Below are 56,511 nucleotides of genomic sequence, written 5' to 3'. Positions count from 1 at the left end.
CACATGTTCTGGATCGCGCACGCGGCGGACGCGAGATCCATCTCCGGCATCGTGCGGCGGCCGAACACGTGGCGCTCGCGGTCGTCGGTCAGCGCGACGACCAGCAACTCGCCGCATTCGCGCACGCCTTCGACCTTCAGCCGCATGAATTCGTCCTGCCGTTCGCCGAGCGCGTCGGCGGTCGCGCGGCGCTCGGCCTCGACCAGCGCGTGGATCGCGGTGCGCAATGCGGGATCGGTGATGCGGATGAAGCGCCACGGCTGCATGAAGCCGACGCTCGGCGCGTGGTGCGCGGCGCGCAGCAGCCGCGCGAGCGTGGCCGGATCGACCGGCGCCCGCGTGAAGTGGCGCATGTCGCGCCGTTCGAAGATGGCACGGTAGACCGCGGCAATGGCGGAGTCGTCGAAACGCATGGGCGGCGCAAGCAGGGAGAAATCCGCGCAACGATAGCAGACGCGGCGCGCACGGCGTTACTTCAGTCGAAACAAAATAACGGATCGTTGACGGATCGCGTATGCCGAACGGGGCGAGTCAGCGGCCCGGCGTGACGACGTTGGTCGGCGCGCCCGCGTGCCACGCTTCGATGTTCAGCAGCGTCGTGTGCGCGATTTCGGCGAGCGCCTCGCGCGTGAAGAACGCCTGGTGCGACGTGACGATCACGTTCGGGAACGTCAGCAGGCGCGCGAGCACGTCGTCCTGCAGCGGCAGGTCGGAATGATCCTCGAAGAAAAGGCCGCTTTCCTCCTCGTACACGTCGAGCCCGAGATGGCCGAGCTGGCCGTTCTTGAGCGCATCGATCAGCGCGTGCGCGTCGACGAGGCCGCCGCGCCCCGTATTGATCAGCATCGCGCCGTGCTTCATCCGCGCGAGCGTCTGCGCGTTGATCAGATGGTGCGTCGATGGCAGCAGCGGGCAGTGCAGGCTGACGATGTCGGCATGGCGCAGCAGATCGTCGAGCTCGACATAGCGCGCGCCGAATGCGATCAGTTCTTCGTCGTGCGGCGGCATCGAGTGCGCGAGCACGTGCATCCCGAAGCCCATCATGATCTTCGCGAACACGCGGCCGATCAGACCGGTGCCGATCACGCCGACGGTCTTGCCGTGCAGGTCGAAGCCAAGCAGGCCGTTCAGCGAGAAGTCGCCTTCGCGGGTGCGTGCCACCGCGCGCGGCAGCCGGCGATTGAGCGCGAGGATCAGCGCGACCGCATGTTCGGCGACCGCATGCGGCGAATACGCGGGCACGCGCACGACCGCGATGCCGAGCCGCTCGGCGGCCGCCAGGTCGACGTGGTTGAAGCCGGCCGAGCGCAGCGCGATCAGGCGCGTGCCGCCGTCGGCGAGCCGTTCGAGCACGGCTGCGTCGACGGTGTCGTTGACGAACGGGCAGACGACGTCATAGCCATGCGCGAGGATCGCGGTTTCCGCGTCGAGGTGTGAGGGCTGGAAGTGCAGCCGATAGCCGAACTGCCGGTTGGCGGCGGTAAACGAATCGTCGTCGTACTGCCGGCTGCTGAACAGGATCACGCGCATGCTGCACCTCCGATGGCTGTCGGGGGCAGTTTACTGCAGGCCCGTGACGATATCGGCACGATCGGGGCCGCGCGGCGAGCGCAGGAAGTCGTAGCTCGTCCGCTCGCCGGCCGCCTGCACGCCGAAATGCTCGAGCGCGTGTTCGACGAAGCTGCGCGTGCGAGCCGGCACATATTGGCGATTGGGATACACGAGCGACAGTTGCGCGTCCGGGTCGTCGATCCGGTAGCCGGGCAGCAGCCGCACGAGCGCGCCGCTCGCCAGTGCGTCGGCAACGCATGATTCGGGCAGCACCGCGATGCCCGAGCCGGCCGCGGCCGCCGCTTGCACGAGCGCGAGCTGATTGACCGTGCAGGTCGGGCGCAGCGTGACCGAATGCGTGACGCCGTCATGGCCGACGAGCCGCCACGCGGGCGCATGCTGATGCGGGGCGAGCGCGACCCAGTCGTGGCCGGGCAGGTCGTCGGGGATGCGGGGCTCGCCGCGGCGTTCGAGATAGGCGGGCGCCGCGCATGCGACGAACGGGTTCGGCGTGAGCGCATGACCGATCAGCGTCGGGTTGCCGTCGAGCCGGTTGCCGGTGACGATACCGACGTCGTAGCCCGAATCGAGCACGTCGAGCGGCCCTTCGGCGACGGTGAGCTGCACGCGCAGTTCGGGGTAGCGGTGGCGGAAGCTGCTGACGAGCGGCGTGAGGGCCAGCGGCGACAGCAGGCCCGACGCGACGACGCGCAGCGTGCCGGCCGGCTCGCGCACCGCATGCGCGACCGACGCCTCGAGGTGGTCGAATTCCTCGAGCAGCGCACGGCAGCCGTCGAGGTAGCGCAGCCCCGCCTCGGTCAGCGACAGGTTGCGCGTGGTGCGGTGGATCAACCGCGTATTCAGGTGCGACTCGAGCATCGCGATCGAACGCGTGACAAGCGCATTGGACACGCCTAGATGGTGCGCCGCGCGCCGGAAGCTCTGCTGCTCGGCGACGCAGACGAACACACGCATGGTCTGAATCTGGTTCATGGCTCGCGTATTTCTGGCCCGGTTGATTGATTTATGGTTGTGATTTTTCGTCGCACTCCCTGGAAAACCGTCGCGCGACCCCGGTTCTCGTTCGTATCGAAAAATCGATTTTTGATTCCACAGATGATTGTTCATGACGGAAGCGATATCCGTCAACCTGAGAAAAGGGGCGGGTTGCGGAAAATCGGATTCGCAGGTATCGGTTAAACGATGTGGGGCCGATCGGGCTCAATGAAGGGAGCTGGGGATGTATTGAAGGTGGGCACGGTCTGGATGGAGATTTTTTATTAAAAACAGTATGTTGGGTGTAATTTCGTGCGGCCGCTTACGGTAATGGGTGAAATCGGTCGCCAATAGATGCCGTGATAATGGATGTTTTTTAGCGCCCCCGGTTTTCGCGGACCGATTGCCGCCGCGCGATTTTTATCGTGATGCCGGATATTTTAGTGGGTAGATGCGCAGAGCCCAACGGCCGGCATCGGGGAGTTGTCACAATATTGCCGGAGTAAATCGCGCGAATCGAACCGAAGATGGAACCGATTCGCATGCGGAGCGCGATTCCCCGTCAATGAGAAATGCAATTGCGCGGCGTGTGCGCGGACGCTGGCCCGGTCCGTCGACCGGGCCAGCGTCACGCTGTCCGGCTGTGCGTGCCTCTTGCGCGCAGCCGCGGAACGCGGAATGATCGATCAGTTCGCCGTGCCGTGCGGCGGGCGACGTCCCAGCGTTTTCCTCCTTCCATTTTTGCCAGCCATGTCCATCGATTACTCGCCGATTCCCTGTCCCGTCGTCGTGCCGCTCGACGCGATCCTGCCCGAAGAACCGCTGCTGATGATGGGCGCCGGCCCGGTCCCGATCCCGGCCGCCGTCGCGAAGGCGAACACGATCGTGATCAACCACCTCGGCGCGACGATGGCGAAGATCATCGAGCAGGTGAAGGAGATGGCGCGCTACGTGTTCCAGACCCGCACGAAGTGGGTGCTCGGCGTCGCCGGCCCCGGTTCCGCCGCGATGGAAATGGCGATTTCGAACCTCGCGTGGCGCGGCACGCGCGTGCTGTCGATCCGCAACGGCTTCTTCAGCGCGCGGATGGCCGAAATGGCCACGCGCGTCGGCGCCGACGTCGCGACGCTCGAAGTGGCCGACCGCTCGGTCGCGAGCCTCGACGAGATCGCCGACGCGATCGCGCGCGAGCGGCCCGAGATCGTCACGATCGTGCAGGGCGAGACGTCGAACACCGTATGGAACCGCGACTTGCGCGACATCGCGGCGCTCGCGAAGGCAGCCGGCGCGCTGGTCGTCGTCGATGCGGTGTGCACGCTGTCGACGATGCCGCTCGAGATGGACGCGTGGGGCATCGACGCGGTGATCACGGGCGGTCAGAAGGGGCTGTCGTCGATCCCGGGCGTGTCGCTGATCGCGTTTTCGGATGCCGCGTGGGAGCGGATGAAGCATCGTCCGGAGCCGAACGCGCACTGGTGCCTCGACATGGCGCTCGCGGAGAACTTCTGGCACAACGCGGGCTATCACTACACGGCGCCGGTGTCGGGCGTGCTCGCGCTGCACGAGGCGCTGCGGCTCGTCTGCGCGGAGACGCTCGAAAGCCGCTTCGCGCGCCATCTGCGCTGCTCGCTCGCGCTGCAGTCGGGTGTCGAGGCGATGGGGCTCACGCTCTATGCGCCGAAGGACTGCCGGCTCAATTCGGTGGTCGGGATCGAGACGCCGGAAGGGCTGACGCCCGGGATGGTCTGCGGCCATATCTCGAAGCAGTACCAGGTCGAGATCTCGGGCTCGTTCGGTCTGCCGATCGTGCGGATTGGCCAGATGGGCGAGCAGTGTCGCGAACACAACCTGTTCCGTACGCTGCATGCGTTCGGCCGCACGATGGTCGACCTGAAGGTGCCGGTCGACCTGCCGGCCGGCGTGGCCGCGCTCGAGCAGGAGCTGTCGCGGCGCGGTACGTAAGCGGGAAGAAGGGCGTGCCGGGTGCGCTGCGCGCAACCGGCCGTTGAGCCGGCGTGCGGCGCTCAGCCGCCCTGCATGGCGCGCCGATACGCGTTCGGCGTCGTGCCGTGCGCGTCGCGAAAGCGATGGCTGAAGTGGCCGGCATTCGCGTAGCCGCATTCGGCCGAGATCTGCGCGAGCGGCAGCGACGTCGTGCGCAGCAGCAGGCGCGCCCGCGCGAGCCGCTGCTCGGCGACCCATGCATGCGGTGCGCGGCCGAACGACAGCCGGAACATTCGCGAGAAATGGTATTCGGACAGCGCGGCGACGTTCGCCAGCTCGCCGAGCGTCAGCGGCTGAGACAGGTAGCTGTCGATATAGTCGCGCACGCGGCGTCGCACGGCCGGCGCGAGCCCGCCGCGGAACGGCATGTCGGTGCGCATCGTGCTCTGGCCGCGCAGCAGCAGGCTCAGCACGTCGTGGGCGGCTTCGTTGACGCGCAGCCGGCCGTCGGCATCGTCCCAGCGTTCCAGCGCGAGCGAGCGGAACTGCGCCGCTACGCGCGCATCCTCGAAATAGGTGCGATCGGCGAGCTTCAACTCGCGCGGCTCGCGATCGAGCTCGCGGATCGCGCGCTGCGTGAAGTGCTCGGGCAGGAAGTACAGGTGGATAAAGTGCATCTCGCCGCGCACCCACCAGCGCGATTCATGGTCGCCCGGCAGCGCGCACAGCAGGCTCGGCGCGCCATAACGCTGCACGCGCTGGCGTTCCGTCCGGTAGCCGCCGTCGAGATAGCACGACAGCGTGTGATGGCCGGGCTGGTCGTAGATCGTCTCGCTTTCGTCGGTGATACGCGTCCATTCGGCGATCGCGAGATGGTCGCCGAGCCACGTGAAGCGCTCGAGCGTCGCGTTCGCCTCGGCGAGCGTCCGGCATACCGACTGCAGGCCGAACGGCATGGCACCGCCGGCCAGGGCGGCGGCGGGATCGACGGGTGGGGCGTGCAGGGGCGAACTCATGATGCGCCGAGTATAAGCGCGTGCGCGACGCGCCGTGCGGCGGGCCGAAAAAGACCGCAATTCCGGACAATTCGCGCGGGCGGTGCGGCCGCATAGTCGGCGTCCGTTTCACTCGATTTCGCTTCATCGCCGCCATGAACCTGTCGCTTTATTTCGTCACCGTGCTGATCTGGGGCACCACCTGGATCGCGATCAAGTGGCAGCTGGGCGCCGTGCCGCCGCCCGTCTCGATCGCTTGGCGCTTCTGGCTTGCGGCCGCCGTGCTGTTCGCGCTGCTGCGCGTGATGCGCCGGCCGGTCCGCCCGCCGCGCGAAGCGTGGCGCTACCTCGTCGCGCAGGGCTTCGCGTTGTTCTGCCTGAACTTCCTGTGCTTCTACTACGCGGAGCAGGTCGTGCCGAGCGGGCTGGTTGCGGTGATCTTCTCTACCGCGCCGCTGCTCAATTCGATCAACGGCCGGCTGTTCATGGGCCGCCCGCTGCGACCGTCCGCGATCGCCGGCGCATTGCTCGGGCTGACCGGCATCGCGTGCCTGTTCTGGCAGCAGATGGCCGGCCACCTCGACGATCACGCGACCTGGATCGGTCTCGCGATCGCATTCGCGGGCACGATGTGCTTCTCGGTCGGCAACCTGCTGTCGAGCCGGATGCAGTCGATGGGGCTGCACCCGCTCGCGACCAACGGCTGGGCGATGCTGATCGGCGCGGCGATCCTGACGGTCGGCAGCGCGGTGGCCGGGATGCCGTTCATGATCGACCCGAGCCCGCGCTATCTCGGCGCGCTCGTGTATCTCGCGGTGCCGGGTTCGGTGATCGGTTTCACCGCGTACCTGACGCTCGTCGGCCGGATCGGGCCGGAGCGCGCCGCGTATTGCACGGTGCTGTTCCCGATCGTCGCGCTGGCGGTGTCGACGGTGTTCGAGGGCTACCAGTGGTCGCCGCTCGCGGTGGTCGGGCTGCTGCTCGTGCTGGCCGGCAATCTCGTTGCGTTCGATCTCACGCGGCGGTTGTTTTTGCGGGCGGCGTGATCGGGGGCCAGGTACCACGACTCGCAAGAGCGCGGTTACCCGACGTTCTATCCGGAGGACGACACCCCGATGGGGCAGGTGTTCGCTCACGTGTGAATGATTGGTTTTCGACTTGAGACCGAATCACCGGCAAGCGCACCCGGGCGGGATGAATAAGTCGGCTGCTGGATGGAAAGCGACGCCGAAGAAATCAAGCTATCGCACCGATCCACCGGCGTAATCCCGCGCTAGGTTGATTCAAACAGTAAAACAGAGCAATTCACATCTGTTATAGGTGCCGAATCATATTCGTCCGATTGATCGACGTTTCTTATCTGGAATAGCGTCTCCAGGCAGCCATTCCATTTACTGAGACAGGGAAGCCGGATGAAAAACGAACTCCAAGCACCGACCCATCTTTTCGCCACCGTTGGCGCGCTCACGGAACGCGGTGGACGCGTCACCACCGCAACCAGCGGCCTGACCTTGGCTGGATTGGAAGTCGCCTGCGTCGGCGATGTAGTGACCTATGACGACGGCAGCGAGGCCGCGATTATCGACGGCGCGGGAAACAACCATAGCGGAGGCAAGCCATTGGCATTGGTGGGCAGCCGGTTGAGCAACGGCGACACGATCACCGATAGCCCCGAGCGACAAGGCGTAGCGTCGTCCGTTGTATTTAGCGTCGTCACCCGCTCGTCCATGCCCCACTGAGGTAGCGCCCATGATCCGCTACTTTCTTGCCAAAGGCGGCAGCGCCGGGGAAGCGGTGATTGTCGAAGGCCTCGACACCGTGACCTGTTCCAATCCGCCGCCGAGGGTTCAGATCGCCACGCTCGATATGAAGACCTACTGTACGGCCTGCAAGCGTGAAGGGTACATCGCACCGCAAGGGCCGCGCTGGCCCGGTACCGGCCCGAACGGCAAACAGTGGGCATTAAGCGGGGATATCAATGTCTGCGGATGCAACCCGCCGCCGATCTTTTACGCTGAGCGCGGCATGCGGATGATTTTTACTGCAGGAGAGATTGCGACGCTGAATGGGCGCAAACCTGGTCCAGCCCATCTGCCGTTTGCCTCATCGGATGCCGTACATGACGAGCAATTCACCTTGCTCGATGATGCGCACCGCCCGCTCGTCAACGTTCGCTATCGAATCGTCACCGACGCATCGGCATCTTTGAAAATCTATACGAAGGGGCGCTGACGCAATGAACGGTTTTTCGGGAAATAAATACAACTTCGAAGTTCAGGAAAACGAAGAATAGGTCCTCGTCCATTCGAGGGCCGTCACCAATACCAATCCGGGGTCGATGGTCTATGTGTCCATCAACACGACACCCATATGCACGAACATGGCCAACAAGGCGTTCGGAGAATTAGTCATGAAGGCCCGCGATGCGGCGACTTCGTTGATACAACAGCGTATCGCGGGCGTGACTACGTGGAACGTAGCGGAACAGGCGCGTGCCCGTCTCTACTTCGGGCCGTGCCGACAACGACATCCGGGCAATCCTGGCGATCGGGCTTCCGAAGCTGCTCAACGCGATGCAAGAGCTTGTTCCGGAGAAAATTGTTCGATGGGACGACACCATGAACACGCAACTCACCTGCGGTGTGATACCCGACAGTGGCAGCAATACGGCTGGAGTATGCAAGCCGGATTCCGAAAAACGAATCATTGCCATCTATTCGAAGTTCTGTACGATTTCAAACGGCGACTTGTGGCCGGCAGCGAAGGTCAAGACACTCATTCACGAATGCGCCCACTATATCGACACGTTCGATTCAGATGACATTGCGTATTCCGATACGGAATCCGGGTTGAGAATTTTCGCAATGAGCAACCCTGATAGCGCGATCCGAAACGCGGATAGCATTACGGGATACATTGCTACCTTCGACAGGACGGTCATGAAATGAAGACCCACATCAAAGATGCCATCCGGAGCGCATCAGCGATGCTCGCATTATTCGCATACGTTGGCATCGCGCCTGCATACGCATGCACCATAGGGGAGCCAGTCCGAATTTCATTGCCGCTAAACGGCATTGACGTTTCCAATGCCGACAGGCTAAGAATTGCCGACGCAGTAATCGAGGCAAAAAAATGGCCAGGCGTCGAAGTTCAAGCCGTCGTAATACCCGGCGCTTATACGAAAGAACGGAGCGGCGAACAGCTCAAAGATGAGCGCGCCACGGATGCGGTCGCATACCTAAAACAACTGGGAATCAAGAGCGAAAACATCATCGTCGAAAAGAAGACATTCACCGATGAGATGGTGCGAAAGAGCGACGGAACGCTAGACCTGTATCAGATTGATACCGAACTAGTTCCCCTGTGCCCGGGCGGATGTCAAAAGCTTTGTGACGACCCTCGTGTAACGCCCCGAAGCCGGGCGATCCAGTGAGGCCAATGACGCCCGCAAATAGCGGGTGTCATTGGCTCGCGGGCGATGGTTCGCGAACGCATTCAGCACAGCGTTCGCCGATCGTTACCCTTTTCTGTCCTTATGCCGCCGCACCGCTCCCCTCGACCCGCGCCTGCCGCTGGTACAGCACCATCGACAGCCCCACGCCGGCCGCCGCGGCCACGGCCGCGAACAGGAACACCTGCGGATAGCCGAACGCGCCGGCGACATAGCCGGCGAGCGGGCCCGTGATGCCGAGCGACAGGTCGAGGAACACCGAATACGCGGACAGCGCCGCGCCGCGGCTCGCCGGCGGCACGAGCGCAACGGCCTCGACGCCGAGCGCCGGGAAGATCAGCGCGAAGCCGAAACCAGTCAGCGCGGCGCCGACGAGCGCCACGTGCGGCACGGGCGCGAGCCACAGCAGCACGAGGCCCGAGCATTCGAATGCGAACGACACGATCGCGACGCGGAAGCCGCCGTAAGTCTTGATCGTGTTCGCGAACAGCAGCCGCGCGCCGATGAACAGCGTGCCGAACACGGTCAGCGACAGCGCGGCGTTCGGCCAGTGGCGCGCCGCGTAGTACAGCGTGACGAAGGTCGCGATCGAGCCGAAGCCCGCCGAGCCGAGCGCGAGGCCGAGGCCGTGCGGCAGCACGCGGGTGAACACGCTCGCATACGACATCCGTTCGCCGTGCACGAGCGGCACGGCATCGATCAGGCGCGCGAGGTAGAAGCCGATCGCGGCGAGCGCGATCACGATCACGCCGATCAGCGCCGGATTCAGCGTATGCGCGATCGCGACGCCGACCGGCGCGCCGAGTGCGAGCGCGCCATAGGTGGCGATGCCGTTCCATGAGATCACTTTCGCGTTGTGCGCGACGCCGACCCGGCCGATGCCCCACAGGATCGCACCGGTGCCGCACAGGCTCTCGCCGACGCCGAGCACGAGCCGGCTCGCGACCAGCAGCACGAGACTCCCGGCCGGCCAGTGCGCCAGCAGCAGCGCGACGAGCAGCAGCATGCCCGACACGCCGCAGCCGATCAGCCCGCGCAGCACTGTCTGCTTCGGGCCGAGCGTATCGGCGAAGCGTCCGGCGAGCGGCCGGGACGCGAGCGTCGCGAAATACTGGACGCTGATCGCGCCGCCCGCGACGATCGCGGAAAAACCGAGGTCGTCATGGACGAAGCCCGGCAGCACCGCGAGCGGCAGGCCGATGGTCAGGTAGCAGATGAACGTGAAGCAGACGACGGACACGATTTGCAGCGTGACGGCGAACCCGCTGCGCGGCGGTATGGCGGAATCGGTTGACATGGGGTCGGAACGGATGATCGAAACGGAACGGAAGGCGGCGAGAAACGGAATCGGGATTTTCCCATGGAACCGGTTTTGGCGCATGTACCGTTTAGTTAATGAGGCCCCGTTTTAATCGGTGACGGATCGATGGCGGACCGGAGCGGACCAACGGGAAAACCACGCGGGGCAACGCGCGGCGGGCGCGCCGGGCAGTCCCGGCGCGCATATCGCGGCAGTTATATGGGCCTCATGCGTGATGGGCTATGGGTTGCGGAATTTGATGGTGATAGCGTGCAAACTGTCAGAAAAACGTCGGTCGAGCGCCAAGCGCAGGCCGCCTTGCCCCCACTTGAAGAATGATAGAGACATGAGTGAGCCGATCCGCTTCTACCATCGTCACGCGGTCCGCGAAGTCAGCGGCGCGGACGTCACCCGCACCGTGCTGCAGTATCTGCGCGAGGACGCGCACTGCACCGGCACCAAGGAAGGCTGCGCGGAAGGCGATTGCGGCGCGTGCACGGTCGTCGTCGGCGAGCTGACCGATTCGGGCACGGTCGCGTTCAAGGCCGTCAACGCGTGCATCCAGTTCCTGCCGACGCTCGACGGCCGTGCGCTGCTGACGGTGGAAGACCTGCGCCAGCCGGACGGTTCGCTGCATCCGGTGCAGCAGGCGATGGTCGATTGCCACGGCTCGCAATGCGGGTTCTGCACGCCCGGCTTCGTGATGTCGATGTGGGCGCTGTACGAGAAGCATGGCCACGAGGGCTGCGGCGGCGCGTGCGCGAAGGCGAAGGACGTGCCGACGCGCACCGAGATCGCCGATGCGCTGACCGGCAACCTGTGCCGCTGCACCGGTTACCGGCCGATCGTCGATGCGGCGGTGCGCATGTTCGACGCGAGCGGCGAAGGTGCGCCGCAGCCGTCGGCGCCGGTCGACACGGCCGCGCTCGCCCGCACGCTCGCGTTGCTCAAGCGCGACGACACGTTCGCCTACACCACGGCCGACGGCGCGCAATTCGCCGCACCGCGCACGCTCGATGCGCTGGCGGCGCTGAAGGTCGAGCGTCCCGATGCGCGGATCCTCGCCGGCAGCACCGACATCGGCCTGTGGGTCACCAAGCAGATGCGCCGGCTCGACGACCTGATCTATGTCGGCCAGATCGCCGAGTTGCAGCAGGTCGCGCACGGCGACGACTGGATCGAGATCGGCGCGGGCGTGACGGTCGAAAAGGCGTACGCGGCACTTGCCGGCACGTATCCGGAGCTGACCGAGATGTGGAAGCGCTTCGCGTCGCTGCCGATCCGCAACGCGGGGACGATCGGCGGCAACGTCGCGAACGGCTCGCCGATCGGCGACTCGATGCCCGGCCTGATCGCGCTCGGCGCGCGGGTCGTGCTGCGCGGCGGCGACACGGTGCGCGAGCTGCCGCTCGAAGCGCTCTACACGGGCTATCAGCAAAAGGACATGGCGCCGCACGAATTCGTCATAGGCGTGAAGGTGCCGACCCGCACCGGCGCGCGCGCGAAGCTGCAGTTCCGCACCTACAAGCTGTCGAAGCGGTTCGACTCCGACATCTCGGCCGTGTGCGCGGCATTCGCGTTCATCGCGGACGGCGACCTGGTGCGCGAGCCGCGCATCGCGTTCGGCGGGATGGCCGCGACGCCGAAGCGCGCGACCCACGCGGAAGCGGTGCTCGACGGCGCGCAGTGGCACGAAGCCACCGCGCAGGCCGCGATGCAGGCGCTCGAGCGCGACTACCAGCCGCTGTCCGACATGCGTGCGACGAGCGCGTATCGCCTCGATACCGCGAAGAACCTGATGTACCGATTCTGGCTGGAGACGCGCCCGCATGATCCGCTGCCGCCGCAGGCGCTGAACGTGCGTGAAGTGGCCGCTGAAGGTGCTAACGACGCGGCGCGCGTCTGAAGAAGGAGAACACCGAACATGAACCAGCAAGCAGAACCGTTCCTGAGCACCCTCGATCCGCAGGCAGACGCCGCGCAGGTGCACGTGTCACGCGCGCACGAATCCGCCCATCTGCACGTGAGCGGACGCGCGACCTACACCGACGACATTCCGATCGTCGCCGGCACGCTGCACGCGGCGCTCGGATTGTCCGCGAAGCCGCACGCGAGGATCGTGTCGATGAACTTCGACGCGGTGCGCGCGACGCCCGGCGTGGTCGCCGTGTTCACGGCCGACGACATCCCTGGCGTCAACGACTGCGGCCCGATCATCCACGACGACCCGGTGCTCGCCAAAGGCATCGTGCAGTTCGTCGGCCAGCCGATGTTCATCGTCGTCGCGACGTCGCATGAAACTGCGCGGCTTGCCGCGCGCCGCGCGCAGGTCGACTACGAAGAGCTGCCCGCGATCCTGACCGCGCAAGAGGCGCGCAAGGCCGAAACCTACGTGATTCCGCCGCTGAAGCTCGCGCGCGGCGACGCGGCCGCGCGGCTTGCCGCCGCGCCGCATCGCGAGTCGGGCGAGATGCTGCTCGGCGGCCAGGAGCAGTTCTACCTGGAAGGGCAGATCGCGTACGCGGTGCCGAAGGACGACGACGGCATGCACGTGTACTGCTCGACGCAGCATCCGAGCGAAATGCAGCACCTCGTCGCGCACGTGCTCGGCGTCGCGTCCCACAACGTGCTGGTCGAATGCCGCCGGATGGGCGGCGGGTTCGGCGGCAAGGAATCGCAGTCGGGCCTGTTCGCCTGCTGCGCGGCGCTCGCCGCGTGGAAGCTGCTGTGCCCGGTGAAGCTGCGCCCGGACCGCGACGACGACATGATGATCACCGGCAAGCGGCACGACTTCCATTACCGCTTCGACGTCGGCTACGACGACGACGGCCGCCTCGACGGCGTCGCGCTCGACATGACGTCGCGCTGCGGCTTCTCGGCCGACCTGTCGGGCCCGGTGATGACGCGCGCTGTGTGCCACTTCGACAACGCGTACTGGCTCGGCGACGTCGACATCGCCGGCTACTGCGGCAAGACCAACACGCAGTCGAACACGGCGTTCCGCGGCTTCGGCGGCCCGCAGGGCGCGTTCGCGATCGAGTACATCCTCGACGACGTCGCGCGTTCGCTCGACCGCGATCCGCTCGACGTGCGCTACGCGAACCTGTACGGCAAGACGGAGCGCAACGTGACGCCTTACGGCCAGACGGTCGAGGACAACGTGCTGCAGGAGCTGCTCGGCGAACTCGAAACGACGAGCGACTACCGTGCGCGTCGCGCGGGCGTGCGCGAATTCAACGCGCGCAACACGGTGCTGAAGAAGGGCATCGCGCTCACGCCGGTGAAGTTCGGCATCGCGTTCAACGTCACGCACTTCAACCAGGCCGGCGCGCTGGTGCACATCTATACCGACGGTTCGGTGCTCGTGAACCACGGCGGCACGGAGATGGGGCAGGGGCTCAACACCAAGGTCGCGCAGGTCGTCGCGCACGAGCTCGGCATCCGCTTCGGCCGGATCCGCGTGACGGCGACCGACACGAGCAAGGTCGCGAACACGTCCGCCACCGCTGCGTCGACGGGCTCGGACCTGAACGGCAAGGCCGCGCAGGATGCGGCGCGCCAGTTGCGCGAGCGGCTCGCGGCGTTCGCGGCGAAGCAGTTCGGCGACGGCAAGGTCGAGGCGGCCGACGTGAAGTTCGGCAACGACTTCGTGTGGGTCGGCGGTACGGGCGTGCCGTTCGGCGAAGTGATCGCGAAGGCGTATCTCGCGCGCGTGCAGCTGTGGTCGGACGGTTTCTACGCGACGCCGAAGCTGTACTGGGATCAGTCGAAGCTGCAGGGCCGGCCGTTCTACTACTACTCGTACGGCGCGGCCGTGTCGGAAGTCGTGATCGACACGCTGACCGGCGAAATGCGCACGCTGCGCGTCGATGCGCTGCACGACGTCGGCGCGTCGCTGAACCCGGCGCTCGACATCGGCCAGGTCGAAGGCGCGTTCATCCAGGGGATGGGCTGGCTCACGACCGAGGAGCTGTGGTGGAACGCGGGCGGCAAGCTGATGACGCATGCGCCGTCCACCTACAAGATCCCGACCGTCAACGACACGCCGCCCGAGTTCAACGTGCGGTTGTTCCAGAACCGCAACGTCGAGGACAGCATCCACCGTTCGAAGGCCGTCGGCGAGCCGCCGCTGCTGCTGCCGTTCTCGGTGTTCTTCGCGGTGCGCGATGCCGTGGCCGCGGTCGGCGACTACCGGGTGAATCCGCCGCTCGACGCGCCGGCCACTGGCGAGTCGATCCTGCGCGCGGTGTGTGCGGTGCGTGCGGCGAGCGCCGCGCGGGCAGGCTGACATGAACGGGCCCACCCGCTCGCTGCGGGCCGCGTCGCATGCGCCCGTCGCCGGGTGCGACGGCGCGTGCGCGGGCGCATCGGACTACGCGTTCGCGCAAGGCACCGGCCGGCGCAACCGTGCGAGCGCCGCGCGGCCGCCGATGCACATCGTGCTGTTCGGCGCGGGGCACGTCGGTCACGCGCTCGTCACGCTGCTCGGCGCATTGCCGTGCGTCGTGCAGTGGGTCGACACGCGCGACGAGCTGTTCCCGGACGAATGTCCGCCGAACGTGCAGCCGGAGCCAACCGACACGCCGGAGGCCGTCGTCGACGCGGCGCCGCCCGGCGCGTACTTCCTCGTGATGACGCACAACCACGCGCTCGACTTCTCGCTCGCCGCGCAGATCATGCGGCGGCGCGACTTCGCGTACTTCGGGATGATCGGCTCGCGCACCAAGCGCGTGAAGTTCGAACGCCGGCTCGCGGCGCGCGGCGTCGATCCGGTCAGGCTCACGGAGATGGTGTGCCCGATCGGGGTTGCGGGCATCGTCGACAAGGCGCCGGGCGCGATCGCGGTGGCCGTCTGTGCGGAACTGCTGCAGGCGCGCTCGGGCACGCCGGTCGCCGATGCAAAGGCGGCCGCGGCGGGTCGCACGCGCGACGACGTGAGCTGCGCGCGATAACCGCATGCGCGACGCGCACGCGCGCGTTTTTGCATACACTGCACGGAATGCGCGGCATGGGGCCGCGCATTTTTTTCGCGCAGGCACCATGTCCGATCATCAGGCCTATCTCGACGCGCTCGATACGAGCCTCGTCGTCATCGAACGCTGGCTATCCGGCGTCGACACTTCACCCGCCGCGCTCGACGCGCTGATCGCGCTGTTCTCCGACGATTTCACGATGATCATGACCGACGGTCGCGCGCTCGATCGCGACGGCACGCGCGCGCTGTTCGCGACGCTCGGCGGCGTGAAGCCCGGGCTGCGCATCGCGTTGTCGGAAATCCGCGTGCTTGCGGCCGATGCGTCGCATGCGGTGCTTACCTATTTCGAGGCGCAGCATGCGGCATCGGGCGAGCTGCCCGCGCGTCGCGCGACGGCCGTGTTCGAGCGCGACGCGGCGGGCGTCGTGCGCTGGACCCATCTGCAGGAAACGACCTGCGCGGCGCAAGCGAGCCGCGCGGACTGAAGGCGAAGGCCCGTGCGGTTGCGCGTCAGCGCTTGCGGCCGCGTTGCGCCGTCAGTTCGTCGGACACGCTCTGCATCAGCGCGCACAGCCACGCGATGTCGGTCGGGCGATCCGGCTGCGGATGCGTGAGCAGGTAACTCTTGATGCGCGGAAACGGCACGGGCGGCGTGACGACGACGAGCGGCAGCAGTTGCGCATAGTGCGTTGCGAAGCGGCGCGTCGTCGTGAAGATCAGGTCCGATTGCAGCAGCACCTGCGGCACGATCCCGAAGTACGGCAGCGTCGTCACGATCCGCCGCGTGAGGCGCGCGCGCGAGAGGCCGATTTCGATCGCGTTGCGCTTGTCGCCGGTGTACGGCGTCGGCGCGACGTGCGCGGCCGACGCGTACGCCTCGCGTGTGAGCGGCGCGTGCGCGAGCGGATGCGCGTCGCGCATCAGGCACACGATCGTGTCGGAGAACAGGTCCTGGCGCGCGAAGCGCGGATCGGGTTTCGGCCAGTTGCCGATCACGAGATCGAGCGCGCCCGATTCGAGCGCGCCCGCATGATCGAGCGCGGGATTCAGTGAATCGATTTCCAGATGCGCATGCGGCGCCGCGTCGCGAAAGCGCTCGATCAGCGTCGGCATGAAGAAGTCGTTCAGGTAGTCGGGCGCGGCGACGCGGAACGTGCGCCGCGCGGACGACGGATCGAAGTCGCCGTGCGGCGTCGCGATGAAGTCGACTTCGCGCAGCGCGCGCGACGCCGCGCCGAGCAGCGATGCGCCGTATTCGGTCGGCACCATCCCGGATTTGCCGCGCACGAGAATCGGGTCGTTCAGCGTTTCGCGCAGCTTGCGCAGCGCGGTGCTGATCGCGGGCTGGGTCTGGTTCAGCCGTAGCGCGGCCTGCGTGACGCTGCGCTCGAGCAGCAGCGTGCGCAATACGCGCACGAGCCAGATATCGAGCGAGGCGGTACGGTCGTCGTCTTCCATCGGGGCGGGTCGATTCGGGGAAGCGTAACCTTACCGCAGCCGCGCGTTGCCGTGCGTGATACCGGCCATCACGCGCGGCCCTTCGGCAGCGTGCTGATCCGCCTGACTTCGCGCGACTCGAGCCAGTTCGGCGTGCGCGCGCAGTACAGCACCATCGGCAGCGCGTCCTCGCCCCAGAACAGTTGCTTGTTCATCCAGAAAGTCGGCACGCCGAACACGCCGAGCGCGATCGCGTCATCGGTGTTGCGGCGCAGTTGTGCATTCGTTTCCTCGAATTCGATCAGTTCGTCGCCGTGCCCGACGCCGACGCGTTCGCACAGCGCGGCGAACCCGTCCGGTGTCGACGGATCGTTGCCGTCGCGCCAGATGAAGCGGAACATTTCGAGCACGGTCGCGATGTCGGCGCGCAGCGCGATCGCGAGGCGCAGCACCTTGTCGGAATCGAACGGATGCGCGGGCGGCATCTTGAAGCGGATGCCGAGCTGTTCGGCGCGAAACAGCGCGTGACGGTACGTGAACACGCGCTTGGCCGGGACGTCCGCGCTCGAGCGCTGCCCCCAGTGACGCTGCAGGTCGGGCAGCGACACGGCGACGGGTTCGAACGGCACGTCCGGCCACTTGTCGTGTTGTTCGAGCAGCAGGTAGGAGAACGGCGACACGAAGTCGAAGAACCAGGCAGGCTGGGCAGTGTCGAGGCCGGTTGTCATGGCGGATCTCCAGAGGTGGGGCGTGCGCGCCTGGCGGTGGCCCTCATGTTACGCGGTGGCGCGCGGATGCGGTAATGATCGCGGATCGTCCGCTCATGCGGAACCGGGAGTCGCCCGAGGGGGCGCGCCGGCCGGCGGCGACGTGACGCCGGTGTCGGCGCCGGGCGTGCCTGCCGCCGTGTCGCGGTCGTGCGCGGTGAGCCGCTCGCGCACGAAGCCGATGTGCTCGCGCAGCACGTAGAACTGTCCCGCATACGCGAGCGGCATCTTCATCCGGTTCACGGCTTCCTCGATGTCGTCGAGCTCGTCGAGCAGCGCGACGCGTTCCTCGGCCGTATGCTCGCCGAGGGCGCTGCGCTCGAGCGCGATCAGCGCGCCGTACCAGCGGTAGATGCGCGAGCGCACGCGCCAGCCGTACAGCGACGGCACGAGCCGCAGCCCCGGAATCAGCACGACGATCAGCGGCACCACCACGACGAGCAGCCGGTCGACGAGACTCGCGACCCAGAACGGCAGGCGCCGGTACAGGAAGGTCTTGCCCGACTTGTAGTAACGCGCCGCATCGTCCGACAGCGGGAAGCCGCGCGTGATCGGCGACGGGAATTCGCCCGCGTGCTGGAGGATCGTCGCGTGGCCGTGGACTTCGCGCGCGGCCTCGATCAGCAGGTCTGACAGCGCCGGATGCAGCGTGTCGCGCGCGACCAGCTCGATCGTCGGTGCGACCGTATGGATGTCGGCGGGCGGCAGGTTGCGGCCGAGATCGTAGACGCCCATCGGCAGCGTGATCGCGGTCAGGTACGGGAAGCGCCGCGCGTACGCTTCGGCCTGCGTGAACGAGTACACGTGCACGCCGGGCGCGCGGAACAACTTCGCCATCACCGGGATCTGCGTCGAGTCGCCGGACAGGAACGCGGCGTCGATCTTGCCGTCGAGCAGTTCGGTCGCGGCGTCTTCGCCGGCGGTCGGCAGCAGCTCGGTCGAGCCGCCCGGCACGATGCCGTTCATCTTCAGCAGCGCGAGGCTCAGCTCGCGCGCGCCGCTGCCTTCCGCGCCGAGCGCGAGCCGCTTGCCCTTGAAATCGGACAGGCGCGCGACGATCGGGCCGCGGTACATGATCGCGAGCGGCACGTAGCCGATGCTGCCGAGCGACACCAGGTGTTCGTCGCGCTCCTTCGGGCCGATGCCGCTCTGCACGAAGCCCACGTCGACCGGCGCGTTCGGGTTCGACAGGCGCGCGAGGTTCTGCGCGGATCCTTCGGACGCCTCGACGTCGAGCGTGATGCCGTTCTTCGCGAGGATCGTCTTGTATTTCTGCGCGGCGTTCCAGTATGTGCTGCCGGGCGGCCCGGACGAAATCACGAGCGTGGACGGCGGCGCGGGCTGGATCAGCTTGACCGCGAGCCAGACGGCCGCTGCGGCGAGCAGCACGGTAGGGCCGATCGACAGGGCGAGGTCGCGCCACGACACCGCGACGAAGCGGGCGAGGATGCGGCGTGGCGGGCGAGGGCGGGCAGGCTTCATGGAATCGGCGGATGACACGGGTGTGACGCATCGATGACGACCGTCATCGACGATGCACGCGGTGCACGTTCTGGCGGCGATGGTACCCGGTTTCGCCGCACGTGCGCGAGCCGGGCGGCGCGGCGCGGCTGTGCGCCCACGTCGGCGGGCGGGCGCGCTTCAAAAGCTTTGCGCTTCGGCGGGCGCTGGATTACATTGTCCGACGCAGCCGCGCCCGATTCGCGCGCGACCCGGCACGCAATGAGACCGGGCGCGTCCGGCCGGCGGCTGTCCGGCCCGGCCGGCCCGCATTCGCGCGCGCCGGTCGCCGGCCCGTGTCGCCTCTCTCGCATCGCCGTGGAAATCATCGGCCGTCCCGCCCGTTTGCGCGCGGGCCGGCTGCCTTTGGGGGTTTCCGGCCGTACTGTGCACGGCCGTTCCGGAGTCACAAGGAGATAGCATGAAGTCGATTGTGTTGAGAGCGTTGGGTGTTGCGGCCGTGGCGGCCTGTTTGACGGGCAGCGTATACGCGCAGTCGAGCGATGCGGCGGCCACCGAAGCGCCGGCCGCGGCGACGAGCTCGCCGAAGGCGGCAGCCAAGACCGCGAAGAAGGCGAACCGCAAGCTGGGCTACGCGGTGCGCAAGGCGATTACGAAGGATGGCGGCGTGAACGTGTCGAACCTCGTCGTACGTTCGAAGGGCGGGGCGATCACGCTGGAGGGCACGGTGCCCGAGCAGGCACAGATCGACAAGGCGGAAGCCGCGGCCAAGGGCGTGAAGGGCGTGACGTCGGTCACGAACAAGCTGACGGTCCAGCAGCAATGACGCCGGGCGGCGGCGCGCCAGCGCCGTCCGCGCCCGCATTCAGGCGGGCCCCGGCATGCCGGGGCCCGTTTGCGCTTCAAAGGCCGCTAGCCGCGCACGACGTGGCGGCGGACCCATGACGAGATCGAGAGGGCGGCAATGACGACGCACGGGTGGGGCAGTCGGATTCTTCTCGGCGCGGCGCTGGCCGCGGCTACGATGCTCGGCGCCTGCAACGGCGACGATTCGGGCGAACGCAACCGGCTGCCCGGCTTCGTGTCCGGCAGCGTGCGCACGACCGCCTATGACGGCACGAGCGACGACCTGCTGACGGCCGGCCTCGGCAAGACGGGCCTCGCCGCCGCCACCGCACCGGCATTCGCGAATCTGTCGCGGCCGACGAGCGCCGAGCTGCGCCGGGTCGCGATCTGGTCGAACTACCGCGCGCTCGTCGACATGAGCGCCAACGGTGGCTACGGCCGCTTCTGGGGGCCGAACGTCGACCTCGACGGCAACGACACGCTCGGCGAAGGCAAGATCCCCGGCACCGAGTATCTCGCGTACTCCGACGACGGCAGCGGCCGCAAGAACGTGACGCTGCTCGTGCAGGTGCCCGCGAGCTTCGATCCGGCACAGCCGTGCATCGTCACGGCGACGTCGTCGGGCTCGCGCGGCGTGTACGGCGCGATTTCGGCGGCCGGCGAATGGGGGCTCAAGCGCGGCTGTGCCGTGGCGTACAACGACAAGGGCGGCGGCAACGGCGCGCACGAGCTCGGCACCGACACGATCACGCTGATCGACGGCACGCTCGCCAACGCGGTGTTGGCCGGCAGCGCCAGCCTCTTCACCGCCAACGTGACGAGCGGCGATCTCGCCACGTACAACAGCCGCTTCCCGAACCGCTACGCGTTCAAGCACGCGCATTCGCAGCAAAATCCCGAGCAGGACTGGGGCCACGCGACGCTGCAGTCGGTCGAATTCGCTTACTGGGCGCTAAACGAGCGGTTCGGGCCGCTGCTCGACGGCTCGCATCGCGGCGTGCGCTACCACCCGGGCGACATCACGACGATCGCCGCATCCGTCAGCAACGGCGGTGGCGCCGCGCTCGCGGCGGCCGAGCAGGACACGCGCCGCTGGATTACGGCGGTCGTGGTCGGCGAGCCGCAGATCAACGTGCGGATGGCGGCGAACGCGGTCGTGCGCGAGGGCGGCCAGCCGGTGCCGTCGTTCGGCCGGCCGCTGGCCGACTACGCGACGCTCGCGAACCTGCTGCAGCCGTGCGCGGCCGCGTCGGCGTCGCTCGCCGGCGAGCCGTACCTGAGCGCGCTGCCGCTCGCCACCACGCAGTCGATCCGCACGCAGCGCTGCGCGACGCTCGCCGCGGCGGGACTCGTGTCGGGCGCCGATACGCCGAGCCAGGCCGCCGACGCGCTCGCGCAACTGCACGCGGCCGGCTATCTCGCCGATTCCGACCTGCTGCACGCGCCGATGTGGGATTCGCAGGCGATTCCGGCGATCGCGGTCACCTATGCGAACGCGTACACGCGCTCGCGCGCGACCGACAACCTGTGCAACTTCAGCTTCGCCACCACCAGCGCGGCGACAGGCACGGTCGCGCCGCCCGCGGCGTCGCCGATGCCGGCCGTGTTCGGCCTCGGCAACGGCGTGCCGCCGACGGCCGGCATCGATCTCGTGTTCAACACCGGCGCGGGTATCGACCACCGGCTCGCGACGCCCGATGCCAGCTTCGCGGGCGCGCTGTGTCTGCGCCAGCTGTGGACCAGCGGGATGCTCGACATGCCGGCGAACGTCGACGCGGTGCGCGTGAACGCGAACCTGCAGGGCAAGCCGGCGATCATCGTGCAGGGCCGCAGCGACGCGCTCGTGCCGGTAAACCATGCGTCGCGCGCATACGTCGCGCAAAACGGCATCAGCGAAGGCGGCCGCAGCCAGCTCGTGTTCTACGAGGTGACGAACGGCCAGCACTTCGACGCGTTCCTGCCGGTGGCGGGCTTCGACACGCGCTTCGTGCCGGTTCACTACTACAACCTGCAGGCGCTGAACCTGATGTGGCGGCACCTGAAGAATGGCGCGCCGCTGCCGCCGTCGCAGGTGATCCGCACGGTGCCGCGCGGCGGCACGCCGGGCGCCGCGCCCGCGCTGACGAGCACTAACCTGCCGCCGATCTCGTCGTCGCCCGGCGCGAACGCGATTACCGCCGGCGCCGGCACGATCGACGTGCCGCTCTGACGGCGCCCGGCGCGCCGTACGCCCGAAGCCGGACAAGTCGTCCGGCTTTTTTCTTTTCAGCGCCCGGAATCGGTTCCGTACGGTCTTTTATCCGAATGACCTGCTCTGTAACAAATTATTACTTTACGGCGGAAAACCCGGAATCTAATATGCGCCGATATTTTCAATTAATTTAATAAATTACCGAGAGACAATAATTCTTTCCGCATAATTAACCGATCCTTTCGATTTCATTAAGTCGATTCGAGCAGCGACTGGCCGCCGTTTTGCGCTTGGCCGGCCTCTCGTCGGCGGGGATCGTTCGTCTGTTCGAAGCGAGGCCGCCTTGTCCGGTGGGCTTTGCGGGGGAGCCTTTTGCTTTTTGGTTGATGACGAGCATGGATGGTCGCCTGAATCTGCATTGCTGCGGATTATTGAATTGTCGTTCGCAATGGAATTGATTCCATTGTGCAATCACGAAATATGGGTGGGGTAAATCATGCCGGTCGGTATTCGCTGACCCGGTAAAAAACTCGGAATGCGTCGCATAACGAATGCATTCCGGTGCGGAGCGCCGGCGCAAATGATCCTTTGCGAGCGGCGGTATTTATCGTTCTGTTCGAGAGGCAATAATGACGACACTGAAGTCCTTGAAAGACGGTTTCGCGCTATTTGGAACGACACTGAGCGTGCCGCTCGCCGCAGCCGCGGCGGCGGCGCTGCTCGTCACGGGGTGCGGCGGCGACGACGGATCAGGGCCGTCCGCCGCGACTTCCGCGGCGGCCGCGACGACGTCGAACGGCAGCACGTCGGCCAGCGCCGACACAACGGCGGCTGCGGCCGACCAGCCGTACGTCGATAACGACGTGTACGGCACCGGGCCCGACGACGCGGTCACGGACTCGACCGAAGGCGCAGCAGTCGTGCACCGCCAGGTCACGATCGGCGGCAAGACCATCAAGTACACGGCCACCACCGGCCACCTGACCACCATCGACCCGACCACGTCGGCGCCGAACGCGAAGATGTTCTACGTCGCGTACACGCAGGACAACCCGGATCCGTCGAAGCCGCGCCCGGTCACGTTCTTCTACAACGGCGGCCCCGGCTCGTCGTCGGTCTACCTGCTGCTCGGCTCGTTCGGGCCGAAGCGCCTGCAGTCGTCGTTCCCGAACTTCACGCCGCCGGCCCCGTACAAGCTGCTCGACAACCCGGACAGCCTGCTCGACCGCACCGACCTCGTGTTCATCAACCCGGTCGGCACCGGCTATTCGGCGGCCATCGCCCCGGCGAAAAACAAGGACTTCTGGGGCACCGACCAGGACGCGCGCTCGATCGACCGCTTCATCCAGCGCTACCTGACCAAGTACTCGCGCTGGAATTCGCCGAAGTTCCTGTACGGCGAGTCGTACGGCACGGCGCGCAGCGCGGTCGTGTCGTGGGTGCTGCACGAGGACGGCATCGACCTGAACGGGATCACGCTGCAGTCGTCGATCCTCGACTATGCGAATGCGCTGTCCGCGCCGGGCACGTTCCCGACGCTCGCGGCCGATGCGTTCTACTGGAAAAAGACGACGCTCAACCCGACGCCGACCGATCTCGACGCGTACATGGTGCAGGCCCGCAACTACGCGGACAACACGCTCGCGCCGCTCGCGCAGAAGCCGAACCCGCAGGACGGCGGCTTCGTGAACGTGCGGTTGAACCTGAACCTGCAGACCGCGCAGCAGATGGGCTCGTACATCGGCACGGATCCGACGTCGCTGATCCAGACCTTCGGCAACCCGGCCGCGCTCGGCAACGTGCCGTCGTCGGACGACAACCCGCCGTACACGTTCTTCCTGACGCTCGTGCCGGGCACGCAGATCGGCCAGTACGACGGTCGCGCGAACTACACGGGCAAGGGCATCGCACCGTACATCCTGCCGAACTCGGGCAGCAACGATCCGTCGATCACGAACGTCGGCGGCGCGTACACGGTGCTGTGGAACAGCTACATCAACACCGACCTCAAGTACACGTCGACGTCGTCGTTCGTGGACCTGAACGACCAGGTCTTCAACAACTGGGACTTCAGCCACACCGACCCGACCGGCGCGAACAAGGGCGGCGGCAATACGCTCTACACGGCCGGCGACCTGGCGGCGACGATGAGCGTGAACCCGGATCTGAAGGTGCTGTCGGCGAACGGCTACTTCGATGCGGTCACGCCGTTCCACCAGACCGAGCTGACGCTCGCGCAGATGCCGCTCGATCCGACGCTCAAGGCGCAGAACCTGACGATCAAGAACTACCCGTCGGGTCACATGATCTATCTGAACGACGCGTCGCGCACCGCGCTGAAGGGCGACCTCGGCAGCTTCTACGACGGCATCCTCGCGAACCGGTCCGCGCTGCAACGCGTGCTGAAGCTGCAGGCGCGCACGCAGCAGCTCAAGCAGCAGCAACTGGAGCAGCAGGGGCGGTAAGCATGGCGGATGGCGCGCGTCCGCCGCTGCGGGAAAAAAACTGACCCGCTCATGCGTTCCTGCGCTTCGTATCGCGTGTGTTAACGGACCTCCGCCGTTCCTCAAGATGCCCCGTGAGTCGAGGACTCCCGGGGCATCGTCTCGTCCTTGCAGGCGTGCATCGCCCTGGAAGTCACCAGTGACGGCATCTTGTAATTCCCAAAAGAAGGATGGAAAGCCCTCTATTGAGGATTTGCCTGAATATCCTCATAACGAGGACGATCATCCCTGGTTTGAGGATTTTCGTGGGCCTTGCCGACTTTCTCTTCACGCCGGGCATGCAACGCGTCCTGGGTGCTGCGCTATTGCAACCCGATCGCAGTTTTACGCTGCAGGAATTGCTGCATTTGGCAAACAGTGAGCGTGGAAGCGCTCAGAAGCAGGTGGACCGGCTGATCGAAGCCGGCGTACTCAAGGAGGATGCCCGACGAGGTCGACAACGGAGCGTCCGCGCGAATACGGAATTCATCCTCTATGCGGAATTGGTGGAGATCGCACGGAAGACGTTTGCCGTGGCGGAGCCTTTGAGGGAAGCTTTGTTGCCTTTCGCCTCGCATATTTCCACGGCCTTCGTGTTTGGGTCGGTGGCCAAGGGCACCGATAGCGCCCGCAGCGACATCGATCTGATCGTCATCGGTGACATCCAACTCCTCGAGCTATCCGAAGCCATGCACGCGCCGAGCAGAATCTGCTGCGTCCCATCAACTTCTCGTTGTACGAGCCTGCCGAATGGACCGTGTTGGTAGACACCGACCCTGTCATGGCGCAGATCGCCCAAGGCCCCACGTTGAGGATTCTGTGATGCAGCCGCCCAACTGAATACGAAAACCTCATCAAGACGAAAGCCTTTGATGCCGTTGCGCCGACGCCCGGGGCAATTGCGGGTTTCCTGCGCAATGCCGACGATTACAAGGCCACTGCCGACGAGCTGGATCCTGCCCGGCATTTGCAAGTATTTACCTTGGCCTGCGAAGGCTACTTCCAGGTGGTACAGGCCGTCCTGGAGTTCTACGAGGTGCGAACCAAGGATGCAGGCCGTAACCTGGCCATCCAGCGTGTATCTGCCTCATTGGGCGTGAGTGCTCCGGAGTTCGCCTTCATCACGAAGGCGCACGAGCGACGCAACGGCACGTCGTACGTTTCGCCATTTCCGCCGGTGTCGAAAGCAGAGGCCGCCACCATGCTGAGCATCCTGGCGAAGGATCTGCCAGTTGCACGTACGCTGACCGGTATGCCGTGAGACCCGGCTGGAAATCCGTCAAGGAGACGATGACAGGCGCACGCACCGAGGTGGCGTGTTTCGTCAGGGCAGAGGCTGCTTACGCGAGCACGAGCCGCACGCCGACCGCGACGAGCGTCGCGGCGAGCAGGTTGCGCAGCAGGCGCTCCGGCGCGCGCGCCGACAGCAGGCTGCCGAGCACGATGCCGGGCAGCGAGCCGAGCAGCAGCGACAGCAGCATCGACCAGTCGACCGAACCGAGCAGCCAGTGGCCCATGCCCGCGACGAGCGTGAGCGGCACCGCGTGCGCGATGTCGGACCCGACGATGCGGGTGGTCGCGAGCGTCGGGTACAGCAGCAGCAGCACGGTGACGCCGATCGCGCCGGCGCCGACCGAGGTCATCGACACGAGCACGCCGAGCACGACGCCGGTCAGCACGGTCGACCATAGCGTGCGCGCGGGGCTGGGTGCGAGCGGATTGCGCGCGGCGAGGGCGGTGAGCTGCGGCCGGAAGATCAGCGCGAGCGACGTGAGCAGCAGCGCGACGCCGAGCACCAGCTGGATCACCCGCGCGGTGCCCGGCGAATTCATCCCGTGCGCATGCATCGCCCACAGCGTGACGGCCGAGGCCGGGACGCTGCCCGCTGCGAGCCGGCCGGTGATGCGCCAGTCGATCGACCCCTTCAGCCCGTGGACGAGCGTGCCGGTGGCCTTGGTCGCGGCCGCGTACAGCAGGTCGGTGCCGACTGCCGTCGCGGGATGGACGCCGAACAGCAGCACGAGGATCGGCGTCATCAGCGAACCGCCGCCGACGCCCGTCAGGCCGACGAGAATGCCGACGAACAGGCCGGACAGGGAGTACAGCAGATCGATATGGGGAAGCGACATCGGAGGCAGGCGGTTATGCGGCGTTCGGCGGCGGCGCGTGGCGGCGGCAGCTTGGCTGCGGCGCGGCGTCAAAGTCTGCCATTGTCGCAAAAGTGGCGCTTCGGTGTACGACTACGTTAAAAATCGGCCGGAGAAGCCCTCCGGGCGTGCGGTTCGTCGTGCGTGAAACGGTCGTTTGAACGTGTGTCGTGCCGGAAGGGCGACGCGCGTGCGGCTGGCGGGCTGGCGGGCGGCGGGGCAGGCCCGCCCGGAAAAGCGGGAGAGGCCGGGGCGTGGCGGTGCGTGCCCCGGCCGGCCGTCAGTGCATCGCGGGGCCGACGCCGGGGACCGCATCCTGGCGACGGATGCGCAGCGCGAGGCCGAGCAGCACGCCGATGCTGCCGCCGCCCGCGCACACGAAGCCGTAGACGCCCATCGCGCGCGCCCGTTCGCCAGGCTCGCTGAACAGATTCATGATCAGCGACAGCGACAGCGACAGCGACAGCGACAGCGACACGGCCGACACGATCGCGCCGCCGAAGCCCTGCACCGCGCGCGCGGCGATCAGCATCGTCTGCGACTGCGCGAGGCCGCATGCGAGCGACGCGAGCGTGAACACGACCAGGCCTGCGAGGAACATGCGCCGCTGGCCGTACAGGTCGCCGAGCCGGCCGCCGAGCAGCAGGCAGCCGCCGAACGTCAGCAGGTATGGGTTGACGACCCACACGAGCGCCGTCTCGGTGAAATGGAGATCGGTGCTGATCGACGGCAGCGCAACGTTCACGATCGTGCTGTCGAGCACGATCATCAGCACGCCGAGGCAGAGGACGATCAGCGCGTACCAGCGTTTCTCGCCGTGAAACCCGTGGGTCATGGGCTTGCAGCCTTCTTTTCGATAGGTATTTGAAAGGCTGCGTTGTAGACGTCATTCGCGCGGTTCCTGCCGGTTTGTGGCAGCAGCGGCGCGTCGTGACGGGCGCGCTTCGCACGACGGCGTGGCGCGCCGGGCGCCGGGTGTTATTCGCGCGGCGGCAGTTCGCAGCCGTCCGGGCCGCAGGCAGCGGCGGCGTCGCCGGTCAGCTCGACGATGCCGCCGTCGCGCCACGCCTGGTCGAGCGCCTGCGCGAACACGTCAGCCGGTTGCGCGCCCGACACCGCGTAGCGGCCGCCGAACACGAACAGCGGCACGCCGCGTCCGCCGATCTGCCCAGCGAGAGCGATGTCGGCCTCGACTTCGTCGCGGTATGCGTCGCCGCGCAGCACGGCTTCGGCTGCCGAGCGCTCCAGCCCCGCTTCGACCGCGAAATCGAGCAGTGCCGCGTGATCGAACAGCGAGCCGTGTTCGCAGAAATACGCGCGGTACAGCCGCTCGGTCAGCGCGTGCGCGCGGCCCGTCGTTTCCGCGAGCTTCACGAGCCGGTGAGCGTCGAGCGTGTCGCCGGCGAGCGTGCCGGGCAGGTCGTAGTTCAGCCCGACGCTCGCGGCCGCGTCGGTCACCTGGCGCAGCATCTGGTCGACCTGCGCGGACGACATCCGGTACTTGCCCGCTAGCATCGCCTCGACCGGCTCGACCGGATGGCCCGGCATCAGCCGGTACGCGCGCAGCACGACCTCGACGTGCTCGGCGTGCGCGAACGCGGCGAGCGCCTCGTCGAAGCGGCGCTTGCCGATCCAGCACCACGGGCAGATCAGGTCGGACCAGATTTCGACGGTCAGGGTCGGGCGGTCGGTCGGGGCAGCGGTGATCGGCATCGGGACTCCGGGCAGCAAAAAATGTAACCGAGACTATATCATTTTCCGGTTTCGATGCCGGGGGCGGCGCGGCCGCGTTGCCCGACACTGGCCGTGCAGCCGTGCGAGCAAGCGGTATCCGGCGCGCGCCGATGCGACGCGCGGCTTGCCGGTTTACGCGTCGTCCTGCGTTTCCTTCAGATGCTTCAGGTGCTTGTAGACGGTCGCGCGGCCCATCCCGAGCACGTTCGCGACATAGTTCGCGGCGCTCTTGCCGCGGAACGCGCCTTCCGCATGCAGCGCCTCGACGAGCTCGCGCCGGTGCTCGCGCGTGAGCCCGTTCAGGCCGACCTGACGCTCGCGCAGCCAGCCGTGCAGGAACGTGTTGATGCGCTCCTGCCAGTCGTCGCGGAACAGCTCGTCGGGCTGCGCGACGACGCCCGCGCCCTTGATGAACACGTCGAGCGTCGCGCGGACGTCGTCGAACACCGCGATGTTGAAGTTGATGCACATCATCCCGGCCGGGTGGCCTTCGTCGTCGAACAGCACGTTGCTGACACAGCGCATGCGCCGTCCGTCCCAGTTCAGCTTCTCGTATGGGCCGATCACGCGTTCGCGTGCCGAATGATCGATTTCCTCGAGCGCCGAGTCGTCGCCGACCTCGCGTTTGGACAGGTTGTTCGCGAGATACAGCACGGTCTGGTCGTGCAGGTCGTGGATCACGACTTCCGCGTACGGGAAGAACAGCGCCGCGATGCCGTCGGCGATCGGTGCGTAGCGGGTGAGCAGCAGGTCTTTGACGGGGGATTGCTTCTTGCGCATCGGAATCGCCATCTCGGGTGAGCGGGGGCCGGGCGGTGCGTCGGCGGTTGCGCCATTGTATCGGCCCCGCGTGCGCGTGACGCTCATGCGCGCGTCAGCTGCGTGTACAGCGCGTGTGCGATCGCGATGTCCTCGAGTCCGAGGCCGATCGAGCGGAAGAACGCGTGACGCGTGCGCGACGGCGCCCCGCAACTGCCGGCGACGAGCGCGGGCAGGTCGCCGACGATCCGCTCGGGCGACCAGCCGTGTTCGGCCGCCGCGATCTGCATCTCGCCCGCGCTCGCGGGCGTGGTGTGCCGGTAGTCGCAGTACACGTCCATGTCGGGCAGCCATGCGGGCGGGATTTCGTGTGCGCGCGCGACGTTCGTGCTGATCGACGTGACGAGCGCCGGGCGCGTGAGCATGCCGTCGGCGAGCACCGGCGTGCCCGACGACGTGCAGAGCATGACGACATCCGCGTCGCGCACGCACGCTTCGACGCTCGCGGCCGGTCGCGAGCGCGGATCGATCTGCGCGAGCGTCGCCTGCAGCGCGGCGTCGTCGGCGAGCGCCGGAGAATGGACGCTGATCGAAGTCCAGTCGCGCAATCCCGCGGTGTGGCGCAGATGTGCGAGGCCGACCGCGCCCGTGCCGATCACGGCGAGCCGGCGCGCATCGCGCGGCGCGAGGCAGTCGACCGCGAGCGCGGTCGTGCCGGCCGTGCGCTCGACCGTCAGCAGCCCGGCGTCGCACCACATCAGCGGCTGGCCGGTGCGCATCGACATCAGCGCGGTCCACGCGGTGACGATCGGTCTTCCGGCGGGCTTGCCGCCGGTCACGATGTAGGGCGACAGCTTCGCGCCGAACACCTGTTCGTCGGCGAGCGCGCCGAGGTACGTGATGAAGTCGCCGGCCTGTTCCGGGAACAGCGCGAGGGTTTGCGGCGGCTGCACCGCGCGGGCCGACGCGAGCGACGCGAACATGCGGCGCAGCGTGCCGAGCACGTCGAGCGACGGCAGCGCTGCGCGCACCGCGGCTTCGTCGACGGTCAGCGGCAGGGTCGGGGCGGGTTGCGTCATGGGACTTCTCCGGTCGGGAGCTGGACGACACAGTCTCGAAAGACGGCGTCCGGCGGTGTTCGTAATGGACTAAAAGTCTAATATAGACAAAAGAAGTCTGGTGAAATTTTCTTTTCGGGACGGGATGGTGCCCGTGGATATTGGAAAAACCCCGATAAATCAACGTCATTCTGCGCAATCCGCGGAATTTATGCAGGCGGCATCCTGACCGGGATTATCGTATCCCCTATAGTCTATAGTAGACTAAGAGTCTATATTTCGCGTGCAGACCGGCGTGCCGCCGCACGGCGTCATGCGACCGGTCTTCACCGCCTCAATCCAGAACCGAAGGACCTCCGCCATGAACTGGAAGCTTTCCCTTTGCGCCGTCGCGGCGCTTGCGTGCGCGGCCGTCACGGCCCACGCGGAACAGACCACGCTGCGCTTCGGGATCGAAGCCGCCTACCCGCCGTTCGAGAGCAAGACGCCGGCCGGCCAGTTGCAGGGTTTCGACGTCGACATCGGCAACGCGGTGTGCGCGAAGCTGAACATGAAGTGCGTATGGGTCGAGAACGCGTTCGACGGGCTGATCCCGGCGTTGCAGGCGCGCAAGTTCGACGCGATCAATTCGGCGATGAACATCACCGCGAAGCGCAAGCAGAGCATCGACTTCACGCCGGCGATCTACGTGGTGCCGATCGTGATGGTCGCGCGCCGCGGCTCGCCGCTGCGCCCGGATGCGGCGAGCCTGCGCGGCAAGCACGTCGGCGTGCTGCAGGGGTCGTCGCAGGAGGATTTCCTGAAGGCGCACTGGGCCAACGCGGGCGTCGCCGTCGTGTCGTACCAGGATCAGGACCAGATCTACGCGGATCTCGTCGCCGGCCGTCTCGACGCGGCCGTGCAGGAAGCGCAGACCGCGCAGGACGGTTTCCTCGACAAGCCGGCGGGGCGCGATTACCAGATCGTCGGCGATCCGCTGAAGGATCCCGCGACGCTCGGCGAAGGCACCGGCTTCGGGATGCGCAAGGGCGACAAGGCGCTGCAGGCGAGGATCGTCGGCGCGCTCGATGCGCTGAAGAAGGACGGCACGCTCGGCGCGCTGTCGCAGAAGTACTTCAAGCGCGACATCATCGCGAAGTAAGTCTCCCCGCGCGCTGGCCGCGGGGCCGGTGCGCGTCGTACCGAATCTCGACGCAGTACGGAAAAAGCATGGATTTCGACGTCATCGTTCTGGGGGCCGGCATCGTCGGCGTGTCGTCGGCGCTGCATCTGCAGGATCGCGGGCTGCGTGTCGCGCTCGTCGACCGGCGCGCGCCCGGCGAGGAAACGAGCCACGGCAATGCCGGGCTGATCGAGCGCTCGTCGGTCGTGCCATACGCGTTCCCGCGCCGGCTCGGCACGCTGCTGCGCTACGCGCGCAACCGCTCGGTCGATCTCTATTGGGACTACAAAGCATTGCCCGCCTATGCGGGCTGGCTCGCGCGCTTCTGGCGCGAATCGTCGCCGCAACGGCTCGCGGCCGCCGCGCGCGACATGCTGCCGCTGGTGGCGGCGAGCGTCGTCGAGCACGACGCGTTGCTCGCGCGCACCGACGCGCAGCCGCTCGTGCACGACGGCGGGTGGATCGAGGCATTCCGCTCGCCCGCGCTGTTCGACGCGGAAACGCGCGCGCAGCAGCGCGTGGCCGACGCGCACGGATTGCGCATGCGCGTGCTCGACGCGCGTGCGCTGCGCGATCGCGAACCCGGCATCGGCGATGCCTTCTGCGGTGCCTTCCACTGGCAGGATCCGAAGACCGTGTCGAGCCCGGGCGGGTTGACGAAGGCCTACGCGCGGCTGTTCGAGCGCGACGGCGGCACGTTCGTGTCCGGCGACGCGACGACGCTTGCGCAAGTGCGCGACGGCTGGCAGGTCGATACCGGGCACGGTCCGGTTTCGGCGAAGTCGGTCGTGGTGGCGCTCGGGCCGTGGTCCGATCACGTGTTCGCGCCGCTCGGCTACCGGATTCCGCTGCGCGCGAAGCGCGGCTATCACATGCACTACCGGCCGACCCGCACGCCGCTGAACGTGCCGGTGTGCGACACCGAGGAGGGCTTCGTCGTCGCGCCGATGGAAGGCGGCCGCCTGCGGCTCACGACCGGCGTCGAGATCGCGCTGCGCGGCGCGCCGCCGACCGGCGTGCAGCTTGCGCGCGCGGAGCCGCTCGCGCGCAACGCGTTCGGCATCGGCGAGCGTCTCGACCCGGCGCCGTGGCTCGGGATGCGGCCGTGCACGCCCGACATGCGGCCGGTTATCGGGCCTGCGCCGCGCCATCGTCATCTGTGGTTCGCATTCGGCCATTGTCATCACGGGCTCACGCTCGGCCCCGCAACCGGACGGTTGCTCGCGGAAATGATGACGGGCGCGCCGACCTACATCGATCCGCATCCGTATCGCCCCGCGCGCTTCGGCTGAGCGTGCCGGACCGTGGCGGCCGCGCGTGCGGCTGCCGCGGCTGTTCGTTGAGCCGGCCGGAGCGATCGGCGACTGGATTGACGCGCGAGCGCAAGCAATTTGCGTAATCGGGCGGAAAGAAATCGCGAAATAGAAAAATTCGGAAATCGCGATTCATCAATGCAGTTTCATTGCGATGAAAAGCGGAACGGCAAGTCCGTCCGGGCAGGCCGGCATGTACCGGAACACGTTACCGCAGCCTCGCCAACGTTACGTTACATCGGCGTTCCGCACGCCTTTTTCGTCGGACGATTAAGGCGATTCGGCGCGCCTTTTACCCGGAAATTCCTGAAAAAAACGTGATTGGCTTGCAATGAGCCAACGAACGAATCCGCTTCGTCGCGGTGGCATGCTTCGTGCAATCGGTCCCCATGCTTGATCAACGTAGTGTCAACCGAGACGGGGTAACGATGCGGCAAAAACTCAAATTGACGGGGATGGCGTTGTCGGTCGCGACGGCGTTCGGGGGACTCGCTTCGGGGGCTGCCATGGCCGAGTCGCTCGGTGCGCTGCCGATCCCGCAAGCGATCGTCAATCCGCCGGCGAGCAACGTATCCGTCGGGCTGGTCGCGACGGCCACGTCGCCGCTCGGTTCGGTTGCGGTGGTGACGGGCGCATCGGGCTCGGCCCCGACGTCGCTCGACAATCCCGGTCACGCGCTGTCGGGTGCGGCGGGTGCGCTGACGGGCGCGCTCGGCGGAGGCAATCCGGCTGGCGCACTGAGCGGCGCGCTGAATACGGGGGCGGGCGCGTTGAGCAACGCACTCGGCGCGGCAACGGGCGCACTGGGTAACGCCGGCGGCGCGGCGAACCCGCTGGCGCCGCTTCAAGGTGTGGTGAATCAGGTAACCGGCCCGCTCGGCGGCGGCAACCCGGCAAGCGGGGTGACCGGTGCCTTGGGCAACCTCGTCGGCAGCAGTCCGGCAAATGCGCTGACCGGCGTCCTGGGCACCGTCACCGGCGCGTTGGGCGCTGCCGGCAGCGCGACCCCGATTGCGCCGCTCCAGAGCGTCGTCGACCAGGTGACGGGCACGCTGGGCAGCGGCAACCCGGCCGGTACGCTGGGCAACGCGGTCAATACGATCGCAGGGACGCTCGGCAACGCCGGCGGCGCATCGAACCCGCTCGCGCCGGTGCAGGGCGCCGTCACGCAACTCGCCGGAACGCTGGGCAGCGACAACCCGGCAGGCGCGATAACGGGCGCGGTGAACTCGCTGACCGGCACGCTCGGCAACCTCGGCGGATCGGACCCGCTCGCGCCGGTACAGGGTGTCGTGAATCAGGTCGTCGGCACGCTGTCCGGTGCAGGCGCCGGCAGCGGCAGCCCGATCACGCCGATCACGAACCTCGTCAGCGGCCTGCAGAACGCGCTGCCGACGAGCGGCAACGCGGCGGGCGTGCTCACCGGTGCGCTCGGCTCGGTGCGGGGCGCGCTCGGCAGCCTCGGCGGCTCGAACCCGCTCGCGCCGGTGCAGGGCGTCGTGACTCAGGTCGTCGGCACGCTCGGCGGCGGCAATCCTGCCGGCGCGCTGAGCAACGCGGTCAGCTCGGTGACGGGCGCGCTCGGCAATTTTGGCAATCTCGGCGGCTCGAACGCGCTCGCGCCGGTGCAAGGCGTCGTGAGCCAGGTCGTCGGTACGCTGTCGGGTGCCGGCGGCGGCAACCCGGCCGGCGCGCTGACCGGTGCGCTCGGCTCGGTGACGGGGGCGCTCGCGAACGGCCCGGCGGCGCTCGGGCAGGCGGCCGGCACGTTGTCGGGCACCGCCGGCTCGCTGCTGTCGACGGGCACCAATGCGACGACTGCGGTCGTCAATGCGGTCGGCACGACGCTGGGCACGGCGCTCGGCTCCGTGCCGGGCCTGTCGGGCGCGTCGCACTCGGGCGGCGGCTCGGCGAACAACCTGCTCGCACCGGTGTCGACGCTGCTTCAGTCGGTGACGGGCGCACTGCCGAAGTAACCTGCGCGAACGCGGGGCGGCGACGCATCGTCCGCCGAGCGAACCAGGGCGCGCAACGCGGCATGACAGCAATGTCATGCCGCGTTTTCTTTGGATCCCCGATTGCTTGTGCCGGATCACCGGCCGGTGCGCGGTCGCCGCCGGCCATCGTGCGATGTCGTGGAATGTCCGGTCTCGCACATCCCGTTCGCAGCGGGATAATGGACGCGACGAAGTCGAGCGTTCGATCCGGCGGTGCGGTGGTGTCAGGCCACGCCCAGGAGAGCGGGAATGAAGACGATGCAGCGCGTGGTCGCGCGGCGGGTGACGGAAGCGCTGCGCAGCGTCGAAGGGAACCCGGCCGACGAGGATTGCGTGGCGTGCGGCGTGCTGCGGGGCCGCGCAGCGGGCATCCGGATTGCGCACGGGAACTGTGCTGCACTCGCGCCGGTACCGGTCGGATGCAAACCGGCCTTCGCGCCGCCCGGTGTCGACATCGACGCGCGGCAGGCCGGCATCGCGCCGCACGCGGGAGCGGATGCGGCACCGCGTACCTTCCGCTTCATCGCGGCGGAGCGCGGCGGCTTCGCCTGCCATTTCACGCATCGGCTGCCGTTCTTCGGCGGCCGTCGCGAGCGCGGCATCGAACGCGCGTTCGACGTCGAGGCGGCGCCATGATCGCCGCATTGCTGGCCGCGAGCCTGATAGGAGCGAGCATGACAGCCGATCCCGTGACCGTCGCGCAGGCGCATTTCGACCACGTCCAGTCGTACCGCGCGACGATTCGCGCGTCGGGGAGAAGCGGCGAGCGCACCGAGATTCACTACGCGTACCTGAAACCCGGCTTCGTCCGGATGGATTTCGTGTCGCCCCACCATGGCGCGGTGCTCGCCTACGATCCCGGCGAAGGCAAGGTCCGGCTGCGTCCGTTCGGCGAACATGCACCGCCCGCGCTGACGCTGTCGCCGTCCAATCCGCTCGTGCGCGATCGCAGCGGCCACCGTGTCGACCACTCGGACGTCGGCGCGCTGCTGCGCAACGTCCATGCGCTGCAGCAGGGCGGTGCGACGGTGACCGGGGGCGAGGAAACCGTCAGCGGCCGCACCGCGCTGCGCGTATCGGTGACGGGCGCGCCCGCGCATGCGATCCACGGCGTGCATCGCTACGAGCTGTGGCTCGACACCGAGGACGGCTTCCCGTTGAAGGTCGTCAGTTTCGCGGATGGCGACGGCGAGCCGCTCGAAACCGTGACGCTCGACGACGTCGAGATCGACGTCGCGTTTCCCGCACGCTTTTTCGCGCCCTGATCGCGCGTCATGCGCGCACGACACGACACGCCGGAGGCTGCATGGCGGAATACCGGTTTTCGACGACGTGGCGCGTGGATGCGCCGCTCGCGGTCGTCTGGGAGGCGATTTACCAGGTCGACCGCTGGCCGGACTGGTGGAAGAGCGCCGTGCGGACCGTCGAGATCGAGCGCGGCGACACACGAGGCGTCGGCTCGCTGCAGCGGTACACCTGGAAGGGGGCGTTGCCGTACCGGCTGACCTTCGACATGCGCGTGCTGCGCATCGAGCCGCCGCACGTGCTCGAAGGCCGCGCGAGCGGCGCGATCGAAGGCGACGGGTGCTGGTCGTTCGGCGCCGATGGCACGCGCACCGTCGTGCGCTACGACTGGCACATCCGCACCCGCGAGCGCTGGATGAACTGGCTGGAGCCGGTTGCGCGCCCGCTGTTCAGATGGAATCACGACGTCGTGATGCGCGAAGGCGCGAAAGGCCTGGCGCGCCGGCTCGGTGCCGAAGTCGAAACGGACGGCCGCACCTTCCGGCCGGCCGCGGGCGCGGACTGCGCCGACGTGTGAGCCCGGCGCGCCGGTCAGCGCGCGTACGCCATCACCGCACCGTCGACGACGAGTGCGACGCGCTCGCCGACGGCCGGACACCGATGCCCCGGCACGCGCGCGCGCACGAGGGTGTCGGCAGCGGCGTCGAGCCGCACGAGCACGTCGGCGTCCTGCCCGGCGAACTGCGTGGCTTCCACCCGCGCGGCGTGACTGCCCGCGGTGCCGGCAGGCGCGGCGGGCGCGATGCCGATCTGTTCCGGACGCAGCATCGCGTCTGCCGGCCCGTCCGGCAGCGGTGCGACGAGCGGCAACTCGCCGAGCACGCACACGATGCGCCCGTCGCGCACGCGGCCCGCGAGCAGCACGGCCTGCCCGACGAACGACGCGACGTCGCGCGTGACGGGTTGCCGGTACAGCGTCTGCGGCGCGGCGGTCTGCACGAGCCGGCCCTGCCACATCACCGCGACTTCATCGCCGAGCGTCATGGCTTCGGGCTGATCGTGCGTGACGAGCACCGACGTCGCGCCTGCGGCGGCGAGGGCATCGGCGACCGCGGTGCGTGTCTCGTGCCGCAGCGACGTATCGAGTGCGGAGAACGGCTCGTCGAGGATCACGAGCGACGGTTCGGGCGCAAGTGCGCGCGCCAGCGCGACGCGCTGTTGCTGTCCGCCGGACAGCTGTTGCGGCACGCGGCTCGCATACGATGCGGGCAGCCCGACCATCTCGAGCAGCTCGTCGACGCGATGATGACGTCGACGTGCCGCGCGCGGCAGCCCGAATGCAATGTTGTCGGCCACCGACAGATGTGGAAACAGCGCGCCTTCCTGCGGCACGTAGCCGATCCGGCGCTGCTCGGGCGGCAGATGCAGGCCGGGTGCGGCCACGCGTCGGCCGTCGATCTCGACGGTGCCGCGCTCCGCGTGCTCGAAGCCGCACAGCACGCGCAGCAGCGTCGTCTTGCCGCTGCCGGACGGGCCGAGCAGCGCGAGCCGTGAGCCGCGTCGTACCGTGAGGTCGATGTCGTGCAGGACGGTATGCGATCCGAACGATTTGGACAGGCCGTGGATGCGTAATTCGCTCATGAGCGGTTCCGGGGGAAAGAGGGCGGCGCGCTCAGTGGCGCACGGACGCGCGGCCGAGCAGCAGGAACAACAGGCCCGACGCGCCCAGCGACAGTGCGACCAGAAGCGCCGCATACGGCGCCGCGGCCGCGAACGCGAGCGTCGCGGTATCGCTCCACACCTGCGTCGCGAGCGTGCGCGTGCCGATCGGCGACAGCAGCAGCGTCGCGTTCAGCTCCGTCACGACCGAGATGAATACCATCGTCGCGGCGGCGCCGAGGCCTGGCGCCGCGAGCGGCAACACCACGCGCGTGAGTGTCGCGCGCCAGCCGAGACCGAGCGAGCGCGCGGTTTCCTCGAGCCGCACCTGTACGTGCGACAGCGCCGCGCGCACGCTCACGATCGCGAGCGGCAGGAACAGGATCGCGTAGGCGGCGACGAGCGCCGGCGCGCTCTGGTACAGCGGTTGCAGCAGCCGCACGGTGATCGACACGATCGCGAGTGCGACGACGATGCCCGGCACGCCCTGCACGGTCATCGCCGTGCGTTCGAGCAGCGTCGCGACGCTGCTCGGGTGGCGCACCAGCAGGAACGCGAGCGGCAGCGCGAGCAGCGTCGTCACGGCAGCGGCCGTCAGACCGTAGCCGGCGGATGCAAGCGTGGTCTGCAACAGCAGTTCGGGCGACACGTCGGCCGGCGTGACGGCCGCGGCCCCCTGTTGCGTGAGCCAGTAGCCGATCATCGCGAGCGGCACGCCGAGCGTGGCGATCGCAACGGCGGCGAACACCGCGACGGCGGGGCCGCGCAGCCAGCCGAGCGGGTAGCGCATCGCGACGCGGCGTGCGGCGCGATGCGTATGGCCGTAGCGTGCATGGCCGCGCGCACGCGCCTCGACGGCAAGGCACAGCAGGCACAGCGCGATCAGCACGCAGCCGAGCAGCGATGCGCCGCCACCGTCGAACGCGGTGCGGTATTCCGCGTAGATCTCGGTCGTGAAGGTCCGAAAGCGCAGCAACTGGAACGCGCCGAACTCGGACAGCACGCCGAGCGCGACGAGCAGCATGCCGCCGCACAGCGCGGGGCGCAGTTGCGGCAGCACGACGCGAAAGAAGGTATGCCATGGCGAGCAGCCGAGCGTGCGCGCGCTTTCCTCGAGCGCGGGATCGAGCTCGCGCAACGCCGCCGCTACCGGCAGGTAGACGAGCGGAAAGTACGCGGACGTCAGCACGAGCAGCGCGCCGGCGAAGTCCTGCAGGTCGAGGCTCAGCGACACCCACGCGTAGCTGGTGATGAACGGCGGCACCGCGAGCGGCGCGGCGGCGAGCGCGGTCCACAGCGGCCGCGCGGGCAGGTCGGTGCGCTCGATGAACCACGCGAGCGCCGTGCCGAGCAGCGCGCACGCGAGCGTCGCGGCCAGCGTGATCGACAGCGTGTTGACGAGCAGTTCGCCGACGAGCGGCCGCCACAGCAGCTCGATCGCATCGTCGAAGCCGAAGGTCGCCGCGCGGTACAGCGTGAAGCCGAGCGGCAGCAGGATTGCGAGCGGCCCGCACGCGGCGGCCGCGACGAGCGCACGCGACGGGCGCCGCCGCGTCGCGGTGCGCTCGCCGTCGGGCGTCGCGCGGGCCGTGCTGGACACGGCGTCGCTCATGGTCAGAGGAGACCCGCCTGGCGCAGCAGCTTGCCGGCCTGGCTGTCGTCGCCGAGCTGATCGAACGTCAGCGCCGGCGGGTGCAGTTCATTGAACGGCTTCAGGATCGGATCGGGCGCGACGCCGGGCCGCAGCGGGTACTCGAAGCTGATATGACCGTCGGCCATCAGTTTCTGCGCGCGCGCGCTCACCAGATACGCGACGAACTTCTGCGCGTCCGCCTGGTGCTTGGATGCCTTCAGCACCGCGGCGCCCGACACGTTGACGGCCGCCCCGACGTCGCCGTTGGCGAAGTGATGGATCGCGCTCTTCGTCGACTTGTCGCCGAGCTCGGCGTGCAGACGTGCCCAGTAGTAGTTGTTGATCACGCCGGTCAGGACGCCGCCGCGATTGACGGCCGCCGTCACGCCTTCGTCGTCGTCGAAGATCTGCGCGTTGGTCTTCAGGCCCTTCAGCCATTGCAGCGTCGCGGCCTCGCCGTGCAGCGCGAGCACGGCGCTCACGACCGGCAGGAAGTCGGCGTCGCTCGGCGCGATGCCGACCTTGCCCTTCCATTCGGGTTTCGCGAGGTCGAGCAGCGATGCGGGCAGTTGCTGCGGCTGGATCTTCGCGGTGTTGTAGACGAGCACGTTCTCGCGCGCGAGCACGCCGACCCAGTTGCCGTCGGCCGGATTGAAGCGCGCGGGCACCGCTTGCAGCGCGGCGCCGTCGGTCTTCGCGAGCAGGCCCTTGTGATCGAGCAGCACGAGTTCCGGCGAGTTCTCGGTGAAGTACACGTCGGCCGGCGTGCGGTCGCCTTCCGCGACGAGTTGCGCGGCGAGCGCCGGGCCTTCGCCCGAGCGCACCTTCACGGCGATGCCGCTCTCTGCTTCGAAGTCCTTGACGAGCTGGTTGACGACCTGCTCGTGCTGCGCGTTGTACAGCGTGAGCGTGGCCGAGTGCGCGGGCATGGCATGCAGCGCGCCGGTCAGCATGAGCGCGGCGGCGGCCGCGGAGATCAGGTGCCGCAGCGGGCGGCTAACGGGTGAAGTATTCATGTCGTGGTCGTAGGTTGCATCCGGACGGGCCGGCAGGAAATGCGTCGTACGTCGTCGCGCCGTCAGGCTTCGAAAAGAGCGGCGCCGATGTATGAACCCGGTTGCGCGCCCGGCGGGCACGCGAAGATCGCGCTGCCGACGTGCGTCGTGAACTGGTTCATGATGTCCATCTTCGCGAGCTTCTCGTTGATCGGAATGAAGCCCTTGCGCGGGTCGCGCTGGTGCGCGACGAACATCAGCCCCGCGTCGTACTCGGTCTGCTGACGCCACGGCGGCCAGCGCTCGATGTAGAAGTTCGTGCTGTCGTTGTACGAATACGCGCGGCGCAGGATCTGCGCGCCGTTGTTCAGCTGGGGCGATGCGAGACGCGCGTGCGCGTTGTCCGGGATGACCGGGTTGCCGTCCTTGTCGACCGCGTCGAGATCGAGCGCGTCGAACTCGTGCTGGCCGCCGAGCGGCGCGCCGCTGTACTTCTTGCGGCCGAACACCTGCTCCTGGAAGCCGAGCTCGGTGTTGTCCCAGTGCTCGAGCGTGATGCGGATGCGGCGCACGACCGTGTAGGTGCCGCCGTTCATCCATGCCGGGCCTTCGGCGCCGGCCCACACGAATTCGTCCATCGAGCCCGGATCCTTGCTCGACGGATTCATCGTGCCGTCCTTGAAGCCCATCAGGTTGCGTGGCGTCTCGCCCGGCTTGCCGGACGTGAAGCCGGCCTGCCCCCAGCGCATCTGCACGGTCTTGCCGCCGAGCCGCACGAGCTGGCGCACCGCGTGGAACGCGACCTGCGCATCGTTCGCGCACGCCTGGATGAACAGGTCGCCGCCGGTCTTCTCCGGGATCAGCTGGTCGCCGTTGAAGCGAGGCAGATCGACCAGCGCGGCGGGGCGCTGCTTCTCGAGTCCGTAGCGGTCCTTGCCCGCGAGCGTGAACATGCCCGGCCCGAAGCCGAACGTGATGGTCAGCCGCGACGGTCCGATGCCGAGCGCGTCGCCCGAATCGGCCGGCGCCACCTCGTCCGCACCGTTCGCCGGCAGCGGCTGCGCGGTTTCGCCACGCGCGAGGCGCGCGGCCGCGTCGGTCCACGTCTTCAGCAGTGCGATCACGTCTTCGCGCCGGGTCGTCGCGAGGTCGAGCGCCGCGAAATACGCATTGCGCTGCTGCGGCGTCGCGATGCCGCTCTGGTGTTTGCCGTAGAACGGCTCGATGTCGTCGTCGTGCGCGTGCGGGGACGGCGCGCCCGGGTCGGCTGCATCGGCCGCGCGCGCGGCCGGCATCGCGCCGGCGGCGAGGCCCGCGGCCACCGCCGCGCCGCCGGCCTTCAGGAAGCCGCGGCGCGCGGGGCGCGACGGCGGGTTCAGATCGTCTGCCATGATTCGTTCCGTTACTTCGCAAGCATCAGCGTGTTGACGTCGTCCTGCACGTAGTAGAAGCCGTCGCCTTCGGGCGTCATCGCGATCCCGAACAGGTCGCCGTTGCCCGGCGGCGATTGCGCCTTGTCGGTGTCGATCCAGCGCGCATACAGCTGCTTGCCGGCGACCGGGTCGATCTCGACGACCTGGCCGTTCAGCGCGTTGGTCGCGAGCAGGTGGCCGTTCGGCGCGGTCGCGAGCGCGAGCGGGCGGCGCAGGAAGCCGTCGGCCGTGATCTGGCGGCCGACGCCTGCGCTGGTGTCGCGCGTGAGCGGATCGTCGATCTCGACGATCCGGTTGCCGATCGCGTCCGACACGTACAGCTTCTTCTGGTCGCCCGACAGCGCGAGACCGGTCGGGCCGACCAGGAACACGCCCTTGTCGGCCTGCGCGCCGAGGCCGCTTGCGATCACCGTTTCCTGCTTGATCGCGGGCGGCTTGCCGGCCGGCACGTCGACCTCCAGGCGCAGTACGGTCGCCTGCTTGTAGACGGGCGGGTTGCCGTCCGCGCCGCCGACGCCGAAGCCGGCCATGCTGACGAACAGCGTCGCGCTGTCGCCGCGGTCGACCACGGCCATGTTGCCCCACGGGTCGTTGATGTTCGGGCTCGACCACGTCGATGCGACCTTGCCTTGCGGGTCGAGCACGATCAGGCAGCCGGCGCCCTTGGTGTTGGTCGTGCCGTCGTTGCTCGGCGTGCTGCCGACGATCACCCAGCCGGACTTCAGCATCGTCATCGCGGTCGACAGGCCGACGCCGCCGGGGCATGCCTTCAGGTCGCGGGGGATCGTCGCGAACACGCTCATCTGCTTCGTCGACGGGCGGTAGTCGACGATTGTGCTGCCGGTGCCCTGCAGGTTCGCCGAGTTGTTGAAGTTGTCGACGAGCACGTCGCCCGCCTGGACCGTGCCGGCCGATACCGGCGCGACCGCGATCGCATACGGGTTCTGGTCGCCGTTCTCGGGCACCGTGTTCACGAGCAGCGTGTGGCGATGCAGCGTTTCGAGGAAGCCTTGCGGCTCGGCGAGCGCGCCGGCGGCGGCCGTCAGCGCGGCAGCGGCCAGTGCGCCCGTCGCGAAGCGGCGAAGCAGGGCGGATTGATTCATCTGGGTTTCTCCTGGGAGCGCGCCGCCCGGGCGGCGCGCGAAAAACGGGTGACGTGGGCGGCGTTCAGAACGTGATGGTCGTACGCGCGCCGAGCACGAACGTGTTGCGCAGCGGCTGGGTCGCATCGCTCGGGTTCTGGCCGGCGCCGGCATTGAACGTGTACTGCGCATCGGCCTGGATCACCCACCACGGGTTCACCTGGTACTGGTAGGTCGCCTCGACGGTCGTTTCGCGGGTGCGCACGCCGTACGGGCCGGCCGCGGCCATCTGCGCGGTCTGGTCGAGATCGGTCACGTGGCTGCCGACCTGGATGTACGTGACGCCGAGGCCGACGCTGTCGTTGTCGCGGCCGTCGAACGGCCCTTTCAGCACGATGCCCGCGTTGGCCGAGAAGCTCACGAGGTTGCGGTCGCCCGGCGCGCCCATCACGCGTGCGAACACCCCGAGGCTTTTCGCGCCGGTCGGGTCCGGGCGCCAGATCATCTGGTCGGCCACCGCGTAGAAGCTGTAGTCGCCGTGATGCTGCTGCGCGATACCGTTCGATCCGGTGCTCGCGAGCGACAGCCCGTCGGTGCCGACGTTCTGATCGGCGAAGCGGCCGTTGTGATACCAGACGCCGATCTTGTAGGTGCCCGGCAGCCCGTTCGACTGGCCGGTGTCCATCTCGCCGTCGGCCGGCTGGTTCAGCGCGTACTGCAGCTCGCCGATGTAGAGCGTGCCGTTGTGCAGGTTGAAGTTCGTGCCGCTCAGGTTGCTCGGGTTGTTGCCGAGCGGATCGCCGTCGAACACGCCTGCGAGCGCGGTGAGCTTCGGCGTGATCTGGCCGCGCACGCGCACGCCCAGGCCCGCGAGCGGATACGCGGGGCCGCCGTTCGGCAGGTCGTACGACGGCAGCGCGGGCCAGCCGAACATCGTGTTGACGAACGTGTTCGCGTAGGTGCTGACCATGAATTCCTGGTCGAGGCTCTGCTGACCGATCTTCACGTCGACGCGCTTGTCGAGGAACGACTGCTGGTACCACAGTTCCCAGAGGCGCGTCGTGTCCTGCGCCTCGATGCCGCTCGCGGTATTGAGCGTGCCGAGGTTGCGCGCACTGAGGTTGGTGCCGTGGATCTGCAGCGCGCTGACGTTGAAGGTGCCGCCGGGCAGGCCGATCGCCTTCTGCGTGTCGACCGTCAGCGTGGCCGTCGTGAGCCCGTCGTACGTGCCGCCGCGGTTCAGGCCGCCGCGCAGGTTCGCGAGGTATTCGCTGGTTTCGGTGATCTGCAGCGTCGCGCCGTATTTGCCGAGCCACGGGCGGATGCCGCCCATGTCGCCGAGCAGGTTCTGCCGGGTCCAGATGCCGGTCCACATGTTGGTCGGCTGCGCCTGGATCGAGAGGTCGGCTTCGGGCGCTTCGGGCTGCGCATCGACCGGCGTGTCGGCATAGGCGCCGGCGCAGGCGAACGTTGCCCCGGCGACGAGAACCGCGCAGGCGGCCGGGCGCATCCGGGAGCGGAGGCGGTCTCCATGGAGCGACGCAAAGGTCATATCAAATCCCTGGTTCTAATTAGTTTGTAGTCCTGCTGGTCGGTCGCTGTCCCGACGCTCGGCACCTGTCGATCGTGGCACGAAAACGAACGCAACGTGGCGGATCGTAGGAGTGTCAAATGGGAAAGTCAATGTAAACGAGAATGATTCGCATCAAGATTACTGAATGTAATGGGGGGCCTTACGGATGGGACTCCGCACGTGTTTAGTAGTGAGCTAAACCGTAAATATCGGCGTAATGAAATTGAATGGTTCGATGCGGGCCGATGTAACGGCGAGGAGGGGGTGCGGCGTGCGCGAGCGGGATGCCGCGGTGGACGGAATCGACGTCGGTGCGGGCTTTTCGATGCGATGTCGCCGGGTGCAGGAACTCCGTGCTTACCCGGTGTCCAACCAGGGCTGAACGATTTTCGGGGTGAGCCGCACACGTCGATCATGCCGGTCATGGCTCGCCATGTTTTTGTTTTAAAAAGGTTTTTCGTTGTATTCGTGTGCTTTCCTGCCTGCTTTGCCGCTCCGAAAATTCATCCGGCATCCCTTCTTGAATTTGTCAAAACCCGTCCATATAATTAGCACTCGCTGCACGAGAGTGCTAACAATTCTCTGCCGGGCGATCCGCCGGGCAGATTCCCTAAGCGTTCTTCAATCTCAGTCAAGAGAGGAGTGAATATGAACCTTCGTCCTTTGCACGATCGCGTGATCGTCAAGCGCCTGGATCAGGAAACCAAGACCGCCTCGGGCATCGTGATCCCCGAAGCTGCTGCTGAAAAGCCGGATCAAGGCGAGATCCTCGCGGTCGGCCCGGGCAAGCGCGACGACAAGGGCGCGCCGATCGCGCTCGACGTGAAGGTCGGCGATCGCGTCCTGTTCGGCAAGTACGCTGGTCAGACCGTGAAGGTCGACGGCCAGGAACTGCTGGTCATGCGTGAAGAAGACATCATGGCCGTGGTCAACGCGAAGTAAGCGTCCACTGACGGTACATATTCCCAAGAATTCAAGGAGTTAGAAGATGGCAGCTAAAGACGTCGTATTCGGCGATTCCGCCCGTTCGAAGATGGTCGAAGGCGTGAACATTCTCGCCAACGCAGTCAAGGTCACGCTGGGTCCGAAGGGCCGCAACGTGGTGCTCGAGCGCAGCTTCGGCGGCCCGACGGTCACCAAGGACGGTGTGTCGGTCGCGAAGGAAATCGAGCTGAAGGACAAGCTCCAGAACATGGGCGCGCAAATGGTCAAGGAAGTGGCTTCCAAGACCAGCGACAACGCAGGCGACGGCACGACGACGGCAACCGTCCTCGCGCAATCGATCGTTCGCGAAGGCATGAAGTACGTCGCATCGGGCATGAACCCGATGGACCTGAAGCGCGGCATCGACAAGGCAGTCGCAGCGGCTGTCGAAGAGCTGAAGAAGATCAGCAAGCCGTGCACGACGAACAAGGAAATCGCACAGGTCGGCTCGATCTCGGCGAACAGCGACTCGTCGATCGGCGATCGCATCGCTGAAGCGATGGACAAGGTCGGCAAGGAAGGCGTGATCACCGTCGAAGACGGCAAGTCGCTCGCCGACGAACTCGACGTCGTCGAAGGCATGCAGTTCGACCGCGGCTACCTGTCGCCGTACTTCATCAACAACCCGGACAAGCAAGTCGCCGTCCTCGACAACCCGTTCGTGCTGCTGCACGACAAGAAGGTGTCGAACATCCGTGATCTGCTGCCGGTACTCGAGCAAGTCGCGAAGGCTGGCCGTCCGCTGCTGATCATCGCTGAAGACGTCGAAGGCGAAGCGCTCGCAACGCTGGTCGTCAACAACATCCGCGGCATCCTGAAGACCGTTGCGGTCAAGGCGCCGGGCTTCGGCGATCGTCGCAAGGCCATGCTGGAAGACATCGCGATCCTGACCGGCGGTCAAGTCATCGCGGAAGAAACCGGCCTGACGCTCGAGAAGGCAACGCTGGCAGAACTGGGCCAGGCGAAGCGCATCGAAGTGGGCAAGGAAAACACGACGATCATCGACGGCGCAGGCGAAGCAGCAAGCATCGAAGCGCGCGTGAAGCAGGTCCGTACGCAAATCGAAGAAGCGACGTCGGACTACGACCGTGAAAAGCTGCAAGAGCGCGTGGCCAAGCTGGCCGGCGGCGTGGCAGTGATCAAGGTCGGTGCTGCGACCGAAGTCGAAATGAAGGAAAAGAAGGCACGTGTCGAAGACGCACTGCACGCAACGCGCGCAGCTGTGGAAGAAGGCATCGTGGCAGGCGGCGGCGTTGCGCTGATCCGCGCTCGCACCGCGATCGCAGGCCTGACCGGCGCGAACGCTGACCAAAACGCCGGCATCAAGATCGTGCTGCGCGCAATGGAAGAGCCGCTGCGCCAGATCGTCACGAACGGTGGCGAAGAAGCCAGCGTCGTGGTGGCGGCAGTTGCTGCAGGCAAGGGCAACTACGGCTACAACGCAGCAACGGGCGAGTACGTCGACATGGTTGAAGCCGGCGTCGTCGACCCGACCAAGGTCACGCGCACCGCACTGCAGAACGCAGCTTCGGTTGCTGGCCTGCTGCTGACGACGGACGCAGCTGTCGCAGAACTGCCGAAGGAAGACGCACCGATGCCGGGCGGCATGCCGGGCGGCATGGGCGGCATGGGCATGGACATGTAATCGACTTCGGTCGATGGTGTCCGGAGCGCGCAGCGATGCGCGCGCCAGCCAAAAGAAAAGACCCGCAGCGATGCGGGTCTTTTTTTATTGGTCGCGCGCCATGCGCGGCGTGCGCGAAAGAAGAGGCGGGCGCGCCGCCCCGACGCGATGGTGCGCTGCGCTCGACGGCGCGGCGGCATGTGGCCGCCGTGCGTGCGTCAGTGCCGGTGCGACGTCCTTGGTGCCGGATCGGCCTTCACGGCCGGCGGCGTATCCGCATCGTCGTTGCTGCGGGCCCAGAAGAACCGGTCGGGCAGGTACGCACCCATGCCGGGCCGGAACGCGTCGCGCACGGCCTGATACAGATACTCCTGCGCTTCGCGCACCGCTTCGGGCGGTTCCTGGCCATTCGCGAGCAGCGCGGCGATCGCCGCGCCCAGCGTGTCGGTGATGCCCATCAACCGGTGCGGCGAGCGATCCCACATGTCTTCGCGCAACTGGCCTTCCTCGCCGTACAGCGTGTTGACGAGCCGGTGCGAGCCCGTCTCCGACGACAGGATGTACTCGCAACCCTGCGCGAGCAGGTGCGATACGGCCGCGTCGAGATTCGGCGCTTCGGCATCGCCGTCCGGCTGAGCGAGTGCGATCAGCGTCGCGTAATCGGCAACGAGCAGCGTCGTCTGCGGGGCGAGCAGGTCGGCGATCGATTCGCGCAGGTCGTCGGCGGCGAGCACGTGCTCGTCGTCGAGCGTGAAGTCCGGCGCGAGCACGAGCGGCACGCCGTCGTAGTCGGCGACCACTTCCGCGATCGCGCTCACGACTTCCGCACGCGTCGCCGCGCCGATCTTGAACGCGGCGACCGGCATGTCCTCGAGCAGCATGCGTGCCTGGGCGGCGACGACATCGGGATCGAGGCCGGTCACTTCGTCGCAGGCAGCCGAGTCGCGCACGGTATAGCCCGTCAGGACGGACACGCCGTGGCAGCCCATGCTCGCCAGGGTCATCAGATCGGCTTGGAGGCCGGAGCCGCCGGTGGGATCGGACAGGCCGAAGGTGAGGACGATCGGAGGGGCGTTGCTGGACATGGAAAAATGGGGCAAGAAAAAAACGGGGAAGCGACGGAGGTGCGGACGGCGAGGCGAAATGGGCCATTTCGGGCCCTGTGTTGCCCGGCAGGCCGCACTTTGCAGCCATTATGCGGCGGAATCCGGCCCGCACGACGGATTTTTTAGCGCAGCGCAACGTAGTTGCCGTACTCCAGTGCGATTGCTAGGCAGTCCGGCCCCGACACGGTACCATCATGGCTCCCGAATTTACCGACTTTCCCGACGCGGCTTAAGATGGAATACAAGAGCTGGATGTGCCTGATTTGTGGCTGGATTTATGACGAAGAAGCGGGGCTGCCCGAAGAGGGCATCGCCCCGGGCACGCGCTGGGAAGACGTCCCGATCAACTGGACGTGTCCCGAGTGCGGCGCTCGCAAGGAAGACTTCGAGATGGTCCAGATCTGACCGGATCCCGGCCCACGGATACACCGCTCCGGCCTCGCGGTTGCCCGGCGCTCGCGCGCCGCGGCCGGCGCGAGCGACTTGACGATGACAGGCGCGCGTGTCCATGACGGCCGACCCGGCGAACGTTCCCTATCCTGATGCACTGCCCAACCCACGCGGCGGGGCGGTGCGCGCGGCCGACGCGTCACTCGCGGCGGCCGCCGACGCATTTGCGCGTCGCGACGACGCGGTAGCGCCGCTTGCGGCTGCCGCGGCGGTGCTCGCGGAGGCTGGCTGGCTGCCGGCCGCCCGTTTCGCGGGTCAGTTGTCGGCCGCCGCGCCGCTGGTCGCCACCGAGTCGACGGCTGCCGCCTGGCGCGTCGCGCTCGACGATTTCCGCGCGGCCGTCGCGCGTCACAATCTGCGCGAGCTGGCCTGCTCGCCGGTTCTCTTCGAACATTTCCGTGCATTGCGTGTGCAAAGCGCGGCGGATCTGCACGCGAGCGCGCCGCTCGATGCGCTCGCGCTCGTCGGGCGCGCGGTGCCGCAGGCGACGCTGCGCGCGTTGCCCGACACCTTCGCGAGTCGCGCCCGCGCCCGCTACGAACAGGCGCTGCTCGCCGTGCTGCGCACGCCGCAGGGCACGCCGGACGCGGCACTCGACGAACTCGATGCGACCCTGGCCGCACTGGCTGACAGCGTGCCGTACGACTTCTGGCGGCTGGCCGCCGCGTGCCTGCGCGCGCTGCGCGCCAGCGGCGCCCCCGAACTGAGACGTTTTCTCGCGCGGACCAACCTGCTGCTCGGCGAGCACGCGCGGGGCCGGCGCCGTGCGCCGCCCGCGCTCGTGCGCGAGACGCTCGCGCTGCTGTGGCGCGATTTCGCGTTGTTCGGCGCGGCCGCCGAGGATGTCGCGCTCGTCGATGTGCTGCACGACTACGGGCTGACGGTGGACTGGCACGTCGCCGGCACGCCGGCATCCGAGGCGCTGTGGGAAGCCGGTGCCGCCCGCGCCGAGCATGACGCGATCGCGGCGGCGCCGACCCGCACGCTCGGTGTCGTGACCGTGAACGCACATGCCTATGAGGATTTCCTGCAGACGGCCGACGCGTCGATGGCCGATCTCACCGCCGCTCCGGCCGGGGCCGACGCGGGCGCCGCATGGCGCGCATCGGCCGCCGCCTATCGGGTCGGGACGGCCGCGTGCGCGCTCGGGCTCGGCCACGCGGCGTTGCTGGCCGATACGCTCGGGCTCGCGTGGCGCCGCGCTGCGCACGGCGCGCCGCTCGCCGACGGCGGGCTCGACGCGCACGCCCGCGCGTTCGACATGCTGCGCGCCGCGCTGCTGAAGATCGCGGCGGGCGTGGCGCCGCCGGACCTGACCGCGGCGTCCGGCGCGCTCGGCGCGGCGCTCGACCGGGCCTGACCCGCAACGGGGCGCATACATGGCGGCGGCCCTTGTCGCGCGGGCCGGCAACACGCTGCCGACAGCGCCCGCGCGCGTGTTAGAGTGCCGTGTGATCCGCGCGCGTCGTTGCCAGCGTCGCGCGGCGTTGCTTGTTGATCGCGGCCCGGTCAGGTCGCGGCGTCTTTGCTAAAATTCAAACCATGTCAAAGCCTTCCGATCGCATCAATCTCACCAACCAGTTCCTGATCGCCATGCCGAACATGGCGGATCCGACGTTTTCGGGAACGGTGGTCTATCTTTGCGATCACAGCGAGCGCGGTGCGCTCGGCCTCGTCATCAATCGCCCCACCGACATCGATCTCGAATCGCTGTTCAACCGTATCGACCTGAAGCTCGACATCGAGCCGCTGCTGCATATTCCCGTGTACTTCGGCGGCCCGGTCCAGACCGAGCGCGGCTTCGTGCTGCACGAGCCGGTCGAGGGCGCGAACTACAACTCGTCGATGTCGGTCGAGGGCGGGCTCGAGATGACGACGTCGAAGGACGTGCTCGAGGCGGTCGCGACGGGCACCGGCCCGAAACGTTTCCTGCTGACGCTCGGCCATGCGGGCTGGGGGGCAGGGCAACTCGAGGAAGAGATTTCCCGCAACGGCTGGCTGACCGTGGCCGCCGATCCCCGCATCGTGTTCGACACGCCGGCCGAGGAGCGCTTCGAAGCCGCGCTCGGCCTGCTCGGCGTCAGCTCGTCGATGCTGTCCGGCGAAGCAGGGCACGCATGAGTGGCGCGAGCGCGCGCGATGCGACGCTCATGGCGTTCGACTACGGCGAGAAACGGATCGGCGTCGCGATCGGCAATGCGCTGACGCGCTCGGCCCGGGCGCTCGTCGTGATTCCCAACCTGAATCGTGAGCACCGCTTCAACGCGGTCGGCGAACTGCTGGCCGAATGGCGGCCGGACGCGCTCGTCGTCGGGCTGCCGATGCATCCGGACGGCACGCCGCACGAGATGACACAGCAGGCCAGGCGCTTCGGCAACCAGCTGAACGGCCGCTTCGGGCTGCCCGTCACGTGGGTCGACGAGCGCTATTCGTCGGTCGAGGCCGAGGCCGGGCTGCGCGAGCGCAACGTGCGCGGCCGCGCGCGGGCCGAGATCCTCGATGCGGAAGCCGCGCGCGTCATCCTTCAACAGTATCTCGACCAATTGTCCGACCATGAGCACCATTGATGCCGACGCGCTCTATCGCGTCCTGCTCGACCAGATCCGCGGCGCATACGGCACGGCCTTCGCCGAACCGGGCGGCCCGCGCCTCGCCGGCATTCACAGCGGCGGCGCATGGCTCGCCGAGCGCCTCGCGCGCGATCTCGGCGCGCCGGCGTTCGGCGTCGTGAACGTCGCGCTGCATCGCGACGACTACGCGAAAAAGGGGCTGCACAGCCAGGCGAGTCCGACGGCGCTGCCGTTCGAGGTCGATGGTGCGCGCATCGTGCTGGTCGACGACGTGCTGTACACCGGCCGCACCGTGCGCGCCGCGCTCAACGAACTCTTCGACTACGGCCGTCCGGCCGCGGTCGAGCTCGCGGTGCTCGCCGATCGCGGCGGCCGCGAGCTGCCGGTCGCCGCGCGCTTTGCGGGCGGCACGCTCGACGTGCCGGCCGATGCGACGCTCGTGCTCGCGCGCGACGAAGCCGCGCAGCTCACGCTGCGCATCGAGGCGCACGGCGCCTGAACGAACCGCGAAACCGTATCCCGGGCCGCCGGCTCATGCCGCGGCCCGTTTGCATAGTTGGAATCACGCACACCATGACCACCGACACCACTGGCCGCACCGGCAATCCCGCGACGGCCGCGAGCCCCGAGCGGTTCCGCTACGGTTTCCTGAAGGGCAACCCGCAGCTCACGAAAAACGGTGAGCTGAAACACCTGCTGTCGATCGAGGGGCTGCCGCGCTCGATCGTCAACCATATTCTCGATACGGCCGAGCAGTTCGTCAGCGTGACGGACCGCGAGGTGAAGAAGGTGCCGCTGTTGCGCGGCAAGTCGGTGTTCAACCTGTTCTTCGAGAACTCGACGCGTACGCGCACGACCTTCGAGATCGCCGCGACGCGCCTGTCGGCCGACGTGCTGAACCTGAACATCAATGCGTCGTCGACGAGCAAGGGCGAGTCGCTGCTCGACACGATCAACAACCTGTCGGCGATGCATGCCGACCTGTTCGTCGTGCGTCACGCGTCGAGCGGCGCACCATACCTGATCGCCGAGCACTGCGCGCCGCACGTGCACGTGATCAACGCCGGCGACGGCCGTCATGCGCACCCGACCCAGGGCCTGCTCGACATGTACACGATCCGTCACTACAAGCGCGACTTCACGAAGCTGCGCGTGGCGATCGTCGGCGACATCCTGCATTCGCGCGTCGCGCGCTCGGACATCCATGCGCTTACCACGCTCGGCGTGCCGGAAGTGCGCGCGATCGGCCCGCGCACGCTGCTGCCGGGCGGTCTCGAGCAGATGGGCGTGAAGGTGTTCCACAACCTCGACGAAGGGCTGAAGGGCGTCGACGTGATCATCATGCTGCGCCTGCAGAACGAGCGGATGAGCGGCGCGCTGCTGCCGTCCGCACAGGAGTATTTCAAGACCTGGGGCCTGACGCCCGAGCGTCTCGCGCTCGCCGCGCCCGACGCGATCGTGATGCACCCCGGCCCGATGAACCGCGGCGTCGAGATCGACTCGCAGGTCGCCGACGGCCCGCAATCGGTGATCCTCAACCAGGTCACGTTCGGCATCGCCGTGCGGATGGCGGTGATGGGCATCGTCGCCGGCAACAGCGACTGAGCCCGCTTTCGCGCATCCTTGTTCAGGCATTCAACGCAATCAACGCATTCACAGACAGCGCATGAAGATTCATATCCAAGGCGGCACGCTGATCGATCCGGTCGCAGGCACCGAACGGCAGGCCGACGTATTCGTCGCGGACGGCAAGATCGCCGCGCTCGGCACCGCGCCGGCCGGTTTCAACGCGGACAAGACGATCGACGCGGCGGGGCTGATCGTCGCCCCCGGCCTCGTCGACCTGTGCGCGCGGTTGCGCGAGCCGGGTTACGAGCACAAGGCGACGCTCGCGTCCGAGATGGCCGCGGCCGTCGCGGGCGGCGTCACGACCCTCGTGTGCCCGCCGGACACCGACCCCGTGCTCGACGAGCCGGGCCTCGTCGAAATGCTCAAGTTCCGCGCGCGCAACCTGCACCAGGCGAACGTGCATCCGCTCGGCGCGCTCACTGTCGGCCTCAAGGGCGAAGTGATCACCGAGATGGTCGCGCTGACCGAATCGGGCTGCGTCGGCTTCACGCATGCGAACGTGCCGGTGCGCGACACGCAGGTGCTGCTGCGCGCGCTGCAGTACGCGAGCACCTACGGCTACACGACGTGGCTGCGTCCGCTCGACGCGTTCATCGGCCGCGGCGGCGTTGCCGCGAGCGGCGCGCTCGCGTCGCGGCTCGGGCTGTCCGGTGTGCCGGTCGCCGCCGAGACGATCGCGCTGCACACCATCTTCGAACTGATGCGCGTGACGGGCGCGCGCGTGCACCTTGCACGCCTGTCGTCGGCGGCCGGTCTCGCGCTCGTGCGCGAGGCAAAGGCCGAAGGGCTGCCGGTGACGTGCGACGTCGGCGTGAATCACGTGCACCTGATCGACGTCGATATCGGCTACTTTGATTCGCAGTTCCGGCTCGACCCGCCGCTGCGCAGCGAGCGCGATCGCGAAGCGATCCGCGTGGCGCTCGCCGACGGCACGATCGATGCGATCTGCTCCGATCACACGCCGGTCGACGACGACGAGAAGCTGCTGCCGTTCGCCGAAGCGACGCCCGGTGCAACGGGCCTCGAACTGCTGCTGTCGCTTACCGTGAAGTGGGCCGACGAAACCGGCACGCCGCTCGCGCAGGCACTGCGCCGCATCACGGCCGCACCGGCCGACGTGCTGCAACTGCCGGCCGGCCGTCTGGCCGAAGGCAGCGCGGCCGACCTGTGCGTGTTCGATCCGCGCGCGCACTGGCGCGTGGAGCCGCGCGCGCTGAAGAGCCAGGGCCACAACTCGCCGTTCCTCGGCTACGAACTGCCCGGCTGCGTGCGTGCGACGCTCGTGGCAGGGCAGGTCGCGTTCGAGCGCCACTGAACCACGCCGGATCTTCGCCATGACCGCTCTTCGCAAGTTGCGTCTCGTTGTTCACCTGCTGCGCGGCATGGCGACCGTCGCGCTGTGCTTTTCGCGCGTGACGCCCGCACGGCGCGCCGAAATGACTCGTCGCTGGTCGATCAGGATGTTGCGGATCTGCGGGATGCGCATCGTCGTCCACAACGACGGCGCGCGGCTTGATGCGAGCGCGCTCGTGGTCGGCAATCACGTGTCGTGGCTCGACATCTACGCAATCAATGCGTGGCGGCCGACGCCGTTCGTGTCGAAGGCGGAGGTGCGTCAGTGGCCGGTCGTCGGCTGGCTCGCCGAGAAGCTCGATACCGTGTTCCTGCAGCGTGAAAAGCGCACCGAAGCGATGCGGATCATGCACGAGATGGCCGCGCGCCTGCGCAACGGCGGCTTGATGTGCGTGTTCCCGGAAGGCACGACGTCGGACGGGCAGGCGCTGCTGCCGTTCCATGCGAACCTGTTTCAGTCGGCGGTGTCGGCCGGCTGCGCGGTGCAGCCGATCTGCCTGATGTACGAGGACGCGCAGCAGCGGCAGTCGGTCGCGCCGGCTTATACGGGCGACCTGTCGCTCGGGAAGTCGCTCGACATGGTGTTGCGCGGCGGCCCGCTGGTCGTGCATCTGTACGTGTGCGATCCGATCCCGCCGGGCGGCGATCGCCGCACCACATCCGCCGCCGCGCGCGACGCGATCGCGGCCGCGCTCGAGACGTTGCAGGCGAAGGTCGGCAAGCCGTCGCCCGAGTCGCTCGCGGAGCTGGAGGCGCACGCCTATCCGGTGACTGAAGTCGGCGCCGGTGCGCCGCACGACGCGACGCCCGACGAGCCGGTGCCGGGGCGCGAGATCTGAAGCATCGTTGTACCCGCGCGAGCTGCGCGGGTTACTCGCCGCCGGGCGAGCGGCACGCTTCGCACTGTACCTGCGTGACCGTACGCTGTGCCGGATCGGCCGTCAGTCGCACGGCCGACAACTGATTCCCCCATACGCATCCCGAATCCAGCGCGACGATGTTGTCGCGCAGCATCAGGCCGAGTGCGGCCCAGTGGCCGAACACGACCGTCACGTCCTGCGTGCGGCGACCCGGCACGTCGAACCACGGCAGGTAGCCGGGCGGCGCGCTGTCGGGGCCGCCATTCGCCTTGAACTCCATCGCACCGTCCGGCGTGCAGAACCGCAAGCGCGTGAACGCGTTGAACGCGACGCGCATCCGGTCGCGCTTCTTCAGATCCGGGCGCCATTGGTTTGGCTCGTTGCCGTACAGGTTTTGTAACGTTTCGCGCCAGTCAGGGGCGCGCAGCGCGCGTTGCAGTTCGTCCGCGAGTTCGAGCGCGAGCGTGGTGTCCCATTGCGGCAGCACGCCTGCATGGACCATCAGCATGTCGTTTTCGAAGTGCGCGAACGGACGGTGGCGAACCCAGTCGAGCAGCGCGTCGGCGTCGGGGGCGTCGAGGATTTCGCCGATGGTGTCGCCCGGGCGTTCGGTGCGAATGCCTGCGGACACCGCGAGCAGATGGAGGTCGTGATTGCCGAGCACGACGGTCGCGCGCGGACCCAGTTCGACGAGCGCGCGCAGTGCGGCGAGCGAGTCCGGTCCACGGTTGACGACGTCGCCCGCGATCCAGAAAGGCGTATCGATCGGAGCTGAAAGCTCTTCGAACAGCGACTGGAAAGCAGAATGACAGCCTTGAATGTCGCCAATGGCGATGGGGGTGCGGGTCATGAGCGGAAAGTTGTTACAAAACCTATTGCCGAGTGAAAAGCGGACATGGTGGCAGGGCAGCCGCATGCGTCGTCGTCTGATAGTTTAACCTATTGATTTGGCAAGAAGTTTTGGTGGCTCTGCGGGTTCGGAGCACTGTTTCAAGTTGTTAGCGGCATGGCTTTTGCGCAATGCCGCTTCCTATAATCGACTCTTCCCAGACAAAATTAGCATTTCATGACTTTGGCAATCTCGGTGAACAGTTAGAATTCCCGCCTTAAGTGACGCGCGAGCAGGCGTCGTCGCTTTCCGAATCTGTGGCGGCACGTGCTCGAGGCCTGCCGTGTATGACTTAAGGGAGCCTCATGATCCTGGTGACGGGCGGCGCGGGTTTTATCGGTGCCAACTTCGTACTCGACTGGCTGCGTCAATCCGACGAAGCCGTGCTCAATGTCGACAAGTTGACCTATGCGGGCAACCTCCGCACGCTGCAGTCGCTCGACGGGAGTCCGAAACACGTGTTCGCGCGTGTCGACATTTGCGACGGCGCCGCGCTGCGCGCGCTGTTCGACGAACACAAGCCGCGCGCCGTCGTGCATTTCGCCGCCGAGAGTCATGTCGATCGCTCGATCCACGGCCCGGCCGATTTCGTGCAGACCAACGTCGTCGGCACGTTCGCGCTGCTCGAAGCTGCTCGCGCGTACTGGAACGATCTCGATGCCGCGGGCAAGGGCGCGTTCCGCTTCCTGCATGTTTCCACCGACGAAGTGTTCGGTTCGCTGTCGTCGACCGATCCGCAGTTCTCCGAAACGACGCCGTACGCGCCCAACAGCCCGTACTCGGCGACGAAGGCCGGTTCCGATCATCTCGTACGTGCCTACCATCACACATACGGGCTGCCGACGCTGACCACGAA

The 56,511-nt window shown here is 67.4% G+C and carries 53 protein-coding genes and 1 pseudogene (1 of these 54 only partly in view); 32 read left to right on the top strand and 22 right to left on the bottom strand.

The genetic code is table 11. The features are described from left to right. From bluB to DIE13_RS27675, 3 genes are all read right to left on the bottom strand, one after another. Positions 1-413: the 5' portion of a 5,6-dimethylbenzimidazole synthase gene (bluB, locus tag DIE13_RS27685; protein ID WP_124830246.1), read on the bottom strand. 361 nt of this gene lie to the left of the window's left edge; the window shows 413 of its 774 coding nt (coding positions 1-413); its start codon is at positions 411-413; its stop codon lies beyond the left edge, outside the window. 118 nt (positions 414-531) lie between these two features. Beyond that, the gene (locus DIE13_RS27680) at positions 532-1,530 is read right to left on the bottom strand and encodes a 2-hydroxyacid dehydrogenase (protein WP_124830245.1); all 999 of its coding nucleotides are present in this window, start codon (positions 1,528-1,530) and stop codon (positions 532-534) included. Between the two features lie 30 nt (positions 1,531-1,560). Then, the gene (locus tag DIE13_RS27675) at positions 1,561-2,544 is read right to left on the bottom strand and encodes a LysR family transcriptional regulator (RefSeq protein WP_124830244.1); all 984 of its coding nucleotides are present in this window, start codon (positions 2,542-2,544) and stop codon (positions 1,561-1,563) included. Positions 2,545-3,297: 753 nt separating this feature from the next. Between DIE13_RS27675 and DIE13_RS27670 the strand changes: the two genes are divergently transcribed. Beyond that, positions 3,298-4,509 carry an alanine--glyoxylate aminotransferase family protein gene (locus tag DIE13_RS27670; protein WP_124830243.1) on the top strand — a complete coding sequence of 404 codons (1,212 nt, stop codon included), beginning with the start codon at positions 3,298-3,300 and terminating at the stop codon, positions 4,507-4,509. A gap of 62 nt (positions 4,510-4,571) precedes the next feature. Here DIE13_RS27670 and DIE13_RS27665 read toward each other — a convergent pair whose 3' ends face one another. Next, positions 4,572-5,507: a helix-turn-helix domain-containing protein gene (locus tag DIE13_RS27665; RefSeq protein ID WP_124830242.1), complete on the bottom strand. Its 936-nt coding sequence runs from the start codon at positions 5,505-5,507 to the stop codon at positions 4,572-4,574. Positions 5,508-5,641: 134 nt separating this feature from the next. Here DIE13_RS27665 and DIE13_RS27660 point away from each other — a divergent pair, with 134 nt between their 5' ends. The 5 genes from DIE13_RS27660 to DIE13_RS27640 all read left to right on the top strand — a co-directional run bounded on the left by DIE13_RS27660 (position 5,642) and on the right by DIE13_RS27640 (position 8,922). Continuing rightward, a complete protein-coding gene (locus tag DIE13_RS27660) occupies positions 5,642-6,532 on the top strand; it encodes a DMT family transporter (protein WP_124830241.1) in 891 nt (296 codons plus the stop codon). 366 nt (positions 6,533-6,898) lie between these two features. Next, a complete protein-coding gene (locus DIE13_RS27655) occupies positions 6,899-7,225 on the top strand; it encodes a PAAR domain-containing protein (protein ID WP_124830240.1) in 327 nt (108 codons plus the stop codon). Positions 7,226-7,235: 10 nt separating this feature from the next. Next, entirely contained in the window at positions 7,236-7,718 is a 483-nt protein-coding gene (locus DIE13_RS27650; RefSeq protein WP_233409946.1) for a hypothetical protein, read from the top strand. Between the two features lie 260 nt (positions 7,719-7,978). Continuing rightward, complete coding sequence (locus DIE13_RS33570) at positions 7,979-8,434, top strand: M35 family metallo-endopeptidase (RefSeq protein WP_233409947.1); 456 nt, start codon at positions 7,979-7,981, stop codon at positions 8,432-8,434. Then, a complete protein-coding gene (locus tag DIE13_RS27640; RefSeq protein WP_124830239.1) occupies positions 8,431-8,922 on the top strand; it encodes a hypothetical protein in 492 nt (163 codons plus the stop codon). The genes DIE13_RS33570 and DIE13_RS27640 overlap by 4 nt, the downstream gene beginning before the upstream one ends. Positions 8,923-9,022: 100 nt before the next feature. Here the strand turns inward: DIE13_RS27640 and DIE13_RS27635 are convergent, their stop codons facing one another. Further along, complete coding sequence (locus tag DIE13_RS27635) at positions 9,023-10,237, bottom strand: MFS transporter (RefSeq protein ID WP_124830238.1); 1,215 nt, start codon at positions 10,235-10,237, stop codon at positions 9,023-9,025. A gap of 349 nt (positions 10,238-10,586) precedes the next feature. Between DIE13_RS27635 and xdhA the strand changes: the two genes are divergently transcribed. From xdhA to DIE13_RS27615, 4 genes are all read left to right on the top strand, one after another. Further along, positions 10,587-12,146: a xanthine dehydrogenase small subunit gene (gene xdhA, locus DIE13_RS27630; RefSeq protein ID WP_124830237.1), complete on the top strand. Its 1,560-nt coding sequence runs from the start codon at positions 10,587-10,589 to the stop codon at positions 12,144-12,146. An 18-nt stretch (positions 12,147-12,164) separates the two neighbouring features. After that, a complete protein-coding gene (xdhB, locus tag DIE13_RS27625) occupies positions 12,165-14,528 on the top strand; it encodes a xanthine dehydrogenase molybdopterin binding subunit (protein ID WP_124830236.1) in 2,364 nt (787 codons plus the stop codon). A gap of 1 nt (position 14,529) precedes the next feature. Beyond that, on the top strand, positions 14,530-15,192 hold the full coding sequence (xdhC, locus tag DIE13_RS27620; protein ID WP_124830235.1) for a xanthine dehydrogenase accessory protein XdhC: 663 nt from the start codon (positions 14,530-14,532) through the stop codon (positions 15,190-15,192). A gap of 88 nt (positions 15,193-15,280) precedes the next feature. After that, a complete protein-coding gene (locus DIE13_RS27615) occupies positions 15,281-15,700 on the top strand; it encodes a nuclear transport factor 2 family protein (RefSeq protein ID WP_124830234.1) in 420 nt (139 codons plus the stop codon). A 25-nt stretch (positions 15,701-15,725) separates the two neighbouring features. Here DIE13_RS27615 and DIE13_RS27610 read toward each other — a convergent pair whose 3' ends face one another. The 3 genes from DIE13_RS27610 to DIE13_RS27600 all read right to left on the bottom strand — a co-directional run bounded on the left by DIE13_RS27610 (position 15,726) and on the right by DIE13_RS27600 (position 18,901). Continuing rightward, positions 15,726-16,673 carry a LysR family transcriptional regulator gene (locus DIE13_RS27610; protein WP_124830233.1) on the bottom strand — a complete coding sequence of 316 codons (948 nt, stop codon included), beginning with the start codon at positions 16,671-16,673 and terminating at the stop codon, positions 15,726-15,728. A 68-nt stretch (positions 16,674-16,741) separates the two neighbouring features. After that, positions 16,742-17,380 carry a 2-hydroxychromene-2-carboxylate isomerase gene (locus DIE13_RS27605; RefSeq protein WP_124830232.1) on the bottom strand — a complete coding sequence of 213 codons (639 nt, stop codon included), beginning with the start codon at positions 17,378-17,380 and terminating at the stop codon, positions 16,742-16,744. A 93-nt stretch (positions 17,381-17,473) separates the two neighbouring features. Continuing rightward, positions 17,474-18,901 carry a TAXI family TRAP transporter solute-binding subunit gene (locus DIE13_RS27600; protein ID WP_124830231.1) on the bottom strand — a complete coding sequence of 476 codons (1,428 nt, stop codon included), beginning with the start codon at positions 18,899-18,901 and terminating at the stop codon, positions 17,474-17,476. A gap of 439 nt (positions 18,902-19,340) precedes the next feature. Between DIE13_RS27600 and DIE13_RS27595 the strand changes: the two genes are divergently transcribed. Further along, a complete protein-coding gene (locus DIE13_RS27595; protein ID WP_098549604.1) occupies positions 19,341-19,706 on the top strand; it encodes a BON domain-containing protein in 366 nt (121 codons plus the stop codon). A 138-nt stretch (positions 19,707-19,844) separates the two neighbouring features. After that, positions 19,845-21,935, top strand: coding sequence for a D-(-)-3-hydroxybutyrate oligomer hydrolase (locus DIE13_RS27590; RefSeq protein WP_124830230.1), 2,091 nt, complete (start codon positions 19,845-19,847; stop codon positions 21,933-21,935). A 211-nt stretch (positions 21,936-22,146) separates the two neighbouring features. Here the strand turns inward: DIE13_RS27590 and DIE13_RS33565 are convergent, their stop codons facing one another. Beyond that, entirely contained in the window at positions 22,147-22,314 is a 168-nt protein-coding gene (locus DIE13_RS33565; RefSeq protein WP_244107632.1) for a hypothetical protein, read from the bottom strand. A gap of 232 nt (positions 22,315-22,546) precedes the next feature. On the opposite strand from DIE13_RS33565, the gene DIE13_RS27580 reads away from it, so the two are divergent. From DIE13_RS27580 to DIE13_RS27570, 3 genes are all read left to right on the top strand, one after another. Beyond that, positions 22,547-24,382: a S10 family peptidase gene (locus DIE13_RS27580; protein WP_124830229.1), complete on the top strand. Its 1,836-nt coding sequence runs from the start codon at positions 22,547-22,549 to the stop codon at positions 24,380-24,382. Between the two features lie 284 nt (positions 24,383-24,666). Continuing rightward, positions 24,667-25,167 (top strand): nucleotidyltransferase domain-containing protein, encoded by a 501-nt coding sequence (locus DIE13_RS27575; protein ID WP_234745026.1) that lies wholly within the window; start codon positions 24,667-24,669, stop codon positions 25,165-25,167. A gap of 200 nt (positions 25,168-25,367) precedes the next feature. After that, entirely contained in the window at positions 25,368-25,661 is a 294-nt protein-coding gene (locus tag DIE13_RS27570; RefSeq protein ID WP_233409948.1) for a hypothetical protein, read from the top strand. Between the two features lie 79 nt (positions 25,662-25,740). Here DIE13_RS27570 and DIE13_RS27565 read toward each other — a convergent pair whose 3' ends face one another. From DIE13_RS27565 to DIE13_RS27545, 5 genes and pseudogenes are all read right to left on the bottom strand, one after another. Further along, positions 25,741-26,529, bottom strand: coding sequence for a sulfite exporter TauE/SafE family protein (locus DIE13_RS27565; RefSeq protein WP_124830227.1), 789 nt, complete (start codon positions 26,527-26,529; stop codon positions 25,741-25,743). A gap of 358 nt (positions 26,530-26,887) precedes the next feature. Beyond that, positions 26,888-27,382, bottom strand: a pseudogene (locus DIE13_RS27560) (MFS transporter); the annotation flags it as partial. Positions 27,383-27,525: 143 nt separating this feature from the next. Continuing rightward, a complete protein-coding gene (locus tag DIE13_RS27555) occupies positions 27,526-28,260 on the bottom strand; it encodes a DsbA family oxidoreductase (RefSeq protein WP_124830226.1) in 735 nt (244 codons plus the stop codon). Between the two features lie 153 nt (positions 28,261-28,413). After that, positions 28,414-29,148, bottom strand: a complete 735-nt coding sequence (locus DIE13_RS27550; protein ID WP_124830225.1) for a transcriptional regulator — start codon at positions 29,146-29,148, stop codon at positions 28,414-28,416. Continuing rightward, positions 29,145-30,119, bottom strand: coding sequence for an ornithine cyclodeaminase family protein (locus DIE13_RS27545; protein WP_124830224.1), 975 nt, complete (start codon positions 30,117-30,119; stop codon positions 29,145-29,147). Before DIE13_RS27545 ends, DIE13_RS27550 begins: the two co-directional genes overlap by 4 nt. Before the next feature lie 340 nt (positions 30,120-30,459). Between DIE13_RS27545 and DIE13_RS27540 the strand changes: the two genes are divergently transcribed. The 6 genes from DIE13_RS27540 (at position 30,460) to DIE13_RS27515 (ending at position 36,392) form a co-directional block, all read left to right on the top strand. Continuing rightward, on the top strand, positions 30,460-31,239 hold the full coding sequence (locus tag DIE13_RS27540) for an ABC transporter substrate-binding protein (RefSeq protein ID WP_124830223.1): 780 nt from the start codon (positions 30,460-30,462) through the stop codon (positions 31,237-31,239). A gap of 68 nt (positions 31,240-31,307) precedes the next feature. Then, positions 31,308-32,552, top strand: a complete 1,245-nt coding sequence (locus DIE13_RS27535) for an FAD-binding oxidoreductase (RefSeq protein WP_124830222.1) — start codon at positions 31,308-31,310, stop codon at positions 32,550-32,552. Positions 32,553-33,001: 449 nt separating this feature from the next. Then, complete coding sequence (locus DIE13_RS33040; protein ID WP_175787673.1) at positions 33,002-34,549, top strand: hypothetical protein; 1,548 nt, start codon at positions 33,002-33,004, stop codon at positions 34,547-34,549. A 270-nt stretch (positions 34,550-34,819) separates the two neighbouring features. After that, complete coding sequence (locus DIE13_RS27525; protein ID WP_124830221.1) at positions 34,820-35,206, top strand: quinol oxidase; 387 nt, start codon at positions 34,820-34,822, stop codon at positions 35,204-35,206. Continuing rightward, the gene (locus tag DIE13_RS27520; protein WP_124830220.1) at positions 35,203-35,835 is read left to right on the top strand and encodes a sigma-E factor regulatory protein RseB domain-containing protein; all 633 of its coding nucleotides are present in this window, start codon (positions 35,203-35,205) and stop codon (positions 35,833-35,835) included. Before DIE13_RS27525 ends, DIE13_RS27520 begins: the two co-directional genes overlap by 4 nt. Positions 35,836-35,876: 41 nt before the next feature. Beyond that, the gene (locus tag DIE13_RS27515) at positions 35,877-36,392 is read left to right on the top strand and encodes an SRPBCC family protein (RefSeq protein WP_124830219.1); all 516 of its coding nucleotides are present in this window, start codon (positions 35,877-35,879) and stop codon (positions 36,390-36,392) included. A gap of 14 nt (positions 36,393-36,406) precedes the next feature. Here the strand turns inward: DIE13_RS27515 and DIE13_RS27510 are convergent, their stop codons facing one another. The 6 genes from DIE13_RS27510 to DIE13_RS27485 all read right to left on the bottom strand — a co-directional run bounded on the left by DIE13_RS27510 (position 36,407) and on the right by DIE13_RS27485 (position 44,169). Further along, positions 36,407-37,456 carry an ABC transporter ATP-binding protein gene (locus DIE13_RS27510; protein ID WP_124830218.1) on the bottom strand — a complete coding sequence of 350 codons (1,050 nt, stop codon included), beginning with the start codon at positions 37,454-37,456 and terminating at the stop codon, positions 36,407-36,409. A gap of 31 nt (positions 37,457-37,487) precedes the next feature. Further along, positions 37,488-39,086 carry an iron ABC transporter permease gene (locus DIE13_RS27505; protein ID WP_124830217.1) on the bottom strand — a complete coding sequence of 533 codons (1,599 nt, stop codon included), beginning with the start codon at positions 39,084-39,086 and terminating at the stop codon, positions 37,488-37,490. Positions 39,087-39,088: 2 nt separating this feature from the next. Further along, the gene (locus DIE13_RS27500) at positions 39,089-40,123 is read right to left on the bottom strand and encodes an iron ABC transporter substrate-binding protein (RefSeq protein ID WP_124830216.1); all 1,035 of its coding nucleotides are present in this window, start codon (positions 40,121-40,123) and stop codon (positions 39,089-39,091) included. Positions 40,124-40,185: 62 nt separating this feature from the next. Beyond that, positions 40,186-41,493, bottom strand: coding sequence for an iron uptake transporter deferrochelatase/peroxidase subunit (gene efeB / locus DIE13_RS27495; RefSeq protein ID WP_124830215.1), 1,308 nt, complete (start codon positions 41,491-41,493; stop codon positions 40,186-40,188). An 11-nt stretch (positions 41,494-41,504) separates the two neighbouring features. Continuing rightward, a complete protein-coding gene (locus DIE13_RS27490; RefSeq protein ID WP_124830214.1) occupies positions 41,505-42,638 on the bottom strand; it encodes a hypothetical protein in 1,134 nt (377 codons plus the stop codon). A gap of 64 nt (positions 42,639-42,702) precedes the next feature. Then, positions 42,703-44,169 (bottom strand): carbohydrate porin, encoded by a 1,467-nt coding sequence (locus DIE13_RS27485; RefSeq protein WP_124830213.1) that lies wholly within the window; start codon positions 44,167-44,169, stop codon positions 42,703-42,705. 669 nt (positions 44,170-44,838) lie between these two features. Between DIE13_RS27485 and DIE13_RS27480 the strand changes: the two genes are divergently transcribed. Then, complete coding sequence (locus tag DIE13_RS27480) at positions 44,839-45,132, top strand: co-chaperone GroES (RefSeq protein WP_011544732.1); 294 nt, start codon at positions 44,839-44,841, stop codon at positions 45,130-45,132. Positions 45,133-45,178: 46 nt separating this feature from the next. Continuing rightward, the gene (groL, locus tag DIE13_RS27475) at positions 45,179-46,819 is read left to right on the top strand and encodes a chaperonin GroEL (protein WP_011883504.1); all 1,641 of its coding nucleotides are present in this window, start codon (positions 45,179-45,181) and stop codon (positions 46,817-46,819) included. Positions 46,820-47,016: 197 nt separating this feature from the next. Here the strand turns inward: groL and DIE13_RS27470 are convergent, their stop codons facing one another. Continuing rightward, entirely contained in the window at positions 47,017-47,883 is an 867-nt protein-coding gene (locus DIE13_RS27470) for a hydroxymethylpyrimidine/phosphomethylpyrimidine kinase (RefSeq protein ID WP_124830212.1), read from the bottom strand. Between the two features lie 255 nt (positions 47,884-48,138). Between DIE13_RS27470 and DIE13_RS27465 the strand changes: the two genes are divergently transcribed. The 8 genes from DIE13_RS27465 to DIE13_RS27430 all read left to right on the top strand — a co-directional run bounded on the left by DIE13_RS27465 (position 48,139) and on the right by DIE13_RS27430 (position 54,745). Beyond that, a complete protein-coding gene (locus DIE13_RS27465; RefSeq protein WP_004186709.1) occupies positions 48,139-48,309 on the top strand; it encodes a rubredoxin in 171 nt (56 codons plus the stop codon). A 103-nt stretch (positions 48,310-48,412) separates the two neighbouring features. Next, entirely contained in the window at positions 48,413-49,714 is a 1,302-nt protein-coding gene (locus DIE13_RS27460; RefSeq protein WP_124830211.1) for a hypothetical protein, read from the top strand. A 182-nt stretch (positions 49,715-49,896) separates the two neighbouring features. Then, positions 49,897-50,475, top strand: coding sequence for a YqgE/AlgH family protein (locus tag DIE13_RS27455; protein WP_006751106.1), 579 nt, complete (start codon positions 49,897-49,899; stop codon positions 50,473-50,475). Then, positions 50,472-50,921 carry a Holliday junction resolvase RuvX gene (gene ruvX, locus DIE13_RS27450; protein ID WP_124830210.1) on the top strand — a complete coding sequence of 150 codons (450 nt, stop codon included), beginning with the start codon at positions 50,472-50,474 and terminating at the stop codon, positions 50,919-50,921. The genes DIE13_RS27455 and ruvX overlap by 4 nt, the downstream gene beginning before the upstream one ends. Then, on the top strand, positions 50,908-51,423 hold the full coding sequence (gene pyrR, locus DIE13_RS27445; RefSeq protein ID WP_124830209.1) for a bifunctional pyr operon transcriptional regulator/uracil phosphoribosyltransferase PyrR: 516 nt from the start codon (positions 50,908-50,910) through the stop codon (positions 51,421-51,423). Before ruvX ends, pyrR begins: the two co-directional genes overlap by 14 nt. A gap of 74 nt (positions 51,424-51,497) precedes the next feature. Beyond that, on the top strand, positions 51,498-52,529 hold the full coding sequence (locus DIE13_RS27440) for an aspartate carbamoyltransferase catalytic subunit (protein ID WP_096503383.1): 1,032 nt from the start codon (positions 51,498-51,500) through the stop codon (positions 52,527-52,529). Positions 52,530-52,590: 61 nt separating this feature from the next. Further along, positions 52,591-53,868, top strand: coding sequence for a dihydroorotase (locus DIE13_RS27435; protein ID WP_124830208.1), 1,278 nt, complete (start codon positions 52,591-52,593; stop codon positions 53,866-53,868). Between the two features lie 19 nt (positions 53,869-53,887). Then, a complete protein-coding gene (locus DIE13_RS27430) occupies positions 53,888-54,745 on the top strand; it encodes a 1-acyl-sn-glycerol-3-phosphate acyltransferase (protein ID WP_124830207.1) in 858 nt (285 codons plus the stop codon). Between the two features lie 31 nt (positions 54,746-54,776). On the opposite strand, the gene DIE13_RS27425 is transcribed toward DIE13_RS27430, so the two are convergent. After that, the gene (locus tag DIE13_RS27425) at positions 54,777-55,616 is read right to left on the bottom strand and encodes a symmetrical bis(5'-nucleosyl)-tetraphosphatase (protein WP_124830206.1); all 840 of its coding nucleotides are present in this window, start codon (positions 55,614-55,616) and stop codon (positions 54,777-54,779) included. 344 nt (positions 55,617-55,960) lie between these two features. Here DIE13_RS27425 and DIE13_RS27420 point away from each other — a divergent pair. Further along, a partial coding sequence (locus tag DIE13_RS27420; protein ID WP_124830205.1) for a dTDP-glucose 4,6-dehydratase occupies positions 55,961-56,511 on the top strand: 551 nt, incomplete at its 3' end.

Origin of the sequence: Burkholderia sp. Bp9016, assembly GCF_003857765.1 — a bacterium.
GTDB lineage: Bacteria > Pseudomonadota > Gammaproteobacteria > Burkholderiales > Burkholderiaceae > Burkholderia.
Note: the sequence above shows the minus strand (reverse complement) of the source record. Positions and strands in the feature narration are given on the sequence as shown.

Bases quoted from the DNA above. Each gene is read 5' to 3' on its own strand.
- DIE13_RS27680 (WP_124830245.1), bottom strand. From the start codon at position 1,530: ATGCGCGTGATCCTGTTCAGCAGCCGGCAGTACGACGACGATTCGTTT.
- DIE13_RS27675 (WP_124830244.1), bottom strand. From the start codon at position 2,544: ATGAACCAGATTCAGACCATGCGTGTGTTCGTCTGCGTCGCCGAGCAG.
- DIE13_RS27670 (WP_124830243.1), top strand. From the start codon at position 3,298: ATGTCCATCGATTACTCGCCGATTCCCTGTCCCGTCGTCGTGCCGCTC.
- DIE13_RS27665 (WP_124830242.1), bottom strand. From the start codon at position 5,507: ATGAGTTCGCCCCTGCACGCCCCACCCGTCGATCCCGCCGCCGCCCTG.
- DIE13_RS27660 (WP_124830241.1), top strand. From the start codon at position 5,642: ATGAACCTGTCGCTTTATTTCGTCACCGTGCTGATCTGGGGCACCACC.
- DIE13_RS27655 (WP_124830240.1), top strand. From the start codon at position 6,899: ATGAAAAACGAACTCCAAGCACCGACCCATCTTTTCGCCACCGTTGGC.
- DIE13_RS27650 (WP_233409946.1), top strand. From the start codon at position 7,236: ATGATCCGCTACTTTCTTGCCAAAGGCGGCAGCGCCGGGGAAGCGGTG.
- DIE13_RS27640 (WP_124830239.1), top strand. From the start codon at position 8,431: ATGAAGACCCACATCAAAGATGCCATCCGGAGCGCATCAGCGATGCTC.
- DIE13_RS27635 (WP_124830238.1), bottom strand. From the start codon at position 10,237: ATGTCAACCGATTCCGCCATACCGCCGCGCAGCGGGTTCGCCGTCACG.
- xdhA (WP_124830237.1), top strand. From the start codon at position 10,587: ATGAGTGAGCCGATCCGCTTCTACCATCGTCACGCGGTCCGCGAAGTC.
- xdhB (WP_124830236.1), top strand. From the start codon at position 12,165: ATGAACCAGCAAGCAGAACCGTTCCTGAGCACCCTCGATCCGCAGGCA.
- xdhC (WP_124830235.1), top strand. From the start codon at position 14,530: ATGAACGGGCCCACCCGCTCGCTGCGGGCCGCGTCGCATGCGCCCGTC.
- DIE13_RS27615 (WP_124830234.1), top strand. From the start codon at position 15,281: ATGTCCGATCATCAGGCCTATCTCGACGCGCTCGATACGAGCCTCGTC.
- DIE13_RS27610 (WP_124830233.1), bottom strand. From the start codon at position 16,673: ATGGAAGACGACGACCGTACCGCCTCGCTCGATATCTGGCTCGTGCGC.
- DIE13_RS27605 (WP_124830232.1), bottom strand. From the start codon at position 17,380: ATGACAACCGGCCTCGACACTGCCCAGCCTGCCTGGTTCTTCGACTTC.
- DIE13_RS27600 (WP_124830231.1), bottom strand. From the start codon at position 18,901: ATGAAGCCTGCCCGCCCTCGCCCGCCACGCCGCATCCTCGCCCGCTTC.
- DIE13_RS27595 (WP_098549604.1), top strand. From the start codon at position 19,341: ATGAAGTCGATTGTGTTGAGAGCGTTGGGTGTTGCGGCCGTGGCGGCC.
- DIE13_RS27590 (WP_124830230.1), top strand. From the start codon at position 19,845: ATGACGACGCACGGGTGGGGCAGTCGGATTCTTCTCGGCGCGGCGCTG.
- DIE13_RS33565 (WP_244107632.1), bottom strand. From the start codon at position 22,314: ATGCTCGTCATCAACCAAAAAGCAAAAGGCTCCCCCGCAAAGCCCACC.
- DIE13_RS27580 (WP_124830229.1), top strand. From the start codon at position 22,547: ATGACGACACTGAAGTCCTTGAAAGACGGTTTCGCGCTATTTGGAACG.
- DIE13_RS27565 (WP_124830227.1), bottom strand. From the start codon at position 26,529: ATGTCGCTTCCCCATATCGATCTGCTGTACTCCCTGTCCGGCCTGTTC.
- DIE13_RS27555 (WP_124830226.1), bottom strand. From the start codon at position 28,260: ATGCCGATCACCGCTGCCCCGACCGACCGCCCGACCCTGACCGTCGAA.
- DIE13_RS27550 (WP_124830225.1), bottom strand. From the start codon at position 29,148: ATGAGCGTCACGCGCACGCGGGGCCGATACAATGGCGCAACCGCCGAC.
- DIE13_RS27545 (WP_124830224.1), bottom strand. From the start codon at position 30,119: ATGACGCAACCCGCCCCGACCCTGCCGCTGACCGTCGACGAAGCCGCG.
- DIE13_RS27540 (WP_124830223.1), top strand. From the start codon at position 30,460: ATGAACTGGAAGCTTTCCCTTTGCGCCGTCGCGGCGCTTGCGTGCGCG.
- DIE13_RS27535 (WP_124830222.1), top strand. From the start codon at position 31,308: ATGGATTTCGACGTCATCGTTCTGGGGGCCGGCATCGTCGGCGTGTCG.
- DIE13_RS33040 (WP_175787673.1), top strand. From the start codon at position 33,002: ATGCGGCAAAAACTCAAATTGACGGGGATGGCGTTGTCGGTCGCGACG.
- DIE13_RS27525 (WP_124830221.1), top strand. From the start codon at position 34,820: ATGAAGACGATGCAGCGCGTGGTCGCGCGGCGGGTGACGGAAGCGCTG.
- DIE13_RS27520 (WP_124830220.1), top strand. From the start codon at position 35,203: ATGATCGCCGCATTGCTGGCCGCGAGCCTGATAGGAGCGAGCATGACA.
- DIE13_RS27515 (WP_124830219.1), top strand. From the start codon at position 35,877: ATGGCGGAATACCGGTTTTCGACGACGTGGCGCGTGGATGCGCCGCTC.
- DIE13_RS27510 (WP_124830218.1), bottom strand. From the start codon at position 37,456: ATGAGCGAATTACGCATCCACGGCCTGTCCAAATCGTTCGGATCGCAT.
- DIE13_RS27505 (WP_124830217.1), bottom strand. From the start codon at position 39,086: ATGAGCGACGCCGTGTCCAGCACGGCCCGCGCGACGCCCGACGGCGAG.
- DIE13_RS27500 (WP_124830216.1), bottom strand. From the start codon at position 40,123: ATGAATACTTCACCCGTTAGCCGCCCGCTGCGGCACCTGATCTCCGCG.
- efeB (WP_124830215.1), bottom strand. From the start codon at position 41,493: ATGGCAGACGATCTGAACCCGCCGTCGCGCCCCGCGCGCCGCGGCTTC.
- DIE13_RS27490 (WP_124830214.1), bottom strand. From the start codon at position 42,638: ATGAATCAATCCGCCCTGCTTCGCCGCTTCGCGACGGGCGCACTGGCC.
- DIE13_RS27485 (WP_124830213.1), bottom strand. From the start codon at position 44,169: ATGACCTTTGCGTCGCTCCATGGAGACCGCCTCCGCTCCCGGATGCGC.
- DIE13_RS27480 (WP_011544732.1), top strand. From the start codon at position 44,839: ATGAACCTTCGTCCTTTGCACGATCGCGTGATCGTCAAGCGCCTGGAT.
- groL (WP_011883504.1), top strand. From the start codon at position 45,179: ATGGCAGCTAAAGACGTCGTATTCGGCGATTCCGCCCGTTCGAAGATG.
- DIE13_RS27470 (WP_124830212.1), bottom strand. From the start codon at position 47,883: ATGTCCAGCAACGCCCCTCCGATCGTCCTCACCTTCGGCCTGTCCGAT.
- DIE13_RS27465 (WP_004186709.1), top strand. From the start codon at position 48,139: ATGGAATACAAGAGCTGGATGTGCCTGATTTGTGGCTGGATTTATGAC.
- DIE13_RS27460 (WP_124830211.1), top strand. From the start codon at position 48,413: ATGACGGCCGACCCGGCGAACGTTCCCTATCCTGATGCACTGCCCAAC.
- DIE13_RS27455 (WP_006751106.1), top strand. From the start codon at position 49,897: ATGTCAAAGCCTTCCGATCGCATCAATCTCACCAACCAGTTCCTGATC.
- ruvX (WP_124830210.1), top strand. From the start codon at position 50,472: ATGAGTGGCGCGAGCGCGCGCGATGCGACGCTCATGGCGTTCGACTAC.
- pyrR (WP_124830209.1), top strand. From the start codon at position 50,908: ATGAGCACCATTGATGCCGACGCGCTCTATCGCGTCCTGCTCGACCAG.
- DIE13_RS27440 (WP_096503383.1), top strand. From the start codon at position 51,498: ATGACCACCGACACCACTGGCCGCACCGGCAATCCCGCGACGGCCGCG.
- DIE13_RS27435 (WP_124830208.1), top strand. From the start codon at position 52,591: ATGAAGATTCATATCCAAGGCGGCACGCTGATCGATCCGGTCGCAGGC.
- DIE13_RS27430 (WP_124830207.1), top strand. From the start codon at position 53,888: ATGACCGCTCTTCGCAAGTTGCGTCTCGTTGTTCACCTGCTGCGCGGC.
- DIE13_RS27425 (WP_124830206.1), bottom strand. From the start codon at position 55,616: ATGACCCGCACCCCCATCGCCATTGGCGACATTCAAGGCTGTCATTCT.